The 46,443-nt window shown below is 68.9% G+C and carries 45 protein-coding genes and 3 tRNA genes; 22 read left to right on the forward strand and 26 right to left on the reverse strand.

Annotation, left to right across the window (positions count from 1 at the left end):
* The 5 genes from pqqE to AOK17_RS50170 form a co-directional block, all read right to left on the reverse strand.
* On the reverse strand, positions 1–1,105 hold a 1,105-nt coding region (pqqE, locus tag AOK17_RS26065), incomplete at its 3' end, for a pyrroloquinoline quinone biosynthesis protein PqqE (protein ID WP_055614984.1).
* Complete coding sequence (gene pqqD, locus AOK17_RS54005) at positions 1,102–1,515, reverse strand: pyrroloquinoline quinone biosynthesis peptide chaperone PqqD (protein ID WP_079053289.1); 414 nt, start codon at positions 1,513–1,515, stop codon at positions 1,102–1,104. The genes pqqD and pqqE, both read right to left, overlap by 4 nt.
* A complete protein-coding gene (gene pqqC, locus AOK17_RS26075) occupies positions 1,512–2,246 on the reverse strand; it encodes a pyrroloquinoline-quinone synthase PqqC (RefSeq protein ID WP_055614985.1) in 735 nt (244 codons plus the stop codon). Before pqqC ends, pqqD begins: the two co-directional genes overlap by 4 nt.
* Positions 2,243–3,133, reverse strand: a complete 891-nt coding sequence (gene pqqB, locus AOK17_RS26080) for a pyrroloquinoline quinone biosynthesis protein PqqB (RefSeq protein WP_055614986.1) — start codon at positions 3,131–3,133, stop codon at positions 2,243–2,245. Before pqqB ends, pqqC begins: the two co-directional genes overlap by 4 nt.
* A 10-nt stretch (positions 3,134–3,143) precedes the next feature.
* A complete protein-coding gene (locus tag AOK17_RS50170; RefSeq protein WP_107102500.1) occupies positions 3,144–3,302 on the reverse strand; it encodes a pyrroloquinoline quinone precursor peptide PqqA in 159 nt (52 codons plus the stop codon).
* A gap of 249 nt (positions 3,303–3,551) precedes the next feature.
* On the opposite strand from AOK17_RS50170, the gene AOK17_RS26085 reads away from it, so the two are divergent.
* Positions 3,552–4,295, forward strand: a complete 744-nt coding sequence (locus tag AOK17_RS26085) for a class I SAM-dependent DNA methyltransferase (RefSeq protein WP_055614987.1) — start codon at positions 3,552–3,554, stop codon at positions 4,293–4,295.
* Between the two features lie 236 nt (positions 4,296–4,531).
* Positions 4,532–5,554: a DNA-directed RNA polymerase subunit alpha gene (locus tag AOK17_RS26090; RefSeq protein WP_055614988.1), complete on the forward strand. Its 1,023-nt coding sequence runs from the start codon at positions 4,532–4,534 to the stop codon at positions 5,552–5,554.
* A 111-nt stretch (positions 5,555–5,665) separates the two neighbouring features.
* Here the strand turns inward: AOK17_RS26090 and AOK17_RS26095 are convergent, their stop codons facing one another.
* Both AOK17_RS26095 and AOK17_RS26100 read right to left on the reverse strand, forming a co-directional pair.
* The gene (locus AOK17_RS26095; RefSeq protein WP_055614989.1) at positions 5,666–6,754 is read right to left on the reverse strand and encodes a CU044_5270 family protein; all 1,089 of its coding nucleotides are present in this window, start codon (positions 6,752–6,754) and stop codon (positions 5,666–5,668) included.
* Complete coding sequence (locus AOK17_RS26100; protein WP_055614990.1) at positions 6,751–7,425, reverse strand: RNA polymerase sigma factor; 675 nt, start codon at positions 7,423–7,425, stop codon at positions 6,751–6,753. Before AOK17_RS26100 ends, AOK17_RS26095 begins: the two co-directional genes overlap by 4 nt.
* 235 nt (positions 7,426–7,660) lie before the next feature.
* Here AOK17_RS26100 and pgm point away from each other — a divergent pair, with 235 nt between their 5' ends.
* Positions 7,661–9,298: a phosphoglucomutase (alpha-D-glucose-1,6-bisphosphate-dependent) gene (gene pgm / locus AOK17_RS26105; protein ID WP_055614991.1), complete on the forward strand. Its 1,638-nt coding sequence runs from the start codon at positions 7,661–7,663 to the stop codon at positions 9,296–9,298.
* A 466-nt stretch (positions 9,299–9,764) separates the two neighbouring features.
* On the opposite strand, the gene AOK17_RS26110 is transcribed toward pgm, so the two are convergent.
* Positions 9,765–10,568 carry an NAD(P)/FAD-dependent oxidoreductase gene (locus AOK17_RS26110; RefSeq protein ID WP_245697355.1) on the reverse strand — a complete coding sequence of 268 codons (804 nt, stop codon included), beginning with the start codon at positions 10,566–10,568 and terminating at the stop codon, positions 9,765–9,767.
* A 412-nt stretch (positions 10,569–10,980) separates the two neighbouring features.
* On the opposite strand from AOK17_RS26110, the gene AOK17_RS26115 reads away from it, so the two are divergent.
* The gene (locus AOK17_RS26115) at positions 10,981–11,673 is read left to right on the forward strand and encodes a response regulator transcription factor (RefSeq protein WP_055614992.1); all 693 of its coding nucleotides are present in this window, start codon (positions 10,981–10,983) and stop codon (positions 11,671–11,673) included.
* Positions 11,670–13,121, forward strand: a complete 1,452-nt coding sequence (locus tag AOK17_RS26120) for a HAMP domain-containing sensor histidine kinase (protein WP_055614993.1) — start codon at positions 11,670–11,672, stop codon at positions 13,119–13,121. The genes AOK17_RS26115 and AOK17_RS26120 overlap by 4 nt, the downstream gene beginning before the upstream one ends.
* Before the next feature lie 208 nt (positions 13,122–13,329).
* Here the strand turns inward: AOK17_RS26120 and AOK17_RS26125 are convergent, their stop codons facing one another.
* Both AOK17_RS26125 and AOK17_RS26130 read right to left on the reverse strand, forming a co-directional pair.
* Positions 13,330–15,480 carry an MMPL family transporter gene (locus AOK17_RS26125; RefSeq protein WP_055614994.1) on the reverse strand — a complete coding sequence of 717 codons (2,151 nt, stop codon included), beginning with the start codon at positions 15,478–15,480 and terminating at the stop codon, positions 13,330–13,332.
* 86 nt (positions 15,481–15,566) lie between these two features.
* Positions 15,567–15,932 carry an aromatic-ring hydroxylase C-terminal domain-containing protein gene (locus AOK17_RS26130; protein WP_157881392.1) on the reverse strand — a complete coding sequence of 122 codons (366 nt, stop codon included), beginning with the start codon at positions 15,930–15,932 and terminating at the stop codon, positions 15,567–15,569.
* A 23-nt stretch (positions 15,933–15,955) separates the two neighbouring features.
* Here AOK17_RS26130 and AOK17_RS26135 point away from each other — a divergent pair, with 23 nt between their 5' ends.
* Positions 15,956–16,270, forward strand: a complete 315-nt coding sequence (locus AOK17_RS26135; protein WP_079053290.1) for a DUF2568 domain-containing protein — start codon at positions 15,956–15,958, stop codon at positions 16,268–16,270.
* 86 nt (positions 16,271–16,356) lie between these two features.
* Here the strand turns inward: AOK17_RS26135 and AOK17_RS52490 are convergent, their stop codons facing one another.
* The 3 genes from AOK17_RS52490 to AOK17_RS26150 all read right to left on the reverse strand — a co-directional run bounded on the left by AOK17_RS52490 (position 16,357) and on the right by AOK17_RS26150 (position 17,555).
* Complete coding sequence (locus AOK17_RS52490) at positions 16,357–16,677, reverse strand: hypothetical protein (RefSeq protein ID WP_245697357.1); 321 nt, start codon at positions 16,675–16,677, stop codon at positions 16,357–16,359.
* Positions 16,678–16,794: 117 nt separating this feature from the next.
* Positions 16,795–17,163, reverse strand: coding sequence for an MmcQ/YjbR family DNA-binding protein (locus AOK17_RS26145; RefSeq protein WP_055614997.1), 369 nt, complete (start codon positions 17,161–17,163; stop codon positions 16,795–16,797).
* Complete coding sequence (locus AOK17_RS26150) at positions 17,160–17,555, reverse strand: MmcQ/YjbR family DNA-binding protein (RefSeq protein ID WP_055614998.1); 396 nt, start codon at positions 17,553–17,555, stop codon at positions 17,160–17,162. The genes AOK17_RS26145 and AOK17_RS26150 overlap by 4 nt, the downstream gene beginning before the upstream one ends.
* 129 nt (positions 17,556–17,684) lie before the next feature.
* Here AOK17_RS26150 and AOK17_RS26155 point away from each other — a divergent pair, with 129 nt between their 5' ends.
* Entirely contained in the window at positions 17,685–18,638 is a 954-nt protein-coding gene (locus AOK17_RS26155) for a helix-turn-helix domain-containing protein (RefSeq protein ID WP_055614999.1), read from the forward strand.
* Between the two features lie 28 nt (positions 18,639–18,666).
* On the opposite strand, the gene AOK17_RS26160 is transcribed toward AOK17_RS26155, so the two are convergent.
* Together AOK17_RS26160 and AOK17_RS26165 are read right to left on the reverse strand one after the other, a co-directional pair.
* On the reverse strand, positions 18,667–19,038 hold the full coding sequence (locus tag AOK17_RS26160; protein WP_055615000.1) for a cyclophilin-like fold protein: 372 nt from the start codon (positions 19,036–19,038) through the stop codon (positions 18,667–18,669).
* Positions 19,039–19,284: 246 nt separating this feature from the next.
* The gene (locus AOK17_RS26165) at positions 19,285–20,277 is read right to left on the reverse strand and encodes an aldo/keto reductase (RefSeq protein WP_055615001.1); all 993 of its coding nucleotides are present in this window, start codon (positions 20,275–20,277) and stop codon (positions 19,285–19,287) included.
* A 124-nt stretch (positions 20,278–20,401) separates the two neighbouring features.
* On the opposite strand from AOK17_RS26165, the gene AOK17_RS26170 reads away from it, so the two are divergent.
* Positions 20,402–21,019, forward strand: coding sequence for a TetR/AcrR family transcriptional regulator (locus AOK17_RS26170; RefSeq protein ID WP_055615002.1), 618 nt, complete (start codon positions 20,402–20,404; stop codon positions 21,017–21,019).
* 263 nt (positions 21,020–21,282) lie between these two features.
* Here the strand turns inward: AOK17_RS26170 and AOK17_RS26175 are convergent, their stop codons facing one another.
* A complete protein-coding gene (locus AOK17_RS26175) occupies positions 21,283–22,305 on the reverse strand; it encodes an alcohol dehydrogenase catalytic domain-containing protein (protein WP_055615003.1) in 1,023 nt (340 codons plus the stop codon).
* A 59-nt stretch (positions 22,306–22,364) separates the two neighbouring features.
* Entirely contained in the window at positions 22,365–23,801 is a 1,437-nt protein-coding gene (locus tag AOK17_RS26180; RefSeq protein ID WP_055615022.1) for a carboxylesterase family protein, read from the reverse strand.
* A 558-nt stretch (positions 23,802–24,359) separates the two neighbouring features.
* On the opposite strand from AOK17_RS26180, the gene AOK17_RS53800 reads away from it, so the two are divergent.
* Positions 24,360–24,527: a hypothetical protein gene (locus AOK17_RS53800; protein ID WP_342671520.1), complete on the forward strand. Its 168-nt coding sequence runs from the start codon at positions 24,360–24,362 to the stop codon at positions 24,525–24,527.
* A 735-nt stretch (positions 24,528–25,262) separates the two neighbouring features.
* Positions 25,263–25,997: an alpha/beta fold hydrolase gene (locus AOK17_RS26185; RefSeq protein WP_079053291.1), complete on the forward strand. Its 735-nt coding sequence runs from the start codon at positions 25,263–25,265 to the stop codon at positions 25,995–25,997.
* Positions 25,998–26,018: 21 nt separating this feature from the next.
* Here the strand turns inward: AOK17_RS26185 and AOK17_RS26190 are convergent, their stop codons facing one another.
* Together AOK17_RS26190 and AOK17_RS26195 are read right to left on the reverse strand one after the other, a co-directional pair.
* Positions 26,019–27,479: a M14 family zinc carboxypeptidase gene (locus AOK17_RS26190; protein ID WP_157881393.1), complete on the reverse strand. Its 1,461-nt coding sequence runs from the start codon at positions 27,477–27,479 to the stop codon at positions 26,019–26,021.
* Positions 27,479–27,823 (reverse strand): hypothetical protein, encoded by a 345-nt coding sequence (locus tag AOK17_RS26195; protein WP_157881394.1) that lies wholly within the window; start codon positions 27,821–27,823, stop codon positions 27,479–27,481. The genes AOK17_RS26190 and AOK17_RS26195 overlap by 1 nt, the downstream gene beginning before the upstream one ends.
* A gap of 693 nt (positions 27,824–28,516) precedes the next feature.
* Here AOK17_RS26195 and AOK17_RS26200 point away from each other — a divergent pair.
* Together AOK17_RS26200 and AOK17_RS54010 are read left to right on the forward strand one after the other, a co-directional pair.
* Positions 28,517–29,590: a M4 family metallopeptidase gene (locus AOK17_RS26200; protein ID WP_063997290.1), complete on the forward strand. Its 1,074-nt coding sequence runs from the start codon at positions 28,517–28,519 to the stop codon at positions 29,588–29,590.
* 494 nt (positions 29,591–30,084) lie between these two features.
* Complete coding sequence (locus AOK17_RS54010; protein WP_425424635.1) at positions 30,085–30,750, forward strand: hypothetical protein; 666 nt, start codon at positions 30,085–30,087, stop codon at positions 30,748–30,750.
* A 99-nt stretch (positions 30,751–30,849) separates the two neighbouring features.
* On the opposite strand, the gene AOK17_RS50840 is transcribed toward AOK17_RS54010, so the two are convergent.
* On the reverse strand, positions 30,850–31,002 hold the full coding sequence (locus AOK17_RS50840; RefSeq protein ID WP_157881396.1) for a hypothetical protein: 153 nt from the start codon (positions 31,000–31,002) through the stop codon (positions 30,850–30,852).
* Positions 31,003–31,050: 48 nt separating this feature from the next.
* Here AOK17_RS50840 and AOK17_RS26205 point away from each other — a divergent pair, with 48 nt between their 5' ends.
* Positions 31,051–32,028 carry a hypothetical protein gene (locus AOK17_RS26205; RefSeq protein WP_055615008.1) on the forward strand — a complete coding sequence of 326 codons (978 nt, stop codon included), beginning with the start codon at positions 31,051–31,053 and terminating at the stop codon, positions 32,026–32,028.
* Between the two features lie 681 nt (positions 32,029–32,709).
* Here the strand turns inward: AOK17_RS26205 and AOK17_RS26210 are convergent.
* The 3 genes from AOK17_RS26210 to AOK17_RS26220 form a co-directional block, all read right to left on the reverse strand.
* A tRNA-Ile gene (locus tag AOK17_RS26210) sits at positions 32,710–32,783 on the reverse strand.
* Between the two features lie 167 nt (positions 32,784–32,950).
* Positions 32,951–33,023, reverse strand: a tRNA-Asn gene (locus tag AOK17_RS26215).
* A gap of 6 nt (positions 33,024–33,029) precedes the next feature.
* Positions 33,030–33,102: transfer RNA gene (locus AOK17_RS26220), tRNA-Asn, on the reverse strand.
* 165 nt (positions 33,103–33,267) lie between these two features.
* Here AOK17_RS26220 and AOK17_RS26225 point away from each other — a divergent pair.
* The 7 genes from AOK17_RS26225 (at position 33,268) to AOK17_RS26255 (ending at position 41,409) form a co-directional block, all read left to right on the forward strand.
* Positions 33,268–33,576 (forward strand): YtxH domain-containing protein, encoded by a 309-nt coding sequence (locus AOK17_RS26225; protein WP_055615009.1) that lies wholly within the window; start codon positions 33,268–33,270, stop codon positions 33,574–33,576.
* 63 nt (positions 33,577–33,639) lie between these two features.
* On the forward strand, positions 33,640–35,094 hold the full coding sequence (locus tag AOK17_RS26230; protein ID WP_079053292.1) for an FGGY family carbohydrate kinase: 1,455 nt from the start codon (positions 33,640–33,642) through the stop codon (positions 35,092–35,094).
* Positions 35,095–35,261: 167 nt separating this feature from the next.
* On the forward strand, positions 35,262–36,995 hold the full coding sequence (locus AOK17_RS26235; RefSeq protein ID WP_055615011.1) for an ABC transporter ATP-binding protein: 1,734 nt from the start codon (positions 35,262–35,264) through the stop codon (positions 36,993–36,995).
* A complete protein-coding gene (locus AOK17_RS26240; RefSeq protein ID WP_055615012.1) occupies positions 36,995–38,923 on the forward strand; it encodes an ABC transporter ATP-binding protein in 1,929 nt (642 codons plus the stop codon). Before AOK17_RS26235 ends, AOK17_RS26240 begins: the two co-directional genes overlap by 1 nt.
* Positions 38,924–39,094: 171 nt before the next feature.
* Positions 39,095–40,303 carry an exodeoxyribonuclease VII large subunit gene (gene xseA / locus AOK17_RS26245; RefSeq protein WP_055615013.1) on the forward strand — a complete coding sequence of 403 codons (1,209 nt, stop codon included), beginning with the start codon at positions 39,095–39,097 and terminating at the stop codon, positions 40,301–40,303.
* A 21-nt stretch (positions 40,304–40,324) separates the two neighbouring features.
* On the forward strand, positions 40,325–40,564 hold the full coding sequence (locus AOK17_RS26250; protein ID WP_055615014.1) for an exodeoxyribonuclease VII small subunit: 240 nt from the start codon (positions 40,325–40,327) through the stop codon (positions 40,562–40,564).
* A gap of 254 nt (positions 40,565–40,818) precedes the next feature.
* On the forward strand, positions 40,819–41,409 hold the full coding sequence (locus AOK17_RS26255; protein WP_055615015.1) for a malonic semialdehyde reductase: 591 nt from the start codon (positions 40,819–40,821) through the stop codon (positions 41,407–41,409).
* Positions 41,410–41,476: 67 nt separating this feature from the next.
* Here the strand turns inward: AOK17_RS26255 and AOK17_RS26260 are convergent, their stop codons facing one another.
* On the reverse strand, positions 41,477–41,995 hold the full coding sequence (locus AOK17_RS26260; protein ID WP_055615016.1) for a DUF4245 domain-containing protein: 519 nt from the start codon (positions 41,993–41,995) through the stop codon (positions 41,477–41,479).
* A 125-nt stretch (positions 41,996–42,120) separates the two neighbouring features.
* Between AOK17_RS26260 and glpX the strand changes: the two genes are divergently transcribed.
* A complete protein-coding gene (glpX, locus tag AOK17_RS26265; protein ID WP_055615017.1) occupies positions 42,121–43,152 on the forward strand; it encodes a class II fructose-bisphosphatase in 1,032 nt (343 codons plus the stop codon).
* A gap of 102 nt (positions 43,153–43,254) precedes the next feature.
* Here the strand turns inward: glpX and AOK17_RS26270 are convergent, their stop codons facing one another.
* Both AOK17_RS26270 and AOK17_RS26275 read right to left on the reverse strand, forming a co-directional pair.
* Positions 43,255–43,632 carry a WhiB family transcriptional regulator gene (locus tag AOK17_RS26270; RefSeq protein WP_055615018.1) on the reverse strand — a complete coding sequence of 126 codons (378 nt, stop codon included), beginning with the start codon at positions 43,630–43,632 and terminating at the stop codon, positions 43,255–43,257.
* Between the two features lie 163 nt (positions 43,633–43,795).
* Positions 43,796–44,497: a DUF1707 SHOCT-like domain-containing protein gene (locus AOK17_RS26275; protein WP_055615019.1), complete on the reverse strand. Its 702-nt coding sequence runs from the start codon at positions 44,495–44,497 to the stop codon at positions 43,796–43,798.
* A 156-nt stretch (positions 44,498–44,653) separates the two neighbouring features.
* Between AOK17_RS26275 and AOK17_RS26280 the strand changes: the two genes are divergently transcribed.
* Positions 44,654–46,321: a fumarate hydratase gene (locus tag AOK17_RS26280; RefSeq protein ID WP_055615020.1), complete on the forward strand. Its 1,668-nt coding sequence runs from the start codon at positions 44,654–44,656 to the stop codon at positions 46,319–46,321.
* The last annotated feature ends 122 nt before the right edge of the window (positions 46,322–46,443 follow it).

Consider the following 46,443-nt stretch of genomic DNA (forward strand, 5'->3'; position numbering starts at 1 on the left):
GCCCCGCAGGGGGATGGGAACGGGGGACGGTCGGCGGGGCGGATCTCGATACGGGTGCGTCGACGAGCGTCCGTACCAAGCCGTGGTCGGGGGACAGCCCGCACACGGGATCGGTGCGGGAGGCGTCTCCGGTGAGCGCGTACGCCTGGCAGCGGCAGCCGCCGAGGTCGGTCTCCCGCTCGGGGCAGGAGCGGCAGGGTGCGGCCATCCAGTCGGTGCCCCGGTAGCGCTGAAACGCGGGCGAATGGCGCCAACTCCACTCCAGGGAACGGTCTTTGACGTTCGGGGCGTCGAGCCCCGGCAGTGTGGCGGCGGCCGGGCAGGGCAGTACCGTGCCGTCGGGGGTCACGGTCAGCGACACGGCACCCCAGCCGCCCATACAGGGTTTGGCGATCCCGTCGATGTAGTCGGGCACCACCCACACCACGTCCACCCGACCGGCCAGTTGCTCCCGTCGGGCCTCGACGACGGCCCGCGCCCGGTCGATCTGCTCCCGGCCGGGCAGCAGCCGGTCCCGGTTGACCAGCGCCCAGCCGTAGAACTGAGTGTTCGCCAGCTCGATCCGCTCGGCACCCCAGTCCAGGGCCAGATCGAGTAGGGCGCCGATCGCGTCCAGGTTGTCCCGGTGGAGTACGACGTTCAGGCCCAGCGGCAGTCCCGCATCCCGGACCAGGGCCGCGGCCCTCCGCTTGGCGGCGAAGGAGCGGGTTCCGGCGATCCGGTCGGAGGCGGCGGATTCGGCGTGCTGCACGGAGAGTTGGACGCTGCGCAGCCCACGGTCGATGAGGGCCGTCAGCCGCTCCCGCGTCAGACCGACGCCGCTGGTGACCAACTGGGTGTAGATGCCCGCCGAGTCGGCCGCCTCGACGATCTCGGGCAGGTCGCGCCTCAACAGCGGTTCACCGCCGGAGAGGTGGGTGTGGACGACGCCCAACTCCCCTGCCTGGCGCATGACTTCGGCCCACTCGTCGGTACGGAGTTCCGCGGATCTGCGTACCAGTTCCAGGGGGTTGGAACAGTAGGCGCAGTGCAGCGGGCAGCCGTGCGTGAGTTCCGCGAGCAGCGCCCAGGGCGGGGCGACGGGCGCGGCGGAGGTCGAGGTCATCGAATCCAGCCCTCCTCGCGCATCCGCCCGAGGAACTGCGGAACCTCCGTGGCGACGGACGCGCCGGACTCATCGGGAAAGCGCTCCGCCAACTCCGCGACGATCGCCGCGACTTCGCGTCGGCCGTCGCAGAGCCTCAGGACGGCACCCGCGCTGCCCCGCAGCACGACCACCCGTTCCGGCATGAGCAACAGGTCGGTGCCGCGCACCCGGTCGTGCCGGAGCATGACGGACCGGCTCAGCGCCGGAGTCCAGTGCCCGGCGTCCGCAACGGCGACTTCGCCCGAGTCCGCACCCGCTCCCTCGACCGGGCTCTCGTCCGCACTCTCGTCCGGGCTCCCGTCCGAGCTCACGTGCTCGTTCGCGGGCGAGGCGTAGTCGCCGGGGGACGCCTCCTTCAGAGGCTTCATGACCCCTCCCCCGCCCCGTCCACGGCGTCGAGCAGCGACCACAGCACATCGCACTTGAAGGCGAGCGCGGCGACGGCCCGTTCCTGTTCCTCGCGGGTGAGTGCCCACCGTTGGACCAGTGCGAGTGCCTCGGCGCTGTCCCGGCTGCCCTGTTCGACGCGGGTCCGGAAGTAGGCGAGCCCCTCGGCCTCGATCCACGGGTAGTGGTGTTCGAAGGCGGCGATGCGGGTGCGCATGATTCCGGGAGCGGACAACTCGGTGAGGGAGGCGGCGACGGCCTCCAGCGGGGACCTGAGCCGGCAGAAGTTGACGTATCCGTCGACGGCCAGCCGCACCCCGGGCAGTACGTCCTCGGCCGACCACAGCCGTTCCCGGTCGAGCCCGGCCGCCTCGCCGAGCCGCAGCCAGCGCTCGATGCCGCCTTCCCCCTCCCGTACGCCGTCGTGGTCGACGATCCTGCGCAGCCACATGCGGCGCAGTGCCGGGTCCTCGAACTTGGCGAGGATCAGGGCGTCCTTGACGGGGATGTGCCGCTGGTAGTGGAAGCGGTTGGCGATCCAGCGGCGCAGCTCGGCCGGGGTCAGGGCGCCCTCGTGCATCCGTACGTTGAAGACGTGGCGGTCGTGGTAGCGGGTGGTGGCGATGTCGCGCAGTCGCTCTTCGAACTCCGGGCGGCTCCAGGGGTTCTGCCGGTCCTGGGCGGTCGTGTCCCGTACAGGTGTTGTCGTCACAGCTCGATGACCATTCCGTCGGCGGCGACCTCTAGTCCCCGGTCGGCCAGTTGTTTGTGCCGGTCGTCGTCCGGGTCGGTCAGGGGGTTGGTGTTGTTGAGATGCATGTACAGACAGCGGGCGCGCAGCCCGGTCAGCCGGTGCGCGGTGCCGGCGGAGCCGTCGATCGGCAGGTGCCCCATGCCGCTCGCGGTCCTGCTGGAGATGCCGGTGCGCACGGGCTCGTCCTCGTCCCAGAAGGTGCCGTCCACGATGACGCAGTGGGCGGCCTCGGCGGCCTCCTGCAGCGCCTGGGGCCAGGCGGCGAGGGCGGGACCGTAGACGAGGGTCTTCCCCGTGGACGGTTCGCGGAGCACGAGGGCGACCACCCAGTGGGGGTCGTCGTCGCCCGTTCCCGCCGCGTACCGGGGGCGTTTGGCGGCGATGGGCACGGCGACGGCCTCCAGTTCCGGGCCGAGTGGCAGCGGAGCCGGGCCCAACTCCCGCCAGAGCAGCTCTGTGTACGGTCCGAGCACGGCTCCGAGGCGCGGGCCGGCGAGCAGTGCATCGCGTACCGGGGCGGTGGCGATCAGTTCCACGCCGTCCGCCTCGCGCAGCCGCGCGACGCCGAGGGTGTGGTCGAGTTCTGCGTCGGTGAGGACGACGCCCGCGACCGGCGTCTGCCGGGCACCGGGGCCCGGGTGCAGCGCGGGGGTGTCCTCGATCTGGTCCCCGATGTCGGGGGTGGCGTTGACGATGTACCAGCGACCGGCGTCCGCTCGCACGGCGAGGGACGCGTGGCGGCGGCGCCGCTCCGGATGGGCGCGTGCCCCGGCACAGCCGGGACACGCGCAGTTCCACTGGGGCAGTCCGCCGCCCGCCGCGGTGCCGAGCACCTGCAGCAGCACAGCGGCGGGACTACCGCGTGACCAGTCGGTACGCCGTCACTTCGAGCGCGGTGTCGACGACCTCGTAGTCGGGTGACTGCCAGACCTTCCCACCGGTGACGGTGGCTCCTGCCCGGTCCGGCGTCTCCTGCGTCCTGCGGATCTCCTGAGGCTTCCGGATCTCCTGCATGTCTGTTCCTGCCTTCCTGCGTGGGGTTCAGGATCGAACAGATCATTACTGGTTGTACCTGGACAGACTGGACACGGCGTTCATAAGAGTGCTTCGCGTTCAGTCCTCTGCTCCAGCATCACCATCTGACGGAACACGGTCAATCACTCGAACCGAATCAGATCCACCCCGAATCAGATCCGGCCCGATCCCGCGCCGGACGGAAAATGCGTCGACACCGCCTCGCCCGGCCCGGCAGAGTGACCGGTCGTGACAAGCAGTGAGCTGTGGACCCGAGCGACCGCCGACCGCTACGACGCCGAGGAGAACGAGAGGTCCTCGGCTGCCTTTCTGGGACCGACCCTCGCATTCCTCGCCGATCTCGCCGGAGACGGCCGCGCGCTGGAATTCGCGATCGGAACGGGTCGGGTGGGCGTCCCGCTCCGGGAAAGCGGCGTGCCGGTGGCGGGCATCGAGCTCTCCGAACACATGGCGGCGGTCCTGCGTCGCAAGATCGACGAGGAGACTCTCCCGGTCACCATCGGGGACATGGCCACGACCGTCGTTCCCGGCGATTTCACGCTGGTCTATCTCGTCTACAACACCATCACGAACCTGCTCACGCAGGACGAGCAGGTCGAGTGCTTCCGCAACGCCGCCCGTCACCTGACGCCCGGCGGCCGGTTCGTCATCGAGCTGGGCGTGCCGCCGCTGCGGTTCCTGCCGCCGGGGCAGGTGGCGGTTCCGTTCGACGTGTCCGAGCGGCATCTCGGCTTCGACACCTTCGACCTGGTCGAGCAGATGCTCGTCTCGCACCATTTCACCCGCGACGGCGACGGCGACCGCTACCGCCGCGACAGTTCACGGCACCGGTACGCATGGCCGGCGGAGCTCGACCTGATGGCCCGGCTCGCGGGGCTCGAACTGGAACGGCGTGTCGCGGACTGGTCCGGGGAACCGTTCACCGAGAACTCCGCGAAACACATCTCTGTGTGGCGGAAACCATCACCGTAGGTTCGAGTCCACTCCCCGCTCCCCGAAGGAGCTGCGATTCCTGCCGAAACCAGCTGTTGTACGCGCTGTCCGGAGCCGAGTTCCTCTTGGTGGCGGGAGGATGTCCGGAAGCCTCCTCGCCGGGTCGGAGACGGCGGTTCGGCCTCCGGTGAGACCGGAACGCCCGGATCGCCCGTACCCTTCGAGGTGTCTACGGCGTCACATAGCGGGCGCCAAACTACTGGAGGCAACACCTCGTGCTCATTGCTCAGCGTCCGTCCCTGACCGAAGAGGTCGTCGACGAGTTCCGCTCCAGGTTCGTCATCGAGCCGCTGGAGCCGGGCTTCGGCTACACCCTCGGCAACTCGCTCCGCCGCACGCTCCTCTCGTCGATCCCCGGCGCTGCTGTCACCAGCCTCCGCATCGACGGTGTCCTGCACGAGTTCACCACCGTGCCGGGCGTCAAGGAGGACGTCACCGACCTGATCCTCAACATCAAGCAGCTGGTCGTCTCCTCGGAGCACGACGAGCCGGTCGTGATGTACCTGCGCAAGCAGGGCCCGGGTCTGGTCACCGCCGCCGACATCGCGCCCCCGGCCGGTGTCGAGGTCCACAACCCCGACCTCGTCCTCGCCACGCTCAACGGCAAGGGCAAGCTGGAGATGGAGCTGACCGTCGAGCGCGGTCGCGGCTACGTCTCCGCCGTACAGAACAAGCAGGTCGGTCAGGAGATCGGGCGCATCCCGATCGACTCGATCTACTCGCCGGTCCTCAAGGTCACGTACAAGGTCGAGGCGACCCGTGTCGAGCAGCGCACCGACTTCGACAAACTGATCGTCGACGTCGAGACCAAGCAGGCCATGCTTCCGCGTGACGCCATGGCGTCGGCGGGCAAGACCCTGGTCGAGCTGTTCGGTCTGGCCCGCGAGCTCAACATCGACGCCGAGGGCATCGACATGGGCCCGTCCCCGACGGACGCCGCGCTCGCCGCCGACCTGGTGCTGCCGATCGAGGAGCTCGACCTCACGGTCCGCTCCTACAACTGCCTCAAGCGCGAGGGCGTCCACTCCGTGGGAGAGCTCGTCGCCCGCTCCGAGGCCGACCTCCTGGACATCCGCAACTTCGGTGCGAAGTCCATCGACGAGGTCAAGGCGAAGCTCGCCGGCATGGGCCTGGGCCTCAAGGACAGCCCGCCCGGATTCGACCCGACCGCCGCCGCCGACGCCTTCGGCGCGGACGACGACGCGGACGCGGGTTTCGTGGAGACCGAGCAGTACTGAACCCTGCGCCACGACCGGATCCCGGGGGATCCGGGAAACCGTGGAGCCGGTGAAGACTGAGACGGCAAACCGGAGGGCGTCCGCCGCGGCGGGCGCCCTCCGGCGGCTCACTCAGGACGAGCCGGCCGGCACCTCACCCGCCTTGTCCGCGACGCCAACCTCCATGAGCGCCGCATCGGTTGTTCCGAGGTGGACGAGGCTGGACGAGTCGAAGACCCAGGCGTAGCCCTTTGGGGCACCCTCGAATGTAAGACCGACACCCTCCCGTCCCGCGGCATCTTTGACGTGGTCCACGACGCGCACGCCCGGGAGCCTGGCCATGGCACGGTAGATCGCGGCGCTGAGGTCGGGCAGCAGGGTGGCGTCGTCGATGACGGCTCCGAGGTTCTCGACGATCACTTCCGTGAGGCGGCTCTCCTCCACATTCCTGGCGTCGCCGGAGAGTTTCTTCAGCAGCGCGTCGGGATCGGTGGGCAGAGCCTGAAGCCGCCGGAAGGCCAGGTATCCGGCGCCGCCCATGGTCATCACGTCCTGGTGGGAAGAATCGGGCTCGCCCGTCGAGGACAGCCCGACGGACTTCCTCAGACCGTCCCGCTCGCCGTCCACCGAATCCCACTGCTCTCGCCGGACCGTGCCCTCGTACGCCACCGGGGCGGGCGTGAAGAGCCCTTTGGTGTCCTTCGGAGGCGTCGCGGGCCAGCCCAACTCGTCGGACGACCCCTGCAACCTGGTGTAGACGTACTGGTCGTCGCGCACCGTGACCGCCGGGCGGTCGGCCGCCGCCAGGGCGATCCGGTCCAGCAGTTGCGAGGCTTTCCGGTGGTCGTCCGCGGTGGCATCTGCGGCAGGTGTGCCGCGCCGGCCGTCCTGCGCGCTGTCGACCGCCACCACGCCCAGGCCCACGACGGCGGCCAGTGCCAGCGGCGCGGCGACGAGAACGAGGCGCCGCCCGGGGCGCCTGCGTGCGGGGCCCTTGCGTACGGGGTCCCTGCGTACGGGGAGATCGGGTGAGATGCTCGGTGAGGTATTCGTGGCCGCCGACTGCTCGGGGGTGCTCTCGCGGGTGATGTGCTCCATCAGGTTGTCCCTCAGTACGCGATGGCGGTCCTGCGCAAGCACCGGCCGGCCGGGCGCCGGCAGCAGCTCCGCCAGATCGTCGTGGTCGACCGGCTGATCGCGTCGTCGCGGGTTGGTGTTCATCGCTTCTTCTCCTGCGTGCGCTTCTTCTCCTGCGTGGACCGAGCCGCCTGTTGGTGGCTGCCCGGTAACTGTCCGACCGCGGCCGGGCGTTGCACTCGGCTCTGCCCCATGCCGCCTTCTGTGCCGCGGCCGAGTTCGAGTTCGGTGAGCTTGCGCAGGCGTTTTCTCGCGCGGGAGAGCCGGGCCCGTACGGTGCCGACGGCCACGCCCAGGGCCTCGGCCGCCGTGGCGGCGTCCAGGCCCTCCCACACGCAGAGCGTGAACACCTCGCGTTCCCCGCGGCGCATCCTGCTCAACGCCTTCTGTGCGGCGGCCAGTTCGGCAGTGTCGGCCATACGCTGGGTCACCTCGTCGGCGAAGTCCGGCACGGGGTCTGGGGGCGGGACCTTGCTGAGCGCGGCCTGGTGTCTTCGCGCGGCCCGCGCGGTGTTGCGCGCGACGTTCGTCGCGATGCCCAGCAGCCACGGACGCAGGCTGTCGTCACCCGGAAGCACCCGCTCGCGCAGCCGCCATGCCTCCAGGAAGGTCAGCGACACGATGTCGTCGGCCATGACCCAGTTGCCGGTCATCCGCACGGCATGCCGGTGGACCACCGAAGCGTGCTCGTCGAAGAGTTGCCTGAACGCATCCGGATCCCCGGCTCGCACCCGGGCCCGTAGTGAAATCTCCACACTCCTCCCTGTCCGCGGCGAGGACCGCGCTGCGGTGATCCACGTCACGCCATGGCCGGACCAACCGTGCCCAGCTTGTCGCGGACCTTCGTCGTCGTACGCCGTCGTCGTACGCATCGGGCGCTTACGACGCGTGCCACCTGCCACCACGGCCGCCCGGTGCGCGTCATGGTGGGCCGGGCAGGGGAGAATGGGGGCCGTACCCAATGGTCGACTCTTGCGGAGGAGCGGGCACATGCAGAACGCGCGAGCGGGGCAGGTCGCCGGGCCCGAGGACCTCATCGATGTGGCCCGCCTGGTCACGGCGTACTACGCGCTGCACCCGGACCCGGCCGATCCCGGGCAGCGGGTGGCGTTCGGCACCTCGGGGCACCGCGGCTCGTCCCTCGCGGCGGCGTTCAACGAGGACCACATCGCGGCCACCAGCCAGGCCATCTGCGAGTACCGCACCGCCCAGGGCACCGACGGCCCCCTCTTCCTCGGTGCCGACACCCACGCCCTGTCCGAGCCGGCGCGGATCACGGCCCTGGAGGTGTTCGCCGCCAATGACGTGACCGTCCTCATCGACCAGACCGACGGCTACACGCCCACCCCGGCCGTTTCACACGCCATCCTCACCCACAACCGCAACCGCACCTCCGGCCTCGCCGACGGCGTGGTGGTCACCCCCTCGCACAACCCGCCCGCCGACGGCGGCTTCAAGTACAACCCGCCCAGCGGCGGCCCCGCCGGGTCCGAGGCAACCTCCTGGATCCAGGACCGCGCCAACGAGATCATCACCGGCGGCCTGAAGGACGTACGGCGCATCCCCTACGCCCGTGCCCTCGCCGCACCCGGCACCGGCCGCCACGACTTCCTCGGAACCTATGTGGCCGACCTGCCGAACGTGCTGGACCTGGACGCGATCCGGTCCGCCGGAGTGCGCATCGGCGCCGATCCGCTGGGCGGGGCTTCCGTGGCCTACTGGGGCCGGATCGCCGACGAGCACCGGCTCGACCTCACGGTGGTGAACCCGCTCACCGATCCCACCTGGCGTTTCATGACGCTGGACTGGGACGGCAAGATCCGCATGGACTGCTCCTCGCCGTACGCCATGGCCTCACTCATCGAGCAGCGTGACCGGTTCGACATCGCCACCGGCAACGACGCCGACGCCGACCGGCACGGCATCGTCACGCCGGACGGCCTGATGAACCCCAACCACTATCTGGCCGTGGCGATCTCCTACCTGTTCTCGCACCGGGAGCAGTGGCCCGCGGGCGCCGGGATCGGCAAGACCCTGGTGTCGTCCAGCATGATCGACCGGGTCGCGGCGGACGTCGGCCGGCAGCTGGTCGAAGTCCCCGTCGGATTCAAGTGGTTCGTGGAGGGCCTGTCCGACGGCACGCTCGGCTTCGGCGGCGAGGAGTCGGCGGGCGCGTCCTTCCTGCGCCGCGACGGCTCGGTGTGGACCACCGACAAGGACGGCATCATCCTGGCCCTGCTCGCCTCCGAGATCACGGCGGTCACGGGCAAGACCCCGTCGCAGCACTACGCCCAGCTCACCGACCGCTTCGGCGCCCCCGCCTACGCGCGCGTCGACGCCCCGGCCTCCCGCGAGGAGAAGGCGCTGCTCGCCAAGCTGTCCCCGCGCCAGGTCACCGCCGACACCCTCGCCGGCGAGCCGGTCACCACGGTGCTCACCGAGGCCCCCGGCAACGGCGCCGCCCTCGGCGGTATCAAGGTCGCCACCGCCAACGCCTGGTTCGCGGCCCGCCCTTCGGGCACCGAGGACGTCTACAAGATCTACGGCGAGTCCTTCCTCGGCCCGGACCACCTGCGCCAGGTCCAGGACGAGGCCAGGTCCGTGGTGCTGGCGGCGTTGAGCGCCTGACGTGGACAAGCGCGTCGTCATGACGGAAGTGCCCCGTCATGACGGAAGCGTCGTCATGACGACACGTGTCGCCGCCTGGCCGCGATCGGGGTGACGAAGCGATGAGGACCGGGGGCAGCCTCGCCGCCGCCGAACGTCAGGCCGAGGCCACGTGGACGGCGGGCGAGCGTCAGGCCGCGGCTGCCTGGGAGGCCGCCCAGCCGCCAACAGGCGACCGCCGCCTGGGACTCCGGACAACTCCAGTTGTGGGCCGCCCCCAGGGGTCTGGCTCGGGCAGATGCGCACGAGCATCTGCCGTCCGCTGCGGCTGATCCACACTCCGCCGGTAACTGAGCGGGCCCCCACGGGTGTTGGGGGGACTCGATCCACGGCCGACGGATCATGAGCCCCTCGGGGACCTTGCCGGCCTTGGCGGGTCTTGGCCAGCCTCGCCAATGGTGCTTGACGGGGCCCTGGAGAAGCCCCGTCACCGCAGGTCGCTGGGCACTTCTTCGTTTCCGGACAAGCTGTCCACCGGTGTCGGGCCGGTGAAGCCGGGCCCAGGTCGCGGCCCGCTCGGTGGCAGGCGCCGCAGCAGCAACGGGGTCACCCGCCGATAGGCCGCGGGATTGACCGCGCCCAGCCAGTGCGAGGCCCGTACCGTGGCGCCGATGTTCAGATCGAGGTCGGCGAGCACCTCGTCGACGTTGTGCATCGCGAACGGGATGATCTTGGTGCTGCGGCAGTGATGCGTGTCCGTGGCCTCGTCCATGAACGCCGGCTGCTCGACGACGGCCCGACGCATGGCCTCGGGGCCGGGCAGCGCCACTGCCTCCGCGAGGTCGGCCGCGATCCAGAGGGCCGCCATCTCGGCGTTGAGCGGGCTGAAGAACGAGGAGTTGTAGCCGTTGAAGTAGAGCCCGGGAACGCCGAGGGGCAGGATCTGCCGGTAGAGCATGAAGTTGCCGCGCCCGTCGAGCAGTTGGCGCCGCGTCTCGGCGGGCAGGAACGGCACGCCCTGGGTGAAGCCGGTGGCGCAGAGCACCAGGTCGGCGCGGAGCGTGCTGCCGTCGCTCAGCTCGGCCGCGGGACCGCCGTGCCCGCCGAGCAGCCGCGTGATGGTCCGGTCGCGGTGGACGGTGATGCTCCCGTCCGCGACGCCCTCGAAGAAGCCCTCTCTCGCAAGGCCGATGGCCCCGCGGACGATGTCCTCCATGTGGCCGGCCGGAACCAGGCCGAGCTTCACGAGGCCGAACTGCCGTACCGAGACAGATCCGATGGAGTTGATCATCCGGCGGCGCAGGCCGTTGCCCGGGCCGTGCAGGAACTTCTCGAAACCGCGCAGTCGCAGACAGCAGAAGAGTCCTTCGCCCAGCCTGGTGAGCAGCAGCTTGAAGTTGAGGAAACCGGCGATCTTGCGCGGTACCTTCCACAGCAGCTGACGGGCGATTGCCGAGTGTCAGCTCCCCGCCGGTCATGCGGTGCGCCAGGCCGATGTGGTCGCCCCGGTCAGCCGACGCGGTATCACCGCGGTCATCGCCCAGTACACCCGCGACTGCGAACTGCGGGGCAGATGCTCGTAGTAGGTTCCATTTCTCAGGTATCCGCAAGAGCGCGGTCCCCACGCGACGCTCTAAGCCTGGCCTCAGGTTCATCGGGGACGATGAGCGGCAAAAACATCGACTGGAAGGGGGCGGGCCGGCGTGCGGATCATGATCGCGGATGATGACGCGGCCATCCGTGGGTCGCTGGAGCGGGTGCTCCAGGTCGAGGGTTACGACACGAGCACCGTCGCCAACGGTCTCGCCGTGCTCGACGGGGTCGGTGGGGCCGGCGGTGACACGCTGGATCTGCTGCTCCTCGACGTGATGATGCCCCGCCTCGGCGGGTTGGAGACCTGCCGGCGGTTGCGGGCCGCGGGTCGGGATCTGCCGGTGCTGATGCTGACTGCCCGTGACCAGGTCTCCGACCGCGTCACGGGGCTGGACGCGGGCGCCGACGACTACCTGCCCAAGCCGTTCGCCACCGAGGAGTTGCTGGCCCGGGTGCGGGCCCTGCTGCGCCGGCGCACGCCGACCGACGAGGAGTCGCAGATCCTGTCGTTCGCCGACGTCCGGCTCGATCCCGACAGGTTCGAGGCGTGGCGGGGCGGGCGGCCGCTGCGCCTGACCCGGACCGAGTTCTCCCTCCTGGAGGTCCTCGTGTGCAACGCGACCCGGGTCGTGACCCGCGACGCGCTGTTCGAGGCGATCTGGGGCTTCGGCATGAGCTCCACCGCCAACAACCTCCAGGTATACGTGAGCTACCTGCGCCGCAAGTTGGAGGCCGAGGGTGAGCCGCGATTGATCTACACGCTGCGCGGCCTGGGATACACGTTGCGGGAGACTCCTCCGTGAGCAGGCCCGCCGGCCGGGAACCGCGTCGGCTGACCCGGTGGTGGCGCCGGCGGTCCCTGCGGGCCAGGCTGACGGTGATCGCGGCGACGGCCATCGCGGTCAGCGTGTTCGCGGCCTTCCAGGTGGCCAGCGAGCTACTGGACTGGGAGCTGCAGGACACCGCCGAGAATCAGCTGCGCGCCGACTCCCGCGTCCTGGCGACGAACGCGGAGCGCGCCGGTCTGGCGCAGGTCCAGCTACCGCCGTATCCCGGATCCGGTCGGCTGGTGCGGGTCATCCTGCCCGACGGCTCGATCCGGACGCCGGCCGGCCAACCCGCGCTGCCCCCGGTCAGCGAGCACGCCGGGCGCGTGGCGCGGGGCGCGTCGGCCGACCTGATGGAGTCGAACGACAGCGACGACGACGGCTACGTCATCTACACGCTGCGGGCGGGCGACGGCGCGGTCCAGGTGGCCCACGTCGTCGACGACAGCCCGATCAACCAGTTCGGGTTCGGCATGCTGCTGATCGGGCTGCTCTGCGTGGTCGGCGGTGCCCTTGTCGGGCGGACCGTGGCGCGGACCGGGCTGGCACCGATCGACCGGCTGACCGCCGCCGCGGTACGTGTCGCGCACACCCGGGATCTCGACGCCGACATCCCGGATGAGGGCGGTGGGGAGATCCGGCGGCTGATCCAGTCGATCAACGGCATGCTCGCCGCGCTCCGGGACTCACGGCTGGCCCAGCGGCTGCTCGCCGAGGACGCCGCCCACGAGCTCAAGACCCCGCTCACCAGCCTGCGCCTCAACGTCGAGCTGCTGATCCGGCTCGATCGGCGCGGCACCCTGGACAGCGCACTGCCGGCGGAGAGCCGGACCCGGCTGCTCAACGATCTCGGCGCCCAGGTGGACGAGTTGAGCACCCTTGTCGCCGAGCTGACCGACCTGGCGCGCGGTGACGTCAGCGACGAGAGCACCGAGGTGCTCGACCTCGCCGACGTCGTGGTGGCCGCCGTGATCCGGGCGCGTTCCCGCGTGCCCGACGTCGAGGTCGCGCTCGACGTGACCTCTGTGTGGGTGAGCGGGCGTCCCGCTGCGCTCGAGCGGGCGGTGCTCAACCTCATCGACAACGCCGGCAAGTGGTCCCCCGCGGACCAGCCGGTCCAGGTCCGGCTCCGTGCCGAGGGCGCGTCGGTGGTGCTCGAGGTGGACGACGCCGGGCCGGGCATCGACGCCGCCGACGTACCGCGGGTGTTCGACCGGTTCTACCGTGCCGACAGCGCCCGGGCGTTGCCGGGATCCGGTCTGGGGCTGTCGATCGTGCAGCGGGTCGTCGACGCCCACGGCGGCCGGGCCACCGTCGCCCGCTCCGCACGCGGTGGCGCGCTGCTTCGGATCGACCTTCCGGCCGCGGCCCCGCCCGCCCCGATCGCGCGGCTCACCGCCGGGGAGGACACCGCGGTGCGCTGACCCGCCCCGGCGGCGCGGCGCAGGACAAGGGACGGCGGCCCCCGGGCACGGCCCCGCGCGGCTCACCGTCGGAGCAGGACACCGCGATGCGCCGACCCCAGCCCCGGCCGCACGGCGCAGGACCAAAGGGCGGCGACCGTCGGGCCCATGAAAAGAGATCCGGGACGGGCCTGGGTGCCCGTCCCGGATCTCGTCCGTGCCGCCGCGCTCACCGTTGCAGCGCGGGCTCCTCGTCGGCGGTGAGCGGCTGTTGACTGACCGGCAGCTCCGCCGCCGGCTGGGACAGCCGGCTCGGCCACCACATCCGCCGGCCGATCAGCAAGGTGAGGGCGGGCACCAGGACCGACCGCACCAGCAGGGCGTCGAGCAGCACGCCGAAGGCGACCAGGAATCCGACCTCGACCAGCATCACCAGCGGAAGTGTGGCGAGGACCGCGAACGTGGCCGCCAGGACCAGGCCTGCCGAGGTGATGACGCCACCGGTGGCCGAGAGGGCTTTGAGCATGCCCTCTCTGGTGCCGAGACGCAGGGTCTCCTCCCGGGCCCGGCTGGCCAGGAAGATGTTGTAGTCGACGCCGAGCGCCACCAGGAACAGGAATGCCAGCAGCGGCACCGAAGAGTCGATGCCCTTGAACCCGAGAACCGTGTCGAAGAAGAACACGCTGCCACCGAAGGCCGCGGCGAATGAGATGACCACGGTGGTCATCAGGACCAGCGGGGCCAGGATCGCGCGCAGCAGCAGCCCGAGGATGATCAGGACGACGACGAGCACCAGCGGGATCACCAGCTTCTCGTCGCGCACGGTGGTCACCTCGGTGTCGAGGTTCTCCGCACTCGGCCCGCCGACGATCGCCTCAGCCCCGCTCACCGCGTGCACGGCGGTGCGCACCCGCTTGATCGTGTCGTACTCCGCGGCGGTGTCCGGCGCGTCCTTCGGGGTCACGGAGATGGTGGCCCAGCCACCGCTGGTCTGCTCCGGGACGGCCTCGGCCACACCGGGAGTGTCCTTGACGACGTCGAGCACCCGCTCCTGGTGCGCCGGCCGCGTGAAGATCGTCATCGGCTGGCCGCCGAGCTCCGGGAAGTGCTGGCGGAGAACGGTGAAGCCGTTGACCGACTCCGGCGTGTTCAGGAACTGGTCCTGCTCCCGCAGGGCGCCGGTGTTGCCCGCCAGCCCGAGCGCGAGCACGCCGAGGACTCCGAGCGAGCCGAGCGTCGCCACCCACCGGCGGCGGCTGATGGCGGTGCCGAGCCGTCCCCACAGCCCCGGCTTCTCCTCCACGGCCGTGCTGAACCGCGGGATGGCCGGCCAGAAGATGCGCCTGCCGAGCACCACGAGCACCGCCGGGAACAGCGTCAGCATGGCCACCAGCGCGCACAGGATGCCGGCCGCACCGATCGGGCCCAACCCGCTGGTGCTGTTCAGGTCCGCGACGAGCAGGCAGAGCAGGCCGGCGACCACGGTGGCCGCGGACGCGACGATGGCCGGCGCCGCGCCGCGTAGCGCGTGGACCATCGCGACCCGGGCGTTCTCATGGTGGTGCAGTGCCTCCCGGTATCGAGCGATGAGCAACAGCGCGTAGTCCGTGCCGACGCCGAACACCAGGATCGTCAGCAGCGCCGAGTTCTGGTCGTTGACCACGATGCCGAAGCCCTTGACGAGCAGGTAGACGGTCCCCATCGAGGTCAGTGCGGCCGCGCCGACAGCCACCAGCGGGATGATCCACAACACCGGGCTGCGGTAGGTGAGGATGAGCAGGAGCGTGACGACGATCATGGTGGTGAGGAGGACCTGCGTGTCGATGCCGTCGAAGACGGCATCCATGTCGCCGTCGATCGCGCCCGGGCCGGTCACGTCGAGTTCCAGGCCGGAGGGGCGGTCCTTCGCGGCATCACGTACCGGGCCGACGAGGTCCTCCGGTGGGCCGTAGGACGTGTTCACGTCGAGGGTGAACACCATCGCCTCGCGATCGGTGGAGCGGCTCATCGGTGAGCCCTCGTCGTCCTCGCCGGCCGCCGCCGTCCCCTTCGGCGGATACTGCTTGGTAAGGGTGTCGTAGTGGCGCTCGACCGTCGCGCGGTCGGCGTCGGTCATGCCGCCGTCGCGGTGGTACACGAAGACGAACGTGTTGTCCTCACCACCGGGGAGCTTGTCGTCCAGCGCCGCCACCTTGGTGGACTCGGCACTGGCCGGCAGGGTGTCCACGGCGCTGTCGGTGGTGACCGAGCTCAACTTTCCGCTCAGCGGCACCATGCCCGCCGCCAGCACCAGCCACAAGCCAATCACCAACCATGGCACCCACCGGCCTGCCAACCGACCGGCCGGCGCTTCCCCGGACGGCGCTGCGTTGACTGCCATCACTAGCCTCCTACATACGGGTTGCATCGCTTATCTGGATGCCTACTTCCTAGTGAGCGAACCTGAGGCGACTGTTAATGCGGTGCTCAGGCCGGTTGGCCGGACCATGTGCCCGGCGCACGCACCGGCGTGGTGGCGTCGAGGTCCTGCCCCGGTGGGCAAGGTCCGGGCGAGACAGCCGTGGGGCCGGATGAGCAGCGCGTCGGCGTCCACCCGGTCCGTGCGGGGGGGGGGACGGTGTTGACCCTTCCGGTCCACGAGGCCGCGGCGTCGCGGGCCTCCGCGCGGTCGACGAGGTCGAGCAGGAGCCCACGCCCCTCACGCAGCAGGTCCGCCGACCGGGTCACCGCGGTGACGACGTCCGGGTCGGGCCGCTCCGGCGTCAACTTCATGTCCGGGCACAGGGTGCCGACGAGCCGGTGGCCGTCGCCGAGGTCGTACCGGACGTCCATGCCGGCAAGCATGTCGGCGACGCATCGGTGGGCGTCGTCGAGGGTCTTGGCGCAAGGTCCCCTCTCCGTGGCGCTGGCTGCCGGCCGTCGCACTGCCCGTGGCCGTGGGCTGGGCGTGGGGTTCCTTCGCCGTGCCGGATGACCCGTCCCGTTCCGGCGAGAGCGATATCCACACCCCCGGACCAGTGCGCCTGCTCCTCGAACTCACTGTGTTCTTCTGCGCGGTGGCCGCACGCAACTTCGCCGGCCTGCGCCGCGCGGCCCGCCGGCTCCTTGTGATCATGGTCGGCTACCAGGTCCTCGCCCACGACCGAATCGGCTGGCTGCTCAGCCACTGATCCGCCTCCGATACGTTCCCGCCGCTGGCCGGATGTGCGCCGGCGGAGCCATCCCTCCCACAGAGCCACACCCAACTTCGACTTCCTCAAGCGTGCCCGCAGGAGGGCCGACATCCCCGGAGTTCGGCCCGGCGGAGATGAGCGGCGGAGCTATCCCCGCGCACGCGGGGATAGCTCCGGCACCCACATCTGGGGACGGCACGGACATCGCGTCGGCCCCGCGCGGGCTGGGCTGGGCCCCACAGGATGGCGGAGCCGAGGCGCTGCTGGGCGACCATGAGGCCCAGCGGGGCGTCCGGGGCCAGGAGATGGTCCTGCCCGACGACATCTTCCAGCCAGGTGGGGCGCAGGCGGTCGGCGAGGGGCCGGGCGGGCTCCTCGTCGAAGAGCGGCAGGGTCGGTTCCATTGGTCTCTCGGGTCGGAAGCGGACACGTGTGCGGACGGGGCGAGCCGTGCACACTGGGCACTGGGCACTGGGCACTGACAGGCGTGGCTCAGCCGCTCGTAGGGAAGCTCGTGGTGCTCATCGGGCACTGGGGCGGTCGCGTCGCGGTAGCCGCTCGGCGACCAGGTCGTAGGAATCCTCGACCGCGTCGGTGACCAGCCGCTCGGTGATGCCGGGTCCCGGCCCGAGCGAGATCCAGTGGCGTTTGTCGAGGTAGCGGCCCGGTGTGATCGAGGCGTAGCCGCGTTCTTGCGCGCGGGCGTGTTCGGGTTCGCACTTGACCGTGATGATCTGTTCGTCCGGGTCGTCGGTGACGATCAGGAACAATTTCCCCGCGACCTTGTATACGTCGAGTCCCGGGGTGAAGGGGTAGCCGTGACTGACGTCGGGGAGGGCCAGGGCCGCCCGGCGGGCGGTGTCCTGGAGCCGGTCACCGGCCGCGCTCACCGGGCCGCCCGCGTGACGGTGCCGTAGGTGTGCGGGTCGACAGGCCGCTCGGCCTTGGGCAGGTGGGCGACGACCAGCCGGTAGGAGTCGGTGACGAGCTCCCTGACGAGCTCCTCGTCGACGCCTTCTCCGCTCTCCAGGGTGATCCAGTGCTTCTTGTTCATGTGGTAGCCGGGGGTGATGTGGCTGTACTGCTCCCGCAGGGCGTGGGCCTCGCCGGGGTCCGCCTTGAGGATCACGACGGGACGCCCCGGGACTTCGGTCATCAGCATGAACACCTTGCCGCGCACCTTGTAGACCTCCCAGTCGGGGCCGAAGGGGTGCTCCAGCCGGGCTCCGGGGAGTTCCTCCGCGCACTCGGCAGCGGTCTCGTGCAGGGTCGATGCATTCATGGGTGGTGAGCCCTCTCAGGTGGTGACGGGCTGTGGCATCGCAGAAGGCGCGGAGCGCGCCGCGCGGGCGCGCCGGCACGTCCCATCCTTCCGCCGCAGCCGACCGGAAGGGCGGTAGGCTGCGGACACGTGATGGTCGACAAGCGACACCCCGATCCGAGCGGAAGCACGGCCGGACCAGCTGCGGTTCCGCTGTACGGTTTCCAGCCCCCGGTCGGTACTCCCTACGGCCTTGAGGTGGGCACCGTCGAGGACTTCTTCGCCCAGCACGACGACTGGCCGTGGAACCCGCCCCGTCCGGGCCGTGCCACCTTCCACTACCTCATCGCGGTCACCGAGGGTGAGCTGCGGCACGACGTCGACCACGTCACGCGGACCGTCGCCCCCGGCCAGTGGCTGTGGGTGCGTCCCGGGCACGTGCAGTGCTGGCATCCGCCCGGCGCGGCCCGCGGCCCGTTCATCCTGTTCGAACCGGATGTACTGCGGCCCGACCTCGCCCGTCTTCTGGCCCCGCTCACCGCGCACGAGGCCCCTGCCGTGCTCAGCCCGCATCCCGACGACACCGCCTGGCTCCAGCAGACGGCACTCCAGCTCCTGGACGAGCACCGCGCACTGGGGCGCCGCCCCCTCGACATCCACCACGCCCTGCGGCGCAGTTTGCTCGAATCGCTGCTGCTGCGCCTGGCCAACTCCCCGGGCATCGCCCCCACCGGCACGGCCACGGCAGGCACCGGCCGCGCCGACCGGTACGGACGCTTCCTGGACGTCTTGGAACTTCACTTCCGCGAACTGCACCAAGCCGCGGACTACGCCGAGTTGCTCGGCTGCTCGGTCCGCACCCTCAGCCGCGCCGCCCAAGACGCCACCGGCAAGGGAGTACGCGAGCTCATCGACGAGCGGCGCCTCCTGGAAGCCCGGCGCCTGCTGAGAGGCGCCCAATGGGATGCCCGGACCGTGGCCGTCCACCTCGGCTTCACCGATCCCGCGAACTTCGGCCGCTTCTTCCGAGACCGCACCGGCCTCACCCCGTCCGCCTTCGCGGCCGGCGAATCCCCGACTCTCCCCCCTCCCTCCCTTGGTTGACGAGATCTCGGTGGTTTCCGGCTGGGTCTCAGTCGATGGCCTCGATGGCCTCGATGGCGACGTCGACCGCGCCGTCGTACTTCTTGAGGGCATCGGCCCCCAAGTGGTCGATTTTCCCGAGGATCACGATGCCGGGGTCGGGGATGGACTCGCCGTCGTGGTCATAGAAGACGGCGATGTCGGGACCAGGTGACCAGTAGGCGATGTCGCCGATCTCGTAGCTGAACCGCGGCTCGCCTCCCACGGCGAGAGACCGGGACAGGTGACCGTACTTCTCGCGCTTGAACAGGTCATCCATCCGCAGAGTCAGCGGAAGCAGCGAGGCGAAGTCGCGTGCCGTCGCGTTGTCGTCGAGGGTTGCGCTGAGGACGGTCTCTCCGGCGGTCAGTCGGATTCTCATAGGAGTTCCGCTCTCCGGGGTGTAGTTGCAGTGATCGTCAGGCCGACTCGGACGCCGCGTTCATCGGGTAGGAGCTTCGCTTCGGCACGGACCGTGTGAAGGCAACTTCGACGTCACCGCGATGGCAGGTCGGTTGAATTACCATTCTCGGCCGCCGGGCCGGTTGACGATGATGACCCGCACGTCACCTGTGCGGCGTCACCGGCTGCTGTCGACCGGCCCGTGCGGGCCGCGTGAAGGGGCGGTTCAGTCGGTGGTGAAGCTGGACAGCACCGCGGCCGGGAGGCGGCTGCCTGCCGAGCCGTGGGGAAGCATCTCGGCGATGCGGGCCAGATCGGTGGCGGAGAGCTGGACGTCGGCGGCGCCGGCGTTCTCCACGAGGCGCTTGGTGCTGCGGGTGCCGGGAATGGGCGCGACGTCCTCGCCCTGGGCGAGCAGCCAGGCCAGCGCGAGCTGGGCGACGGTGATACCCGCGGTGTCGGCCAGGTCCTTGAGCTGCTCGGTGGCGTGCAGGTTGTACGTGTAGTTCTCGCCCTGCCAACGCTCGTCCCAGCTGCGCATGTCGTCCGCGGGGTATTCGACGGCGGGCTTGACCTGGCCGGTGAGGAAGCCGCGACCGAGCGGGGAGTAGGGCACCAGGCCGACGCCGAGTTCCCGCAGCACGGGAAGGATCTTCTCCTCGACCTCCCGCTCGAAGAGCGAGTACTCGTACTGGAGCACGGAGACCGGGGTGACGGCGTGGGCGCGGCGGATGTACTGGGGGCCGACGTTGCTCAGGCCGAAGCACTTCACCTTGCCTTCGGTGATCAGTTCGCCGACCACGCCGGCGACCTCCTCGACCGGAACGGCGGGGTCGGAGATGTGCTGGTAGAAGAGGTCGATGCGGTCGCTCTGCAGGTAGCGCAGGCTGTTCTCGGCGACCTTGCGGATGTTTTCCGGGCGGCTGTTGAAGCCGGGGCTGAGCGCCGGGGCGGTCATGTCGAAGCCGAACTTGGTCGCGAGGACCACCTCGTCGCGGAAGTCTTTGACCGCCTTGCCCAGGAGGATCTCGTTGCTGCCGGTACCGGCCCCGTACAGCTCGGCGGTGTCGAAGAAGTCGATCCCGAGTTCGTGGGCGCGGCGAATGGTCGCGATGCCCTCGTCGTCGTTCGAGGCGCCGTAGGCCATGGACATGCCCATGGTCCCCAGGCCGAGCGCCGAGACGCGCAGGCCCTGAGAGCCCAGATTGCGGTGCTGCATGAGTTCACTCCCTCAGTGGTTCGCCGGCTTCACCCGCAGAGGCCAAACCGAACTGTTCCGTTTGACCCTACGCGCCGGCCAGCCGGATGCCAAACCAAACGGTTCGGTGCTCTATCCTGGGCCCATGTCCCAGTCCCGCGACTCCGGCCAGACCGCAGCTCCCGCCGCCGCCGACACCACGCGCGAGCGCATCCTTGCCGCTGCCATGGAGGAGTTCGCCCGCCACGGCATCGCCGGCGCCCGCGTGGACCGCATCGCCAAGCTCGCCAAGACCAGCAAAGAACGCGTCTACGCCTACTTCCGCAGCAAAGACGCGCTCTATGCCGCTGTCGCTGCACGGGAGTATGTCGTCATCGCCGAGGCCACCCAGATAGACCCGACCGACCTCCCTGGCTACGCGGGCCGCCTGTTCGACTACTTCGTCGCCCGTCCGGACCACCACCGCCTGATCACCTGGGGCCGCCTCGAGCTGCCGGGCACCGCAACCGGCGCCGACGATCCCGACCAGGCAGTGATCGCCCGCAAGATCGACCTGCTCCGCCAGGTGCAGCAAGCCGGACAGCTCGACCCCGCCTGGGACCCGGCCGACGTCCTCGCCCTGGTCAACCAGATCGCCATGACCTGGGCGTCGCAACCCGAACTCAGCGAGGCCGCCGCCGCACACGCCGTGGACCCCACCACCGCCGCCCGCCGCACCGCGGTGGTGACCGCTGTCGAGCGGCTTTTCCCTCGAGCACGCTGAGGTCCCCGGACCGGCGGCAGCCCTGCTCGAACATTCCCCAAACGGCGCCGGCCGCCCTTGTCACCACCGGCCGCCCTTGTCACCAATGGGCGCATCCTGCTGACGAATCAGAGCTCCTGGCCAGGGGAACAGGTGCCTGGTGGGGCAGGCACGGGCGCCCCTTGCGCCTCACGCGGTGTCAGGATTTCGTGCTCACCGGCGCTTACGTTGTCGGCCCTCGCGCATCGGGAGTGGTTGGTTGTCGTTTCTCGGTTGCCCGGGTCTCAGTCGTCCAGGACGACGACGTGCTTGCCCGGCGTGGTGCCGGACTCGACGTCGGCCTGGGCGTCACGGACCTGTTCCAGGCCGTGGTAGACCTTCGCGACGGGGACGTTGAGGCGTCCTGCGGCGATGGCCTGGAGCTGGTGGGCGAAGACGTCGGCCGGGAGGTCGGCTGCCTGACCGCCGTAGGACGTCAGCCGCACCCCGCCCGGGATCATGAACGGGCTGAAATCGGGGATCGTCCACTGGCCCGCCAGGGCTCCGGTGAAGCAGACAGTGCCGTGCCGGCGAACGGTGCGGAGGGTGTCGGCGAGGACCGAGCAGCCCACCAGCTCCAGTACGGCGTCGACACCCTCCGGCATCAGCTCGCGCACCTGGTCGGCGATCGTGCCGCTGTCGACGAGGGGATGGTCGACGCCCGCGGCCCGCAATTCCCCGGCCCGACCGGGGCTGCGTGTGGTGGACAGCACGGTGGCTCCGAGGTCCTTCGCGATCGTGGCCGCGCTCAGCCCGACCGTGGAGGTGCCGCCGCGGATCAGCAGCGTCTGCCCGGCCTTGAGGTCCAGGCCGGTGGTCAGCGATCCGTAGGCGGTCTGGAACATCTCCGGCAGCGCACCGACGACCTCCCACGGCAGACCGGACTCGAACGGGATGACCTGCCCGGCTGGAACGCTCACGTACTGGGCGTACGCGCCGTCGGAGGAGCGACCCATGCCGCCCATCATGGTCGCGACCTGCTGCCCCGGGCGCAGCCCGCTGTCCTCGTCGGCCTCGTCGACCACGCCGACGCCCTCGATGCCGGGGATGCGCGGGTAGGTGACCTCCGCGTCCGACTCGCCCTTGCGGGTGGTGACCTCGGACTCGTTGACGCCGAACGCCTTCACCCTGATCCGCACCCAGCCGGGCTTGCGTGCGGGCACCGGCACATCCTGGATCTCCAGTGCGTCGAGGCCGCCGGGCCGGGTGACGACGACGGCCCGCATCGTCGCCTGTGCGGCGTCGCCGGCTGCTGTCGGTTGGCTCATGTCGGGTTCCTTACTCCGTTCGCCCCCGTGGTGCGCGGTTGGGTATCGCCCGATGACCGTCAGGGGCGGTCGATGCCCTCCCACAGGTCGAGGGCCTGCTGGTAGTGGGCGGTGGCCTCGAAGGGAGGATTGCCGACGCTTTCCGAGGTGGGCCGGTTCGTGACGGCGGGCCACAGCCGGGGCTGCTCGCCGGTGGCGAAGTCGAGAACGATGTCGCGGATACGCGTGTCACGGTCGGCCTGTTCTGCGCTGCGGCCCGGCCGTTCCTGGCCGACCAGCGCGTACATCTCGGTGCCGTGCACGGCGGGCGCGCCCTCGGCGGGCCCGATCAGAAGGAGATGGGCGTTGCCGCCCGCCGCGGTGTGCGCCAGGGCGCCGCGGGCTGCGGGGAGCCCGAAGATGTAGTCCGACAGGAGTGCGGCGCGAACTTCGGCAGGGGTGCGGCCGCCCTGGTCGTAGGCGTCGACGATCTTCTTGGCGCGGGAGCGGGGAATGCGCCACCCGGCGACCTCGTCGACGATGCGGTCGACGGTGTGCGGGTCGAACCGGTCGAGGTCGTTCGCCACCCACCAGCCCATGTCGTCACTGGCCATGCTCAGCAGCACGTCGACATCACGGTGTGCGCCCGAGGCGAGTTCGTCCATGGGGTGGGCGTGCAGCACCGCGCCGGGCTGTCCGGCGTCCAGGACGACGCCGAGGCTCTTGCTGTCCATCCCGCCACGGACTCCGAGGTCCGTCGGGGTGACCTTGTGCAGGGCGGCCACCAGCGAGGCCGTATCAAGGTCGAGCAGCTTCTCCGGGTTGTCCGCGACGCCGAGCTCGGTGACGAACCGGTGGGCGAGTTCCTCGGCCCACCAGGCCGGCTGGAGACGCGAGGGCCCGGCGGAGAAGCCGGCCAATCGCCGGTACAGGCCGCCCGCGGAGGCGGCGCCGAGCAGCCCGAAGGTGGCATAGGCGCCGCCGCTGTGGCCGTAGACGGTGACGTTGTCGGGGTCGCCACCGAAGTGGGCGATGTTCCGCTTGATCCAGGTCAGTGCTGCGATGACATCCTGTAGGCAGAGGTTACTGGCCTCGGCGAGCCGCCCGCCGTACTGCGACAGCGAGAGCGCACCCAGCGCGCCGAGCCGGTAGTTGACCGACACACCCACCACGCGCCCCGACGCGGCGAGACCGGCGGCGTTCGAGGTGATCTGCGTGTTCGCGCCGTACTCGAATCCGCCGCCATGGATGTACACGGCCACCGGAAGCGCCTTCCCGGTCGGCTGCTCGGGAGCCCACACGTTCAGGTTCAGACAGTCCTCGCCCATCCCGCTGTCCGCTTCCAGCCAGTCGCCGCTGTCCGGCTGGACAGAGACGACGCCCTTGCGGTCATAGGGACGGTCCGGATCGAAATCCCCGACCACGGGGCGGCGGTACCGCTCGGCGGTGGCGTACGGGATTCCCCACCAGGACCGCACCCCTGGTGCAGTCGGCGCCTTGGGCGCGGTGGCGGTCATGGCATGTCCTTCCAGCGCGATTCGGGTGTTCGCGCGGTGCTTCGGCGGCTGGTTGCTCGCGGTGACGTCTCCCATCGTTTCCCGGGATCCGACAAAACGCCCGGCGGGTGGCGGTCACCCGGTGGTCATCAGGTGACACTTCGGCAACAAGATCTCGGTGCGGCCATGAGCTTCTCCTACATGGCCGACGGCCGGATCGTTGGCCAACGGGTCGGCCCGACCTCCCGCAAGAGGTCGGTCTCTTCTTCTTGATCCGGCGTCTTCGCGCGAACAGCGCCCGCTGCGGTGAGAGCTGTACTCCCTGTCACCGAGACCCGTAGGGGTGCGGTGTTGCGGCTGCTGAGGCGGTCGAGGGAGATGCGCAGGAGGAGGCGGCGCTCCTGGCCCGGATAGCTGTCACCGGTCGTCAGGTCGGCCTGGCTCAGGGAGCTGCTGAACAGAACCAGACCTCGGCGGTGAGATCGGGGCGCAGCAGGCCGTCGTTCGTCACGAGCCTCGCCCGGCTCGCGATCGCGGTCGGCCAACGTCCTCCTGTCCAACTCCCGCGGTCTCCAGACCCTGGCAGAGACGGCCGCCGAGCTCGGCCGGCAAGCCCGCGCCGCGACACCCGAGGAGGCGGCCCGCGCCCGTGACCGGGGCGTGGTGAGCATCCCGCCGGCTCCCTACCGGGAGCTTTCTCGCCGCCGCGCTGTCGGGCAAGGTCGTCACGTCTCGCCTCAGCGGTAGGCGTCGCTGACCCGGGAGGAACGGGATGAGCAGGAAAGACCGGCGGCTGCATGTGCGGGAGCCGCCCAGCCCGTCCGCCCCCGCCCCGCCTGGTCGGTCCTCTCTGGGCCGTTTCCAGTACGGGCCGTTTTCGCGTCCCAGCTCGGACCGCACCCCATTCGGACTGCTTCCGTGCCCGCCCGCCGACCTGGCCGAGCCGCCTACTCGAAGGTCCCCGGGCAGCACTTCTGAATCCCCGTGTCCAGCCAGCGTCCAGAATCCGGCACCCAACGCCTCGCATACGCCACCCGCGGAAACCTGCCCCCTCACCAGACCACGACATCTGCGCAGATGAGAGCGATGTGAACCAACACCGACCACAACGGAGCCGAACTCGCGCGCAGCGGATTCAGTCCGTTCAGGCAAAGTTGACGATCCGACAGGACAAAATGAACATTTCCGCAGTTCAGAGGCCTACGCAGGTGGGGCGGGTGGGACTCGAACCCACGGCCGACGGATTATGAGTCCTTTGAGGATCTTGGCGGTCCTTGCCGATCAACGCTCATCCTTGACGTTTTCGCAGGCCAGATACGGTTATCCATGTTGGGGTTAGCCAGCCCTTGTCAGTCTGTGCCTGTCCTTGCGGCCTCAACTCGGCCTCAATGAGGCCCGACAGGATCGTGCCGAAAGCTTGAAGGACGATCACGCCAGCTCAAGGACGGCCTTCGAACCCGCCCGCAGCGGATTCCCTTTCCAATGCGCAGAGGTTCCACCCTGGTGCTCTGGGGCCGAGCCTCTGTTGCCTTCATCGCAGGCCATCGGCCGTCGACGGGCTACACCAGAGCAAGCTGCGTGGCCCAGGCTTCCTTCGTCCAGGACGTGATTGGAGCATTCCCACGGGCGTGGGGAGCAGTGTTGATCGCCGACGTCGTGGCCATCACCGAGCAACTGGGGCTGGAGCGACCGGTCCTGGTCGGCCAGTCGCTCGGCGGCCACACCGCGATGCTCACCACCGCCTCCCACCCCGAAATGGTGCGCGGACTTGTCCTCGTCGAAGCCGGCCCCGACGGCCCGAATCCGAACGGCCCCAAAGAGATCGGCGACTGGTTCGACTCATGGGCGACCCCATTCCCTTCACGTGCAGCGGCGGCCGAATTCTTCGGCGGCGGACCAGTGGTCACGGACTGGGCAGCAGGACTGGAAAAGCACAACGGCACCTGGCACCCGCGCTTCGACCGGGACGTCACGGTCGCCGCACTGACGGAAAAAGCCCAGCACTCCTTCGACCACGAATGGCGGCAGATCACCTGCCCCATCCTCGTCGCGCTCGCCCAGTCGAGCGTCCTCTCCGAGTCAGACGTCGACAAGATGCTCCAGCAGCCACCCACAACTGTGGCGATGAGCGTTCCCAGCACCAACCACGACCTGCACCTCGAACGACCGGAACTCCTCCACACCACGCTCTTGGAGTTCCTGGACACACTTACCTGAACCATCCATAGATCTTGACGTTTACTCCAGCAGCGGGCTGCGGTCCGTCAGTTGCTTCAGCACCTCGGTCAATGACATCCCCCTCGCCCGCTCCAGCGCCACGCCTAGGGCTTTCAGATCTGCGCGCGCCTGGGCGTCCTTGGTTCCGACCCGGTCGGCGAGCTCGCTCAGCAGGGCGAGACCCAGGTCAACGTCTTCGTCACCCGCCACGGACTTCCCGTCTCGAATCACCTTCCCCGCACGTTCGAGCAACGAGGCAGCCCGGCCCGCCAATCGCTCGTCGGCGAACAGTAAGGGAGCAACGGGCAGTGCGACCCTTTCGATGAGCGTGATCCACTCCCGACCAGCCTCGGTGCTCGCGAGCAGTTGGTCGCGGACCCGTCGCATTGCGTCCACCTCGGTCTGGCGCTTCAGCAGCCGCAGTCCGATCAGGTCGAAGGCGCAGATGGTCTGCTGGGCGAGGGCCAGCAGACCCGCTTTGGCGTCACGCTTGATGAGCGTCGGGTCCGGCGGATGGAAGGAATCTTCCGCGCTGCGAACCACCGGGCCCGTTTCGATAGTGAAGCCGTACGTTTTACGGAGTGTGGGATGCGCGATGTGCCGACTGTAGGCGTAATCGCTCTGAGTGCCGGTGGTGGCGTATAGCACCCATGCCTTCTGCGGGGTGTACACGCGCCCGCGTACCGCCGCGATCGCGTCGACGACCCGTTGCGCGACGGTTGTGAAGCGCAGCAGGTCTTGGGGCGGGATGTACTCCCGATAGCCCGGGGTACCGATGGGCGCGCAGGTTCCAGTGGGCAGGTTCGTGAACCGCTCCGCCGGGTTGTCCGTCTGGCTGTCGGCGTGGCCCCACGGATACAGGACGAGTTCAGAGTAGGAGTGCACGTCCGCGAAACTGTGGATGGGCTGCGTGTCCAGCAGGTGTTTGACGTTGCGGGTTTCTGGCTCGGAGAACGCGCGAGACCCGACGAAGGCCACGTGGCAGGGGCTACATGAGGTGTGGTCGTTAGTCACGCCCCAGAGGATGTCCGCGTTGCGGTTGAGGTCGACCCCATCGCATGCGGTGCCCGGGTTGTCATGAAGGTTCTTGCGCCACATGCTGTCGACGGTCATCACCCGGTCACGGCCGTCGGGGTTGCAGCAGGGCACGATCCACACATCGAGGCTCTCCAGAATGAGCTTGACGTCCAGGGCGGTCCAAGTCCGTCCGCCGTACACGACGTCAGTGCCGTTCAGGTAGCTCACGACGAGGTCGACGGCAAGTTCCACCAGGGCGTCGGGGTTCATCAACTCGCGCGCGTGGGTGCCGCCCACGAACAGGACACCCCGGCGGTTTCCGCCCGCGCCGGCTCGCAGCCGCAGGGCGAACACCGGGCGCCCCTGGATGGAGGACTCGGGCAGTTGGGTCCTCGTGCACAGTTGCGGGAACCATGCGGCGAGAAATGAGGTCACCGAATCGAGCTGAGCGACCGTCCGGTACATCACGCGCCCCCCAACCGCTCGATGCCCTGGACGCGCTCCTCCAGCCAAGCCCTGACCGAGTCGTCCTGTTCCACCAGTTCGACGGGGAGCGGCCGCACCGGTATCGAGGCGTGCAAATGGACTTCGTAGCCGCTCTCCAAGAGTCGTCGGCACTCATCCGGGATGACGAGCACCCGAACCCTGCCCTCCGCATCGGGGATCCAGTCCAGATCCAGATCTGCGACGCCGTGGAGATCGAGGTTCATCGCACCCGGGTGGACCGTGGCGTCGAAACGCACCGTGGGGTTTTCACCCTCGGCGTCCCGGGGTGGATGCCGTTGTGCGCGTTCGGACGGTTCGTTCATATCCGTCTCCCTCGGTGCATATCCGTCTTGCTGAGGAACCACAGCCGACGGGCGCGCAGATGCGCGGGGAGGGACAGCAGAAACAGAGCACGGCGCCGACCAGGAAGGGGATGGCCGGGAAAGATCAGCTTCCCTGAGTGGTCGAAGCGGCTGGCACGGTCTGAGCGATGAAAGCGGCCCGGTCACCGCAACCACCGAGATCCGAAGAAGCTGACTAAACCTAACAATCCACCACTACTGCCGATACTGGAACCGGGCTGGTCCGCTGTCAACTTCGACGCCAGAACTGGTAGTTGACGCCTCCAGAACCACTGATCAGCACCTCTCGCACAACGGGGGAACCTCAACCCCCAACGATCGAGTTCCTGTTGGCGAGGTCTTGGCGGAGGAGTCCTGGCATGCCTCTCAATGGGCACCCTGAGCGACGCACAAGATTATTTCAGTACCACGTACGGAATCTCATGCCTTCACCATCCCAACCGGACTCAAACTCCGGATTGAAATTTCAAGTTCCGGAAAATAAAAGCTCACTGGAGTGCAAGTCCACTGGAGTGACGAACCGGTACCAAGCAGGCAGATGAGGGCCCAGGGAATCCGCCCAAGGTCAACCATTTTTACGCCATAGCACCCCGTCGACACGAGCAGTCATCGGGTGTAGCACTTAAGCAAGAAAGGCCATCAGGGAGGGGTCCCATGCAATTTGTCTGCTCGTTCGTACCCGCCCACATCCTCGACCACATTGCGAGGGTCCATGCGCGGGAAAGCCTCGATCCAACTGACGCCCAGCGATCTGCCGTTTTATCAGAGGAGTTTCGCAGGGCGCGGACCCAGGCCCCCTTGTCCGTGCCGAACACGCCCGCTCTGCAAGAGCTCGGCGAGGGACTGGTCGAAGGTATCCAGATCCCCCAGCCTGGATCGGCCGGCGTCGTGATCTATGACGATCTGCATCAGTGGACGTACAACGTGCAGGCCGTCCGTGGCGAGGGAGACCCGGCCGTGCCCGGCCAGAACGCCAACGACGCGTACGACCACATGCACAAGGTCCTGCAGTACTACCGGGACAAGCTCGGACGCAATTCGCTGGACAATTCCGGACTGAACGTGATCACTAACGTGAATTTCGGAGTCGGATTCGATAACGCGTTCTTCGACCCGACCGCGCTACTCATGGTATTCGGGAACGGCAGCAATGTTGTCTTCCGAGACCTGACCGGTGACATCGACGTGGCCGCCCACGAACTCACCCACGGCGTGACTCAATTCACCAGCGGGCTGAACTACACTGCCGACCAAAGCGGCGCCCTAAATGAGTCGTTCAGCGACATGATTGCCTCGGCGATCGACGCATGGGTCAATGGCCACGACGCAGCCAGTCACGACTGGCTTATTGGCGATGACATCATGGCACCAAACCTCAACGGTGAGGCGCTGCGCAGCATGGCGGAACCCGGCACCGCGTACGACAACCCCGTTATGGGTCGCGATCCGCAACCGCGTGACATGAGCGGCTATTTCGAACCTGCGGACCCGCACCTGATGTCGGGCATCACCAACCGTTGGTTCTACCTGATCTGCCGCGAAATAGGCATCAACGAAGGCGCTCTGATCATGTATCAGACGCTGCAGAACCTGTGGCCGACAGCCAAGTTCAGTGATGCCGCCTCGGTCGCCGCATCTCAGGCAGCGATCCTCGCCACGAACAAGAAGGTGTCCCGCGACGCTCCTCAGGTGGTACGGGCCACGGCGCGACAGCAAGGCATCTGGTAGCAGCACGACAAGCCCCTTTCCTGCGGTAATGGCACCTGCTGGCAGGGGCCCTGCACCGTACTTCGCCGCCATGCCGTCCCACGGTGGGAGGCCCCCGGACCGTCTTGAGTTCTAGTGGTTGTCGCAACACCCCAGTTCACGGGGTGCGATGGACTTCGAGATCCGCAAGGACAATAGGCCGGGGGCCGGGAAGCTGGCTTTATTCACGAGTAGCGGTTCTGGCCCGCTTTCCGTGATGCGCGCACGCTGAGTGACGGCTGGTGCTCTGATCAGGCTTCGGGAAATTGCGTGAAAATAGCCAGGGCCGACCTTGGTGTGGTCGACAGTGCAGCGTCGTGGAAGAGACGTCGCCCCGCCTGGAGGGTCTGCTGTTGCCGTCCATCGCGGATGTGTCGGTGCTGTCGCTGGAGGTGAGTCATGAGGCGATACGCATCGATCTCTGCAGTACGGCGGCCGGGGCGGCATGCCCGGACTGTGGGAGCGAGTCGACCCGGGTGCACAGCTCTTACCTGCGGTTTCCTGCGGACGTACCGAGTGGCGGACGTCTGGTGGTCCTCCGACTGCGAGTCCGGCGGTTCTTCTGTCCGGAGTCTTCCTGCGCTCGGCGGACGTTCGCTGAGCAGATGCCGGGACTGACCCGGCGGCACAGCAGGTGGACGGAGCGGTTGCGGGCGACTCTTGCCACGGTGGGTCCCGCCCGTGCCTTCGCGTCCTGGTCCCCGATCCCGAGGGGAAGCCGACGAACCGGCGCCCCCCGGGGAGAAGGCGGACTCTCCATGGCGGAGCGAGCGGTTCGCCAACCGCGTCCGAACCAGGCACGCCACGGTCCACGCGCTGCTGGAAGCCGGCCACAGCCGCCGTTCCATCGGGCGTCAGCTCCAGATGACCCACCACACCGTCAAAAGCCTCGCCGACGCTGCGAAGCCGGAAGACCTCTTTCGAGGCCAGTGGCAGCACAACAGGACCTCCGTCCTCGACGAGTACAAGCCCTGCCCGGACGAACGCTGGGACGAGGGCTGTACCAGCGCCTGGAAGCTCTGGGAAGAGATCGTCCCCCTTGGGCTATCGCGGCAGCTACGGCCGGGTCAGCGCCTACCTGCGAGAGAAGCCCACCTCGCCACGGCCGGTCACCGCGCAACCGCCGGCACCCCGCGTGGTGACGAGACGGATCCTCAGCCGACCCGAGACGCTGACCGGGCGCGCTGGAAGCAGGCGTACGGCAAGTGACCGACAGGGCAGAGTCTCAAGCAGACTCGTGATCAGCCGCCGTTGACGTCGTACAGCCTCCAGGCCGGGTAGCGCACGGCCGTGCCTCCCTGCTCGCCACCGTCCAGAAGCTTTCGGCGTTGCAGCATCAGCCGCAGGTGGCGTGCCGCGTCGTTGTCGTCGTCGGGTCCCGGATCGAGCAGCACGGCGCTTGAGGCAGGGCTGTCGGAGGTCCTTACAAGCGCGTCGGCCGGGTGCCCGTTGACGCACTCGCCGAGTGTGACGGTTGCTCCGGCAGGTGCGGACAGTACCTGGTAAAGGCGCCGCAGCAGTTCGTCTCCATTGTTTTCACGGGTGAGAGGAGCGCGTTCGACGGCGTCCTGAAGTGCGGCGGCGACACCGCCTTGACGGTGCCAGAGGTCCTTGTCTCCCAACATGCCGACCCGCGACTGCCCGACTGGGCCGTCCACCCGCTGCCCGAGGATTCCCTGGAACTGCTCGCTGAGTGGTCCCAAGCGACTGACTGGCCCGCTGCCGAAGGTTTCCTCCGCACGCACGCCAACCGGCTCCAGCAACCTGGCCTACGACACGACCTCGACCTGGCTGCGGCCCTCTTTCCCGGCGATGAGGCCATCGACAGCCTGGCAGCCGTCCTTGCCGAAGCCGATTCCCAAGGCTTCGACACCGTCCTGGACTACGGGCGGCGCAACCACAACGCGCGGGTGCTACTCCAGGCATGGATCGACACGTCGACCTGGACGGGCTCCAGAGACTTCCTGGACGAGCACAACAGCGCCCTGCGCCAGCCCGAGATCGAAACCCTCCTCGCCGACAGCCACGACCCGATCGCCCGCCAGCACGCGGCCATTCTCGAACTCACCGCCGAACTCCCCCACGACCAGGTCTACGAGATCGTCACCAACCTGGATACCGCCACCGAACACGCCTTCCACGCCATCGACCAGGCAGACATCACATTCCTTCGCCGCATCCTGGACGCCCACACGAACCCGATGACCAACGCACCCGGGGCCCTGTTCGCCACCGTCATATCCCTGGCCAACAACCACACTGCCGAAGCTGGCCAACTCGCCAAGCTAATCGCTCAGCACGCCACCCACGTCCAGCGCCGCGCCTACGCCATCCACCTACGCACCCTCGCCCAGCACAACAGTGAACTCGCCCCCGCGGAAGAACTCGCCGACCTTATCGATCCCGACAACAACTCCTGACGAGGCACCCACACCCCGCAGCCCCAACCCCGCACGACCCGCAGCTGAGCGCGGCTCACCCTTCCGCCGGCGGAAAGCGCACGCTGGGCGATGGCAGGTCTGGCCGAACGCACACAGCCCAGCTCCCGCAACCACCCGCGAGATGACGCCCTCGGGTACGCGGAGCCGCCGCACGCTTGGTTGGATCAGAGGTTGCATCACCCAGCGCCCCCGACATCGGTCTCCAACCGGCGGAGCGGTACAAGGCCGCGGTGCTCCATCGGGGCAGTTTTCAGTACGGGCCGTTTCCGGTGCAGCACTCTCGTCAGATGACCGTTGTATACCAGTCCTCCGGCGACCAGCACCTCGAACGTGATCATGCCCAGTTCGGCAATTGCCAGCCCACACGGAACCTGCTGCCGGAGCACCCCAGAACGGGCGCAGCGGAGGAAGTTGCACGTCCTTACCGACACCCTGCGGCCTCAACACGGCCTCACGATCTTGAAATGCAGCCCGAGAGACGCGACCAAGACGGTCGACGACAACCGCAATCGCTCACATCGTCGCAGGTCAGAGGGGTCCTCTACTCCCCGAGTCACACCGCGCCTCGAACTCGCGAGCAGCGGATTCAGTCCGTTCAGGCAAAGTTGACACTCCGACACCCAAAAATGAACGTTTCCGCAGGTCAGAGACCTGCACAGGTAGGGCGGGTGGGACTCGAACCCACGGCCGACGGATTATGAGTCCGCTGCTCTAACCGGCTGAGCTACCGCCCCATTACGGCGCGTCGCGCACATTTGTGCGCGCCGTCTGCCGCAGCATAGCCGCTCATACGATCTCCTGCTTCGGATGGTCGACTTCGCCTGCCCTGGAGGACCCCACCTGGGGCGGAGCGGTTCCCGAGGACATGAAAAAGGACCCCGACGGGGTCCTCGTTCGCCTGCTCTCCCGACTGGACTCGAACCAGTAACCTGCCGGTTAACAGCCGGCTGCTCTGCCAATTGAGCTACGGAAGACCGAAGCTCCCCCGACTGGACTCGAACCAGTAACCTGCCGGTTAACAGCCGGCTGCTCTGCCAATTGAGCTACAGGGGATTGCCTCGTTGCATCGAACGTACCTCCCTGGGTATTCGCCAGGGGGCGTGCGCTCGCTGCGACACATACATTAGCGCAAGCAGGGGGGTGCTCCGCCAATCGGTAATCCCCGCCTGCGACCGACGCCGCCGCAAGGGACCGACTCACAAGAGAAGGGTGGCCGCCATGCGCTACCGGCTCACGTTCGTCGCCGGACTGGCCCTGGGATACGTGCTCGGCACGCGTGCCGGGCGCGAGCGCTACGAGCAGCTGAGGAAGACCGCACAGCAGGTCGCTCAGAACCCGGCGGTGCGCAACACCGCCGAGTCCGCGGCCCAGCAGGGGCGCGAGTTCGCCGGCAAGGCGTACCACGCGGTGAGCGAGAAGGTCGGTGACCGGGTCCCCGACTCGGTGGCCGAGAGGGTCCGCCACCTGCGGGAGCGCAACACGAACGGCACGCGTACCGACGACGACTGGGGCACCAGCAACACGTGACCGGTGGGGCCGCCTCCGCCGGACCGGTACGGCCTGCTCCGGTCGTACGGCAGAATTTCCGCCATGGGGATAGTCGCCGGGTTGGACAGTTCGCCCGATTTCACTCGCATCGTGGTCTGCGACGCGGACAGCGGAGCCGTGCTCAGGCAGGGGTATGCCCCGCATCCGATGGACGGCATGTCCGAGGGTGGCCGGCCCTCGGACGTCGACCCGCAGGCCTGGCTGCTGTCCCTGGGCGAGGCCGCGGGCGGCGGGCTCCTCGAAGGCGTTCAGGCCATCGGAGTGTCCGCGCAGCAGAACGGGCTCGTGCCGGTGGACACCCAGGGCAACACGGTGCGTCCGGCGATGGTCGGCGGTGACAAGCGGGCGCAGGTCGCGGCGGCCGACCTGGTCGACGCCCTCGGCGGACGCGAGGCCTGGGCGCAGGCCGTGGGCTGCGTGCCGCAGGCGGCTCAGCCGGTGACGAAGCTGCGCTGGCTCGCGAAGAACGAACCCGAGGCGGCGCTGCGCACCAGCGTGCTGCTGCAGGCGCACGACTGGCTGGTGTGGCAGCTGCTCGGCCGCCCGGCCCGCCGGACCACCGACCGGGGCGGGGCCTCCGGGACCGGCTACTGGTCGGCGGCGACCGGCGCGTACCGGCCCGATCTCGTGGAACTGGCGCTCGGGCACCAGGCGCTGCTGCCCGATGTGCTGGGGCCGTGGGAGGCCGCGGGGACGACGCCCGAGGGGCTGCTGATCTCGGCGGGGACGGGCGAGACGATGGCCGCGGCGTTCGGTCTGGGCATCGGGCTCGGGGACGCGGTGGTGTCGCTCGGCGCCTCCGGTTCCGTGATGGCCGTGCACCACGAGGCGCTCGTCGACTCCTCCGGAATGATCACCTCGCTGGCGGACGCGACCGGGATGCACCTGCCGGTCGTCACCACGCTCAATGCCGTACGGGCCCTGCGCGGGGCCGCCGAACTGCTCGGCGTGCCGGACCTGGAGGCCCTGTCGGACCTGGCGATGAAATCCACCCCGGGCTCCCACGGGCTGGTGCTGCTGCCCTATCTGGAGGGCGAGCGGACGCCCAACCTGCCGCACACGGCGGGGACGCTGGCCGGGCTGCGCCGGGAGTCGATGAAGCCCGAGCACCTGGCGCGGGCCGCCTTCGAGGGCATGCTGTGCGGGCTCGCGGACGCACTGGACGTGCTGCGCAAGCGGGGCGTGGAGGTGCGGCGGATCTTCCTGCTGGGCCAGGCCGCCGAGCTGAGCGCGGTGCAGGCCTGCGCGCCCGCGCTGCTCGGTACGCAGATCGTGGTGCCGCAGCCCGCGGACTACGCGGCGCTGGGCGCGGCCCGGCAGGCGGCCTGGGCGCTCGGTACCTCGCAGGGCACCATCCAGCCGGGGCTGCCCCCCGTCTGGCAGGGCGCCGCCGCGCAGATCCTGGAGCCCGGCGAGGAGCTGGCGGTGGGCCAGGCGGTGCGCCAGCAGTACGTGTCGGTGCGGAACCAGACCCACCCGGGCGCCTTCCGGTCCTGAGGCCTCGCGGAGCCCGGGCGACTCGAACGGCCTACGGCTTCGGACCGAGGCCCGGTCGGCTCTTGGACCTCTCTTGGCTTAATCAGTTGAGGTAACACGGGTGGAGTGTTCGACGATAGGGGCCAAGGGCAACCAACCGCCCCGCCGCCGACCCCGAGAGACCCAGCGTGCTCATACGACTCCTGCGTACCTATCTCACGCCCTACAAGAAACCCATCGCCCTGCTCGTACTGCTGCAGTTCCTGCAGACCTGCGCCACGCTCTACCTGCCCACGCTGAACGCGGACATCATCGACAACGGTGTCGTCGACGGCGACACGGGCTACATCCTGACCTTCGGCGCCCTGATGATCGGCATCTCGCTGGCCCAGGTCGTCTGCAACATCGGGGCCGTCTACTACGGCGCCCGTACGGCCGCCGCGGTCGGACGGGACATCCGGGCCGCCATCTTCGACCGGGTGCAGTCGTTCTCCGCGCGTGAGGTCGGTCACTTCGGCGCGCCGTCGCTGATCACCCGCACGACGAACGACGTGCAGCAGGTGCAGATGCTCACCCTGATGACGTTCACGCTGCTGGTGTCGGCGCCGATCATGTGCGTCGGCGGCATCGTCCTGGCCCTCGGTCTCGACGTACCGCTGTCCGGGGTGCTGCTCGCCGTCGTGCCGGTGCTCGGGATCTCGGTGAGCCTCATCGTGCGCCGGCTGCGTCCGCTGTTCCGCACGATGCAGGTGCGGCTCGACACGGTGAACCGGGTGCTGCGCGAGCAGATCACCGGCAACCGCGTCATCCGGGCCTTCGTGCGCGACGGGTACGAGGAGGAGCGCTTCCGGAAGGCGAACGCCGACCTCACCGAGGTGTCCCTCGGGACCGGGCGGATGCTGGCGCTGATGTTCCCCATCGTCATGACGGTGGTGAACGTGTCGTCGGTCGCGGTGGTGTGGTTCGGTGCCCACCGGATCGACAGCGGCGGGATGCAGATCGGCGCGCTGACCGCGTTCCTCGCCTATCTGATGCAGATCGTCATGTCCGTGATGATGGCCACCTTCATGTTCATGATGGTGCCGCGCGCGGAGGTGTGCGCCGAGCGCATCCAGGAGGTCCTGGACACCTCCAGCAGTGTGGTTCCGCCGAAGGCTCCGGTCCTGGAGCTGCGGCGGCACGGGCATCTGGAGATCCGGGGCGCCGGGTTCCGCTACCCGGGTGCCGAGGAGCCGGTGCTGAGGACCATCGACCTGGTGGCCCTGCCGGGTGAGACCACCGCCGTGATCGGCTCGACCGGCAGCGGCAAGTCCACGCTGCTCGGGCTGGTCCCCCGGCTGTTCGACGCCACCGACGGCCAGGTGCTGGTGGACGGCGTCGACGTACGCACGGTCGAGCCGCGGCTGCTCGCGCGCACGGTCGGCCTCGTACCGCAGAAGCCGTACCTCTTCGCGGGCACGGTGGCGACCAATCTCCGGTACGGGAATCCGGACGCGACCGACGAGGAGCTGTGGCACGCGCTGGAGGTGGCGCAGGCCAAGGGGTTCGTGGAAGGGCTTGAGAACGGTCTCGACGCGACGATCGCGCAGGGCGGGACGAATGTGTCGGGCGGCCAGCGGCAGCGGCTCGCCATCGCCCGGACCCTGGTGCAGCGCCCCGAGATCTACCTCTTCGACGACTCCTTCTCGGCGCTCGACTACGCGACGGACGCGGCGCTGCGCCGGGCCCTCGGCGAGGAGACCGCCGAGGCGACCGTCGTGATCGTCGCCCAGCGGGTGTCGACCATCCGTGACGCCGACCGGATCGTGGTCCTCGACGAGGGCCGGGTCGTCGGCTCGGGCCGCCACCACGAACTGATGGCGACGAACGAGACATACCGGGAGATCGTGCTCTCCCAGCTGACGGAAGCGGAGGCAGCCTGATGGCCGGGCCCATGGGGCGGATGATGGCCGGGACGGGCCCCGACCATCACTCGATGGACTTCAAGGGGTCCGGCAAGCGGCTCCTGTCACACTTCAAGCCGGAACGCACCACTCTGTACGTGATGCTCGTCGCCGTGGTGTTCAGCGTCGGCCTGTCGGTCCTCGGGCCGAAGATCCTGGGCCGGGCCACCGACCTCGTCTTCGCCGGAGTCGTCGGACGGGAGATGCCCGCCGGCCAGACGAAGGCCGAGGCCCTCGCGGCGATGCGGGAGCGCGGCGACGGCGGCATGGCCGACATGCTCTCCGGTACGGACTTCACCCCGGGCGAGGGCATCGACTTCGGCGCGGTCGGCGAGGTGCTGCTGCTCGCTCTCGTGGCGTTCCTGGTCGCCGGTCTGCTGATGACCGTGGCGACGCGGCTGGTGAACCGGGCCGTCAACAAGACGATGTACAACATGCGCGAGGACGTGCAGACGAAGCTGTCGCGGCTGCCGTTGTCGTACTTCGACAAGCGGCAGCGCGGTGAGGTGCTCAGCCGCGCCACGAACGACATCGACAACATCGGGCAGACCCTCCAGCAGTCGATGGGCCAGCTGGTCAACTCGCTGCTGACCATCGTCGGTGTGCTGGCGATGATGTTCTGGGTGTCGTGGCTGCTCGCGCTCGTCGCGCTGGTCACCGTGCCGCTGTCGTTCTTCGTCGCCACCCGGGTGGGCAAGCGGTCGCAGCCGCACTTCGTGCAGCAGTGGCGGACCACCGGCAAGCTCAACGCGCACATCGAGGAGATGTACACCGGCCACAACCTCGTCAAGGTCTTCGGGCGGCAGGACGAGTCGGCGGCGCAGTTCGCCGAGGAGAACGAGAAGCTGTACGAGGCCGGGTTCCGGGCGCAGTTCAACAGCGGGGTCATGCAGCCGCTGATGATGTTCGTGTCGAACCTGAACTATGTGCTGGTGGCCGTGGTCGGCGGCCTGCGTGTCGCCTCGGGCGCCCTCTCGATCGGTGACGTCCAGGCCTTCATCCAGTACTCCCGGCAGTTCTCCATGCCGCTCACCCAGGTCGCCTCGATGGCGAACCTCGTGCAGTCCGGGGTCGCTTCGGCGGAGCGGATCTTCGAACTGCTGGACGCGGAGGAGCAGGAGGCCGACCCGGTGACGGGCGCGCGTCCGGAGGAACTCCGGGGCCGGGTGGCGCTGGAGGGCGTCTCCTTCCGGTACGACCCCGAGAAGCCGCTCATCGAGGACCTGTCGCTGAAGGTGGAACCGGGGCACACGGTCGCGATCGTCGGCCCCACGGGCGCCGGCAAGACGACCCTGGTCAACCTGTTGATGCGGTTCTACGAAGTCACGGGCGGGCGTATCACCCTCGACGGGGTCGACATCGCGAAGATGTCCCGGGACGAACTGCGGGCCGGGATCGGCATGGTGCTGCAGGACACCTGGCTGTTCGGCGGGACGATCGCGGAGAACATCGCGTACGGGGCTTCGCGTGAGGTCACGCGTGGGGAGATCGAGGAGGCGGCTCGGGCCGCCCATGCCGACCGGTTCGTCCGGACGTTGCCCGATGGGTACGACACCGTCATCGACGACGAGGGATCGGGGGTGAGCGCCGGTGAGAAGCAGCTCATCACCATCGCTCGGGCGTTCCTGTCCGATCCGGTGATCCTTGTGCTCGACGAGGCGACGAGTTCTGTCGACACCCGTACCGAGGTGTTGATCCAGAAGGCGATGGCGAAGCTCGCGCACGGGCGGACGTCGTTCGTCATCGCGCATCGTCTGTCGACGATCCGCGATGCCGACACGATCCTCGTCATGGAGAACGGTTCCATCGTCGAACAGGGCGCCCACACGGACCTCCTGGCAGCGGACGGCGCGTACGCCCGCCTCTACAAGGCCCAGTTCGCGGAGGCTGTGGTGGAGGTGGACTGAGGGGTGGCCGGGGGGCCGGCGGGTTTTCTCGCCCCCGCCGCCCCTACCCGTCCCGTCCCTGGGGGCTCCGCCCCCAGACCCCCGCTGTCGCGCTGCCGCGCTCGTCCTCAAACGCCGGACGGGCTGAAGGTGCTCGACCGCGATGTCCGAGGTGGCGGCTACGCTCGCGACATGGCTCTCAATACGTCCTCGGACGCCCCCATCCCCGTCGGTGAGGTGTCGCGGCTCATCGGGGGATGGATCGACCGGCTCGGGGCGGTGTGGGTGGAGGGGCAGATCACCCAGTTGTCGCGGCGGCCGGGCGCGGGTGTGGTGTTTCTGACGCTGCGCGATCCGTCGTACGACATCTCGGTGAGCGTGACCTGCTACCGCCAGGTGTTCGACGCGGTCGCCGACGTGGTGAGCGAGGGCGCCCGGGTCGTCGTACTCGCGAAGCCCGAGTGGTACGCGCCGCGTGGGCAGCTGTCGTTGCGGGCCGCCGAGATAAAGCCCGTGGGTGTGGGTGAACTGCTCGCCCGGCTGGAGCAGTTGAAGAAGTCCCTCGCCGCCGAAGGGCTGTTCGCGGCCGAGCGCAAGAAGCCGCTGCCCTTCCTGCCCCAGCTCATCGGGCTCGTCTGCGGCCGAGCCTCCGCGGCCGAGCGGGACGTGCTGGAGAACGCGCGCCACCGCTGGCCCGCCGTCCGCTTCGAGGTGCGCAACGTCGCCGTGCAGGGCGTCCACGCCGTCCCCCAGGTCGTCCAGGCCGTGAAGGAACTGGACGGGCTCGACGACGTGGACGTGATCATCGTGGCGCGCGGCGGCGGCAGCGTGGAGGACCTGCTCCCGTTCTCGGACGAGCAGCTCGTACGGGCGGTCGCGTCCTGCCGCACGCCGGTCGTGTCGGCCATCGGGCACGAACCCGACAACCCGCTGCTCGACCACGTGGCGGACCTGCGTGCCTCCACCCCGACCGACGCGGCGAAGAAGGTCGTCCCGGACGTCGGCGAGGAGTACGAGCGCGTCCAGTTCCTGCGGGACCGCGCCCGCCGCAGCGTCCAGTCCCTCATCGACCGGGAGGAGAGGGGCCTCGCCCAGGCGCTGGCCCGCCCCTCGATAGAGGATCCGCACCGCATGGTCGACGAGCGCGCGGACCATGTCGCCTCGCTGCTCGACCGCGGTCGTCGCACGCTCGGGCACCTCCTCGACCGCGCCGACTCGGAGCTGACGCACACGCACGCACGCGTGGTGGCCCTCTCCCCCGCCGCGACCCTCAAGCGGGGGTATGCGGTGCTGCAGAAGTCCGACGGTCACGCGGTCCGGTCCCCGGACGAGGTGACGGCGGAGGAGTCCCTGCGGGCGCGGGTCGCCGAGGGCGAGTTCACGGTACGAGTCGATGTCTGAGGCAGACCCTAGGGTGGGCGCATGACCAGCAGGACGGACGAGGCGCTCGGGTACGAGCAGGCACGGGACGAGCTCATCGAGGTCGTACGTCGCCTGGAGGCGGGCGGTACGACACTTGAGGAGTCGCTCGCCCTGTGGGAGCGGGGCGAGGAGTTGGCGAAGGTGTGCCGGCGGTGGCTGGACGGCGCCCGCGCCCGACTCGACGCGGCTCTGGCGGGAGAGGGAGCCGAGGAGGAGTCCGGCGGCTCCGGCTCCGAGTAGCTCAGGGACCTGTGCCTGACGGCCGTCGCGCACGACTGTCACGGCTGTCACGGCTGTCACGGCTGTCAGGCACGGGAACCCCTCCCGAAACACCCTTCGTGCCCACGTTCACACCCGCTTCGCCAACCCCCGCGGCCTGTGAACCGGATCACCATGCTCCAGTTTTGGTTGAATACTAAACTTCATCGACGTACCTTCGGGAGTGCAAGGCGATCCCCCACAGGGTTCGACACACTCCCCGAAAAGGTTGATTCATGTCCCTCGTCCTCGACCCCACCGCTCAGGACCTGCTCTTCCGCGAGGCCCGCACCGCGAACGCCTTCACCGACGAGCCCGTCTCCGAGGAGCAGGTGCAGGCGATCTACGACCTGGTCAAGTTCGGCCCGACCGCCTTCAACCAGTCCCCGCTGCGCATCACCCTGGTCCGCTCCGCCGAGGCCCGCGAGCGCCTGGTGCAGCACATGTCCGAGGGCAACCAGCCGAAGACGGCCACCGCCCCGCTCGTCGCGATCCTCTCCGCGGACAACGAGTTCCACGAGGAACTCCCGCACCTCTTCCCGCACTTCCCGCAGGCCAAGGACGTCTTCTTCGCCGAGCGCCCGGCCCGTGAGGGTGCCGCCACCGTCAACGCCGCGCTGCAGGCCGCGTACTTCATCATCGGTGTCCGCGCCGCCGGCCTGGCCGCCGGTCCGATGACGGGCTTCGACTTCGCGGGCGTCCAGAAGGAGTTCCTGGACGACGACCACACCCCGCTGATGGTGGTCAACATCGGCAAGCCGGGCGAGAACGCCTGGTTCCCGCGCTCCCCGCGCCTCGAGGCCGACCAGGTCATCACGACGGTCTGAGCCTCGCCGCATGCATGACGACGGCCCCCGGCACGAATGCCGGGGGCCGTCGTCATGCGTACGGGACCTACTCCGTCTTCAGGGCCTCGGCCATCTTCGTCAGCTGCGCGAAGGACGCCGTGCCGGTCACGACCGTCGTGGAGCCCTTCTCCCGGAGGACGAGGGCGTCGTACTTCGCGCCCTCGTACCGCTGCCAGGAGCGCTCGCCGATGCGCTGCGTCCTGTCCGTCTCCTCGGCACCCTGGCTCGCGTCGTCGATGAACGTGACGGGCTTCTGAGTCGACTGCTCGATCGCCACGTACTCACCGTCGGGGTCGTGGAAGCCGAGGTGCCACGCGTCGAAGTCGGCGCCCTGGAACCGCACCGACGTGGCCTTCCACTGCTTGGACAGACCCTCGGGCGCCGCCACCGGATAGGCGGCAGCGCGGCGTGCCGTGAGGAGTTCCACGCGGTAGTCGACCCGCTTGAGAGGGGGCTCCGAGTCGTCATTGGGAATGAAGACGTAGATGAAGCCCGCGACTATGCCGATCAGGCCCAGGGACAACACCATGTCCCGGACCGACTGCTTGCCTTTCATACCTGCCACGCCCCCATCGTCGCAGGTGTACTGGTCTGCTCATCCGTGGGCCCCCCTGCTCATTTTGTCGGACTGAGGATAGAGTCGGCCCGAACCCTCATCCGGCCGTCGTCGTATCAGAAAGGTGCGCTCCGATGACCGAGCATCACTTGCCGTCCGAACTCGAGGTCCCGTCCGAGGCCCCCGACCGAAACCTCGCCCTTGAGCTCGTCCGGGTCACCGAAGCCGCCGCCATGGCCGCGGGCCGCTGGGTCGGCCGCGGCGACAAGAACGGCGCCGACGGCGCTGCCGTACGGGCCATGCGGACCCTCGTCTCCACCGTCTCGATGAACGGCGTCGTCGTCATCGGCGAGGGCGAGAAGGACGAGGCCCCGATGCTCTTCAACGGGGAGCGCGTCGGAGACGGGACAGGCCCCGAGTGCGACATCGCCGTCGACCCGATCGACGGCACCACGCTCACCGCGAAGGGCATGACGAACGCGATCGCGGTGCTGGCCGCCGCCGACCGCGGCACCATGTTCGACCCGTCCGCGGTCTTCTACATGGACAAGCTGGTCACCGGCCCCGAGGCCGCCGACTTCGTCGACATCAACGCGCCCGTGTCCGTGAACATCCGCCGGGTCGCCAAGGCCAAGCGCGTCACGCCCGAGGACGTCACGGTCGTCATCCTCGACCGGCCGCGCCACGACGGCATCATCAAGGAGATCCGGGAGACCGGCGCCCGTATCAAGCTCATCTCCGACGGCGATGTCGCGGGCTCGATCCTGGCACTGCGCGAGGGCACCGGCATCGACCTGCTGCTCGGCATCGGCGGTACGCCCGAGGGCATCATCTCCGCCTGTGCGGTGAAGTGCCTGGGCGGCACGATCCAGGGCAAGTTGTGGCCCAAGGACGACGAGGAGCGCGCCCGGGCCGTCGACGCGGGCCACGACCTCGACCGGGTCCTGTTCACCGACGACCTGGTCTCCGGCGAGAACGTCTTCTTCGTCGCGACCGGGATCACCGACGGTGAACTGCTTCGGGGGGTTCGCTATCGGCCCGAGACCGCGACGACCGACTCGATCGTGATGCGGTCCAAGTCGGGGACGGTGCGGCAGATCAACTCGGAGCACCGGCTGGCGAAGCTGCGGGCGTACAGCGCGATCGACTTCGACCGCGCGAAGTAGCTCCGCCGGCTGCGCCGTTGACCGGCGCTGTACGGCAACGGCTGATTCTTGTACGCCGATGGGGCGCCCCTTGTGCGGAGGGGCGCCCCATCGGTGTGAGTGTCAGCCGGCCGCTGCTATCGGGCCTGTGGCGCGGGCCGCCTTCTGCAGTTCGAGGTCGCGGCGGCGGCGCCGGGCCAGGACGACGCGGCGCTCGGCGGCGGTGAGACCGCCCCACACCCCGTACGGCTCGGGTTGCAGCAGTGCGTGCTCGCGGCATTCGACCATCACCGGACAGCGTGCGCAGACCCGCTTTGCCGCCTCCTCCCGGGACAGCCGGGCCGCGGTGGGTTCTTTCGAGGGCGCGAAGAACAGCCCGGCCTCGTCGCGGCGGCACACGGCCTCCGTGTGCCAAGGGGCGTCCTGGTCCCTGTCGCGCACCGGTGCCGGCTGGGGCGGAACGGCGGCGACCTGCAGGGACTGATGCGGCGGATGCAGCACGGTCTACTCCTGACGACGGCTTCGCGAGCGAGAGACGATGCAGCAAGGCCTACCCGCTGTACGCGCGCCTATGCACTCAGTTCCGAAGCGCGGGAGATCCCGACCGGCACTGGACCGTCACTACTGGACCAATACCCTCCGCTCGCCGCGAAATTCGCGACCGTCAATGCCCGAGGTGTTTGCGCAACTTGGCGTTCACCCGGTCCCCGACCCGGTCGAGGATGTCCTCGATCAGCTTGCCCCGCTTGGGTTTTGCCTCGATATTTCCCAGTACGGCCAGTCCGTCCACGTACACCACCGGTGCGTCGTGGTCCGCCGAATCGAGCGTGTCCACCTCGAAGTTGCCGAGGACCCCACCGCCGTTGCCGCGCAACGACACGTTCTCCGGGACTCGGACCTCGACGTTGCCGAAGACCGCTATCGCCTTGATCACGACCTGCTGATGCTCGAAGACCGCCTCGCTGAGGTCTATCTCCACGCTGCCGAAGATCGCGTACGCGTGCGTGCGGCGGCCGATGCGCCAGCGGCCCTTGCGGACGGCCGCGCTGAACACCGCCACCACGTTCTCCTCGGCGACCGGGGGGACCGTGCCCGGGGTGGGGCGGTTCGGCGCCGGGGCGAACGTCGCCGCCGGGCGGGACCGGTGGGCCACCGGCAGGTCCGCGACGAGGGGCTCCAGCTCGCCGACGGTCTTCGCGCGGAAGACGTCCTCGACCCGCTCGGAGTGCTCCTCCGCGGTGAGGCGGCCCTCGGCGAGGGCCTCGCGCAGGATGTCCGCCGTCCGGTCGCGGTCGGCGTCGGACGCCCGGAGGTCGGTCTGCTTCCGGAGGTCGGGTGCGGGCGAGGTGCGCTTCTCTAGGTCCACGACAGCAGCGTACCCAAACGCGATAGATCGCGACTAGAGGGTGTGGACGGCGAACTGAGCCTTACCTCACAAGCTCGGTGTCGGCAGCAGGTTCTACGCTGGTGTGCGCCCGCCAACGGAGGCCGGCCGCTGTCTGTCGATGAAGGATTTGGCGAGATGCCTGAGTTCGCGTACACCGATCTGCTCCCCCAGGGAGAGGACACCACCCCGTATCGGCTGGTGACCTCCGAGGGTGTCTCCACCTTCGAGGCCGACGGGCGCACGTTCCTCAAGGTGGAGCCGGAGGCTCTGCGCACGCTCGCCGCCGAGGCCATCCACGACATCCAGCACTATCTGCGGTCGGCGCACCTCGCCCAGCTGCGGCGCATCATCGACGACCCCGAGGCGTCGAACAACGACAAGTTCGTCGCGCTGGACCTCCTGAAGAACGCGAACATCGCCGCCGCGGGCGTGCTGCCCATGTGCCAGGACACCGGCACGGCGATCGTCATGGGCAAACGCGGGCAGAACGTGCTCACCGAGGGCGGCGACGAGGCCGCGCTGAGCCGCGGCATCTACGACGCCTACCTGAACCTCAACCTGCGGTACTCGCAGATGGCCCCGCTGACCATGTGGGACGAGAAGAACACCGGCTCCAACCTGCCCGCCCAGATCGAGCTGTACGCGACCGACGGCGGCGCCTACAAGTTCCTCTTCATGGCCAAGGGCGGCGGCTCGGCCAACAAGTCGTTCCTGTACCAGGAGACGAAGGCCGTCCTGAACGAGTCCTCCATGATGAAGTTCCTGGAGGAGAAGATCCGCTCCCTGGGGACCGCGGCCTGCCCGCCGTACCACCTGGCGATCGTCGTCGGCGGTACGAGCGCGGAGTACGCCCTGAAGACCGCGAAGTACGCCTCCGCGCACTACCTGGACGAGATTCCGGCCGAGGGCTCCGAGCTCGGACACGGCTTCCGGGACAAGGAGCTGGAGGAGAAGGTCTTCGAGCTGACGCAGCGGATCGGGATCGGCGCGCAGTTCGGCGGCAAGTACTTCTGCCACGACGTGCGTGTGGTGCGGCTGCCGCGGCACGGGGCGTCCTGCCCGGTCGCCATCGCCGTGTCCTGCTCCGCGGACCGGCAGGCCGTCGCGAAGATCACCGCCGAGGGCGTCTTCCTTGAGCAGCTGGAGACCGACCCGGCGCGGTTCCTGCCGGAGACCACGGACGAGCACCTCGACGAGGCGTCCGACGTCGTCAAGATCGACCTGAACCAGCCCATGGACGACATCCTCGCCGAGCTCACCAAGTTCCCGGTGAAGACCCGGCTGTCCCTCTCCGGGCCGCTCGTCGTGGCGCGGGACATCGCGCACGCCAAGATCAAGGAGCGGCTGGACGCGGGCGAGGAGATGCCGCAGTACCTGAAGGACCACCCCGTGTACTACGCGGGGCCGGCCAAGACTCCCGAGGGGTACGCGTCCGGGTCGTTCGGGCCCACGACGGCCGGGCGGATGGACTCGTACGTGGAGCAGTTCCAGGCGGCGGGTGGATCCAAGGTGATGCTGGCCAAGGGCAACCGGTCCGCACAGGTCACCAACGCTTGTGACGCCCACGGTGGTTTCTATCTCGGCTCCATCGGGGGCCCCGCCGCGCGGCTTGCGCAGGACTGCATCAAGAAGGTCGAGGTCGTCGAGTACGAGGAGCTCGGGATGGAGGCCGTGTGGAAGATCGAGGTGGAGGACTTCCCGGCGTTCATCGTCGTCGACGACAAGGGCAACGACTTCTTCAAGGACCCGGCGCCTGCTCCGACGTTCACGTCGATTCCTGTGCGGGGGCCTGGGCTGGGTTAGCCGGTTGGTCGCGACAGGACTTTTTTCGCCCCCGCCGCCCCTACCCATTCCCGTCCCTTACTCAGGGGCTTCGCCCCCGAACCCCCAAAAGACTGCGCAGTTCCCCGCGCCCCTTTTAGGGG

The sequence above is a fragment of the Streptomyces phaeochromogenes genome, from assembly GCF_001418655.1.
Classification (GTDB): domain Bacteria; phylum Actinomycetota; class Actinomycetes; order Streptomycetales; family Streptomycetaceae; genus Streptomyces; species Streptomyces phaeochromogenes.

Bases quoted from the DNA above. Each gene is read 5' to 3' on its own strand.
- pqqD (WP_079053289.1), bottom strand. From the start codon at position 1,515: ATGAAGCCTCTGAAGGAGGCGTCCCCCGGCGACTACGCCTCGCCCGCG.
- AOK17_RS50170 (WP_107102500.1), bottom strand. From the start codon at position 3,302: ATGCAGGAGATCCGGAAGCCTCAGGAGATCCGCAGGACGCAGGAGACG.
- AOK17_RS26095 (WP_055614989.1), bottom strand. From the start codon at position 6,754: ATGAACACCAACCCGCGACGACGCGATCAGCCGGTCGACCACGACGAT.
- pgm (WP_055614991.1), top strand. From the start codon at position 7,661: ATGCAGAACGCGCGAGCGGGGCAGGTCGCCGGGCCCGAGGACCTCATC.
- AOK17_RS26110 (WP_245697355.1), bottom strand. From the start codon at position 10,568: ATGATCAACTCCATCGGATCTGTCTCGGTACGGCAGTTCGGCCTCGTG.
- AOK17_RS26125 (WP_055614994.1), bottom strand. From the start codon at position 15,480: ATGGCAGTCAACGCAGCGCCGTCCGGGGAAGCGCCGGCCGGTCGGTTG.
- AOK17_RS26130 (WP_157881392.1), bottom strand. From the start codon at position 15,932: ATGGACGTCCGGTACGACCTCGGCGACGGCCACCGGCTCGTCGGCACC.
- AOK17_RS52490 (WP_245697357.1), bottom strand. From the start codon at position 16,677: ATGGAACCGACCCTGCCGCTCTTCGACGAGGAGCCCGCCCGGCCCCTC.
- AOK17_RS26150 (WP_055614998.1), bottom strand. From the start codon at position 17,555: ATGAATGCATCGACCCTGCACGAGACCGCTGCCGAGTGCGCGGAGGAA.
- AOK17_RS26160 (WP_055615000.1), bottom strand. From the start codon at position 19,038: ATGAGAATCCGACTGACCGCCGGAGAGACCGTCCTCAGCGCAACCCTC.
- AOK17_RS26165 (WP_055615001.1), bottom strand. From the start codon at position 20,277: ATGCAGCACCGCAATCTGGGCTCTCAGGGCCTGCGCGTCTCGGCGCTC.
- AOK17_RS26170 (WP_055615002.1), top strand. From the start codon at position 20,402: ATGTCCCAGTCCCGCGACTCCGGCCAGACCGCAGCTCCCGCCGCCGCC.
- AOK17_RS26175 (WP_055615003.1), bottom strand. From the start codon at position 22,305: ATGAGCCAACCGACAGCAGCCGGCGACGCCGCACAGGCGACGATGCGG.
- AOK17_RS26180 (WP_055615022.1), bottom strand. From the start codon at position 23,801: ATGACCGCCACCGCGCCCAAGGCGCCGACTGCACCAGGGGTGCGGTCC.
- AOK17_RS26185 (WP_079053291.1), top strand. From the start codon at position 25,263: ATGCGCAGAGGTTCCACCCTGGTGCTCTGGGGCCGAGCCTCTGTTGCC.
- AOK17_RS26190 (WP_157881393.1), bottom strand. From the start codon at position 27,479: ATGTACCGGACGGTCGCTCAGCTCGATTCGGTGACCTCATTTCTCGCC.
- AOK17_RS26195 (WP_157881394.1), bottom strand. From the start codon at position 27,823: ATGAACGAACCGTCCGAACGCGCACAACGGCATCCACCCCGGGACGCC.
- AOK17_RS26200 (WP_063997290.1), top strand. From the start codon at position 28,517: ATGCAATTTGTCTGCTCGTTCGTACCCGCCCACATCCTCGACCACATT.
- AOK17_RS26225 (WP_055615009.1), top strand. From the start codon at position 33,268: ATGCGCTACCGGCTCACGTTCGTCGCCGGACTGGCCCTGGGATACGTG.
- AOK17_RS26230 (WP_079053292.1), top strand. From the start codon at position 33,640: ATGGGGATAGTCGCCGGGTTGGACAGTTCGCCCGATTTCACTCGCATC.
- AOK17_RS26240 (WP_055615012.1), top strand. From the start codon at position 36,995: ATGGCCGGGCCCATGGGGCGGATGATGGCCGGGACGGGCCCCGACCAT.
- xseA (WP_055615013.1), top strand. From the start codon at position 39,095: ATGGCTCTCAATACGTCCTCGGACGCCCCCATCCCCGTCGGTGAGGTG.
- AOK17_RS26250 (WP_055615014.1), top strand. From the start codon at position 40,325: ATGACCAGCAGGACGGACGAGGCGCTCGGGTACGAGCAGGCACGGGAC.
- AOK17_RS26255 (WP_055615015.1), top strand. From the start codon at position 40,819: ATGTCCCTCGTCCTCGACCCCACCGCTCAGGACCTGCTCTTCCGCGAG.
- glpX (WP_055615017.1), top strand. From the start codon at position 42,121: ATGACCGAGCATCACTTGCCGTCCGAACTCGAGGTCCCGTCCGAGGCC.
- AOK17_RS26280 (WP_055615020.1), top strand. From the start codon at position 44,654: ATGCCTGAGTTCGCGTACACCGATCTGCTCCCCCAGGGAGAGGACACC.